Here is a 56,251-nt window from a genome sequence, read left to right as displayed (position 1 = left end):
TTTCACGTGGTATTGGAGAAGCTGGGGTCCGGTAGCGCACGCGGGCCGTAGCAGGTAGGCTTACCGACAGCTTGAGCCCCGCGTGATCACTCCGCGATCGAACTTCTCCCCCGAAAATCATCCCCAAGTTATCTGTAACCGTCGGTTACAGATAGATTCGCAACTCTCGGCGGTAGCTACACAGTTACCGGTTCAGCAGTTCGCGCGCTACGGCACCGGCCACGCCGGCCAGGCCATCGGATGAATATTCCGACAGCGAACCCGGCTGCCGCACAACACATCACGACAATCGATCCCGCGCATAACCTGCGCGCTTATCGCTATGCCGGAACGAATATTCCCCAGTACCCGAATTCGCCACCTTCCGCGCGCTGAGCGGGTTAGGTTTAGAACGCTCGGGGGCGGGCTACAAGATGGTGTCATGCGATACCGGATCAGATTCCGACGGGTGAGGAGGGGTGGTGACGACCGAGAATCCGACCGCACTCGGTTACGTGCGAAGCGATATCTCGGGTCCGCAGCAAGCCTGGGATGAAACCCAGATCCGGAGTCTCGCAAAACGACTCGGCTACGACCTGATCAAAACGATCCGCTTCGACGCGGACACCGACTACCGCATCGACCAACTGGAAACCGCGGTCAAGATCAACGACGCCGAAGCCGTGATCACCCCCACCCTCGACCATCTCGACGGTTCCGCCGATCCCCTGGTCAAATCCTGCGACGTGATCACCGTCCGGCCCGAAAACACCTACGCCCGTTGGGCATTTCCCATAGCCCAGGCCGACGGGTAGCGACGCCGGCGGAAATTTCCCGAGCAAACGTCCGGTTTCCGGAGGACGCCGGGGATACTATGCGCAGATGGCGCACCCCGCCCCGCCGGTTTCGGGGGCGACGGTCGCATCGGACCGTTCGCCCACGAGTCCGCGCGGCGCCGGGGTCGCCGAGGTGGTCGCCCGATTTGCCGAGGCATGGCAGGTCGCGGCGGAACCGCCGGATCTGCTGGCCTATCTGCCGGATTCGCCCGGCATCCGACGGGTGTCGCTGATCGAATTGATCAAGGTCGATCTGGCGAATCGGTGGGGCCGGGGCACGGCGCCGAAACGGCTCGCCGAATACGTTGCCGATCTTCCCGAACTGCGGACCTGGCCGTTGCCGCCGGATCTCATCTACGAGGAATTCCATGTCCGCAGGCGCGCGGGCAGTTCGGTCGAGGTGGCGGAATACACCGCGGCGTATCCCGAGCAGGCCGAACAGCTTTCGGAAATGCTGGGCACCGACGATTATCACAGCACGATGATGACGGCGGCGGAGCCGGTGAATCTGGACGATATCGAGGTCGGGCAGAAGATCGACGACTTCGATCTGATGACCGGGCTCGGCCGGGGCGCGTTCGCGCGGGTATTCCTCGCGCGGCAACGGTCGATGCAGCGGCTGGTCGCGGTGAAGATCTCCCGCAACAAGGGCACCGAACCGCAGACACTGGCGCAATTGGACCACGACTATATCGTCAGAGTCTTCGACCAGCGGGTATTGGAAAGCCGGAAACTGCGACTGCTCTACATGCAATATGTGCCGGGCGGCACGCTGTTCACCGTGCTCGAACGGGTGCGCGGGACACCGCCGGACCAACGCGACGGAACCCTGCTGGTCGACGTCATCGACACGGTACTGGCCGATAAGGGCGAGATCCGGCCGAGCGAATCACCGCTGCGCGCCGAACTGGCCCGGCTGTCCTGGCCGGAAACCATCGCCTGGCTCGGCCGGCGACTGGCCGAGGCCCTCGACTACGCGGGCAACGCGGGCGTCCTGCACCGCGACCTCAAACCGGCGAACGTCTTGCTCACCGCGGACGGCATTCCCAAGCTCGCCGACTTCAATATCAGCTTCAGCGGCAATGTTTCGGGCGACAGCCCGGTCGCCTACTTCGGCGGCTCGCTGGCCTACATGTCGCCCGAGCAGCTGGCGGCGGTGCATCCGGATCACCCCGGCACGGCCGCCGACCTCGACACCCGCAGCGACCTCTACTCGCTCGCGGTGGTGCTGTGGGAATTGCTCACCGGCCGAAAGCCTTTTGCCGACGACGCGGTGACCGGTGGCGACCGCACCGCACTGGACGGCATGCTGGAGCGCCGTTCCGGCAGCCCGAAAGCGCTTCCCTACCAGGATCTTCCGCCCGACTGCCCGGCGGCGCTGGAACGCGCGCTGGTCCGCGCGCTCGACCCGGAACCCGGCAACCGCTGGGCGCGTGGGGCGGACATGGCCCAGCAGCTGGAGGTCTGCCTCGACGCCAGGGCGCGTGACCTGGTCGACCCACCGCCGTCGAGCTGGCGGCTGCGCGCGCGGCAACTCGCGCACCCGATCATGGCGCTGGCCATCGCGGTGCCGAACGCGCTGGCCATCTGGTACAGCTACCTGCACAACCGGACGCTGATCATCAGCAAGCTGGATGCCCCGGCGCAGCACCGATTCGATCAGATCGCGGTGGCCACCTACGGGTTGTGCTTCCTGATCGGTTTCCTCGTCACCAACATCCTGCTGGCGAACCTCTGGTCGATTTCGCGCGGGCTACGCAAGGGAAAGTCCTACGACGCCGCCACGCTGGCCCGCGCACGCGGCGACACCTTGCTGCTCGGTAAACGAAATGTGCTGACCTGCTTCGCGCTCTGGGTCATCGCGGGGGTGATCGTCCCGGTTTCGGTGCGGGCCTCCGGCAATCACATCCCCCCGCAGTCGTATGTGCACTTCTTCATCACGCAGATCGTGTGCGGCGCGATCGCCATGGCCTATCCGTATTTCCTGGTGAACTTCTACGCCGTGCGCTCGCTCTATCCGATGTTCCTTCGCCACGGCGGACTCGGCGCTCGGGACGCGCGCCGACTGCAACAGCTCGACCGGCGCAGCACCTACTTCCTGGCCATTGCCGCCGCCGTGCCGCTGCTCGGTGTCGCAGGTGCGACGTTCATTCCGCCCGCGGATATTCCGGCGGTTATTGTGGCGCTGCGGGTGTTGTGCGTGGGCAGCGCGCTGGCGTTTGTCGGCGTGTACTGGCTGTTCCGCATGCTGGAGAAGGATCTTGCCGCGCTCGAACGCATAGTCGCCCGTTCCGGTCGATAGCCCGCGGGATCGCTGGGTCATTCCCGGCTCCGGCGGGTACGGTATACCCGCCGCAACGGCACGACGCATTCGGCGGAAAGGCGGGCATCGGATGAACGAGCCGTATTCGTCATGGGCCGCTCGAAATTCGCCCGACGACCGCCCGCTCGCCGCCCGATATCAGAGCGCGGAACCCATCGTCTTGCGCGGCAGCAAGGTCTACCCGATGTATACCGAGCAGGTCGGGCCGGAGCCGACGACGGTCACCATCACGCTGCTTTCCGCCGCACCCCCCGCCGGGCTGCGCGGGCTCGGGATGGGGTTGTCGGTGGTCGACGGCTATGTCGGACTGAACGGCCGCCGCCTGGCCGGGGTCGACGTGTGGTCCGACGCCCTGGTCGGCGGGATCAGCTTCGACATCATCGGCACCGCGCCCGTCACGCTGGTGACGCTGACCCCGGTCTGGGTCGACGGTTTCGGCGAGCAGAAGTCCTGGGTCGGCAATTACGGCATCGTCATCGAGAGCGCGCCGGACGGGCGAATGATCCTGTGGTGCAGTATCGGCGAGGGGCCCGCCAATTTCGCCAACCTCGTGGTCGAGGTGACCACCTCCCCGGCAGCCCGGCCGGCGCAGCCGCATCCCGAGCCGGACGCGCAGCACACCCATCCGTTGCGATCGATGCCGAACCTACCCACGAATCCGGCGGGTGGTTATCCGTCGGCGAACAACGCGCACCAACCGATCACACAGCCGGCGCAGAGCAATTCCGGCGCGTCCGGTCCGGATTCGGCGCCGTTCGGTGCGCCGCAGCCGCCGCCGGCCGGTATTCAGTCGCTGCCGGCTCCGCAGGCCGATGGTCAACCGGCCGGCGCCCATTCGAGCAGCCGATATTCACCGCCCGATCCGCAAGCCAATTCTCCGCAGTCACTGCCGGATTCGCAGGCCGCCACCCAGCCGAACGCGCACGAGCCTGCCCAACCGCCGCTGCCGAACGCGGGTGCCCCGGAGCGACCGCTGAGCCCGCAGGCTGCCCGGCCGGTGAACTCGGGCGCCGTCCCACCGCGGAACGCACACAACGGCGTCCAGCAGCCCTCGTCGAACTCGCCCGCCGGCGCCCAACCGCCGCATTCCCATTCAGGCGTCCAATCGCCTCCGCCGAACGCGCCCACAACTGCGCCGCAGCCTTCCGCGCACCCGCACGCAGCAGCGCCACAACCTCCCGCGCACCCGCACGCAGCCACGCCACAACCTCCCGCAACCCCACACGCAGCCACGCCACAACCTCCCGCAGCAGCGCCACAACCTCCCGCAAATTCACACCCAACCGCGCCACAATCCGCGAACCCGCACACAGGCGCACCCCAGCCACCGCCGAACGTGCATTCTGGCGTCCACCAACCTCCCCCGAACCCGCACGCCGACGTCCACCGGTCGCACGAGGGCCCGCATGCCGGCACCCATCCACCGACCCCGCACCTCGGTTCCGACGCCCACTACGGCCCCGGCGTCCAATCCGCGCCCACCCGTCCCATGCAGACCAAGCCGCCGGCCGAGGAAGAACCACCCCCGGACACCAGCTACCGCACCGCCCTCTACGACCTGGGTGTGGCCATGTACGGCCGCGGCGAGGAAGACCAGGCGTGCGGCCTATGGGCTCAGGCCGCCGACGCCGGCCACGCGGGCGCGGCCTACGACCTCGGCGTGGTCCGGTTCCGCCGCGGCGACCTGGACGACGCCGAACGCTGGTGGCGCACCGCGGCCGATCGCCGCGAACCGCGCGCCATGGCCGGCCTCGCCGAACTGCTCGATCGCCAAGGCAATTACGCCGAGGCGCGGGTCTGGCGCGCGTGCGCCGACGAGGAGCGGGTGCCGAAATCCGATCAGTCGGTCAGCTCCGGCTGACCGCCGCGCAGTTCGGCGCGCGCCGCCATCAACGCGAAACCGAGCAGGTTCAGCCCCGGCCACTGCGCCGGATCCTCCGCCAGTGGATCCTCGGCCGCCAGTCCGATCCCCCAGATCCGATCCACCGGACTGGCTTCCACCAGCACCCGGTCGCCGGTGCCGAGCAGATACTCGGTCAGCTCCGCGTGCTGGCCGAACTTCGCCACGTTCCCCCGCACCACAACGTCGTAGCGGTGCGCGCTCCACACTTTGCCGTCGAAGCCGCGGACCTCCCGCCCGAGCGCCTTCGCCGCCTTCGGGGTCGGCGCCGCCAGCACCCGTTCGGCATTGTCCGCATCGCCGAAAAGCCGCGCCTTGCCCCACATCATGTAATGCTCGGCCGAGGCGAACTCCACCCCGTCGATGACGAATGGGGCCGGCCACCACTGACTCAGGCAGCTGGCCCCGATCCGTCCGCTCCGTTCCGGTTGATGCCCCCAGAACAGCAGATAGTCCACTTTCTCGCCCGCGGTTGTCACCCTGACCAGGTCGTCTACCGAACGCAGGTTCATGATCAGAGTGTGCCCTATGGCCGGGCGTGCTCGCCTGCCGAATATCGGTGCGGGTCGTTGGGGGCGGCCGACATAGGGTCGAGTCGTGAACAGGCACATCGCTTTCGAACGGCTGCACAACTTCCGTGATCTGGGTGGGTACCCGACCGCGGACGGACGGGCAGTGCGCTGGGGACGTCTGTTCCGCTCCGACTCGCTGAGCAAACTGCGCGACGACGATCTGCGGCGCTTCTCGGACCTGGGCGTCGCGACCGTCATCGACCTGCGCTACCCCTGGGAGATCGACTCGAAAGGCCGAGTGCCCCATCACGATTCGCTCGACTACTACAACCTCAGCATCGAACATCGGCCCTACGATCAGGCGGCGCTCGGTCCGGACATCGAGACCGGCCCCTACCTCGCCGAGCGGTTCCTGGAAGTCGCCTACGACGGCGTCGAGGAAATCCGCGAGGTCCTCCGGGTGATCGCCGCGGCAGCCGGACCGGCCGTCTTCCACTGCGCGTCCGGCAAAGACCGCACCGGCCTGATCGCCGCCCTCGTCCTTACTCTGCTCGGCGTCCCCGACGAGCAGATCGTGGAGGACTTCACCCTCACCGAGCTGGCCACCGAGCGACTCGTCGCGGACTGGCGGGCCGCCTACCCGGACAAGGAACTGACCTGGCCCGGCTACGGGCGCGCACCCGCGGAAGTGATGCGACTATTTCTCGACGGCTTGGCCGTCGATCACGGCTCGATGCACGGATACGCGAGGACACTGCTCGGCGTCGACGACGATCTGATCGCGGCTCTGCGCGGGCGTCTGCTCGAACCGGTCTAGGACCGGCGCGATCCGCCGGTCATGGGCGCGAATAAAGCGGTCGCGTCCGACCGGACCGGTGCGCTACCTTGCGAGACATGGGCAACTTGGAGATGACCGGAGTGTGCGCGGCCTGCGCGTATTACCTGCGGCTGCGTACGGAGGCCTGGGCTCTGCCAGTGCACCGTTCCACTCCGGTGTCCCGCCTGTTCTGATCGGGACCTGCGCCGGCGGTCGATAACCGCCGGATTTTCTGTGCCCTGGCATGGGTCCGGGCGAATCACTTTCCCTGATTCGACCACTCCATCCGGAGGACCCCCATGTCCCGCGATCGTTCACTGCCGCGCGCCCGCGATACGCGCGCAAGTACCCGAAAGCGTCTGTCCCAGAACTTCCTCACCGACGCCGGCGCCGCCCGGCTGATCGTGCGCTCGTCAGGCATCACCGCCGACGATCTCGTACTGGAGATCGGCCCCGGCGACGGCATGCTGACCAGACAACTACTCGCCTCGGCAGGCCGGATCCGCGCCTACGAGATAGACGCCCGCTACGCGGATCGCCTGCGCGGGCGATACGCCGACAATGATCGAATAAACTTGTACAACAGGGACTTCCGCACTGTCACCGCGCCGGACGAGCCATTCGCAGTAGTAGCCAACGTCCCCTTCGCGATCACCACCGACCTGGTGCGCTGGTGCCTGGCCGCCCCGCACCTCACCTCGGCCACCCTCCTCACCCAATCGGAGTTCGCCCGCAAGCATTCCGGCGACTACGGCCGCTGGACCAAACTCACCATCACCCACTGGCCAACGGTCGCAATAGAATTGGGCCCCCGAATCCCCCGCGCCAACTTCCACCCCGTCCCCCGCGTCGACACCGCCATCCTCCACCTCCACCGCCGCCCAACCCCCCTCCTCCCCACCCCGGCCCTCACCGACTACCACCACCTCGTAGAACTCGGCTTCTCCGGCGTCGGCGGCTCCCTCGCCAACTCCCTACGCCACCGATTCCCCACCCCCATCGTCCGCGCAGCCTGCACCGCCGCAGGTATCGCACCGGACGAACCGGTCGGGCTGGTCGATCCGGGGCGGTGGGTTGTCCTCTATAGGTCACTGGGGAGGGGGGTCAAGTCGTACCGCTACAGAAATGTATCGGATACATTTATGTATCAGACGAGGAAGGGAACGCCGTGACCGGGAACTTCGGTGATTACCAGTACGAGATCTATTTTCAGGGCCTCGGTGGTGTCCAGCCGAACCTGCCGATGACGTTCGCGGAGCTGGAGGCGAGGGCGCAGGCGGCGCTGCCGCCGGGGATCTGGTCGTATGTGGCGGGCGGGGCCGGCGACGAGCTGACCCAGCGCACGAATGCGACGGCGTTCGAGAAGCTGGGCCTGACCCCGCGCATGCTGCGGGCGACGAAGGAACGCGATCTGTCGATCGATCTGTTCGGCATGAAGCTGCCGTCGCCGATCTTCATGGCCCCGGTCGGCGTGATCGGCCTGTGCGCGCAGAACGGGCACGGCGATCTCGCCACCGCCGAGGCCGCGGCGCGCACCGGCGTCCCGATGGTCGCCTCCACCTTGACGGTCGACCCGCTCGAGGATGTCGCGGCCCACTTCGGCGATACCCCCGGCATGTTCCAGCTCTACACCCCGACCGACCGCGACCTGGCCCAGAGCCTGGTCAGCCGGGCCGCGGCCGCCGGGTTCAAAGCCATTGTGGTGACCCTGGATACATGGGTGCCCGGCTGGCGCCCGCGCGACCTGAGCACCTCGAACTTCCCGCAGCTGCGCGGGCACTGCCTGGCGAACTACTTCAGCGACCCGGTATTCCGCGCGATGCTCGCGAAGACCCCGGAGGAGGATCCGAAAACCGCGATCCTGACCTGGATCTCGCAGTTCGGCAACCCGGTCACCTGGGACGACCTGGCCTGGCTGCGCTCGCTGACCGATCTTCCCGTGGTGCTCAAGGGAATCTGTCACCCGGACGACGCCCGCCGCGCCAAAGACGCCGGCGTCGACGGCATCTACTGCTCCAATCACGGTGGCAGGCAAGCCAATGGCGGCATCCCGGCGATCGAGCACCTGCCCGGCGTGGTCGCCGCCGCGGACGGCCTGCCGGTGCTGTTCGACTCCGGAATCCGTTCCGGCGCAGACATCGTCAAGGCCCTGGCGCTCGGCGCGACCGCCGTCGGCATCGGCCGCCCGTACTGCTACGGACTCGCCCTCGGCGGCGCCGACGGCATCGTGCATGTGCTGCGCGCACTGCTCGCCGAGGCAGACCTGCTGATGGCGGTGGACGGCTACCCGACGATCGCCGATCTCACCCCGGAGATCATCCGCCGATCGAACTGACCGGTCAGCCGGGCCGGGTTCACGCTCAGCTCGGCTGAATCAGCGTGCGCTTCAGGATCTTTCCGGTCGCGTTGCGCGGCAGCGCCTCCAGGAACGTCACGTCGCGCGGCACCGAGAACCGGCTGAGCCGATGCCGGATGTAGTTGCAGACCATGTCGCGATCCAGCCCGAACCCCTCCCTGGTCACCACGAACGCGGCGAGGCGCTGGCCGTACTCCTTGTCCGGCACGCCGATCACCGCGACCTCGCTGACCTGCGGCAGATGCGACAACGCCTCCTCCACCGGACGCGGGAAGACGTTCTCGCCGCCGGAGATGATCATCTCGTCGTCCCGGCCCGCCACGAACAGCAGCCCGTCCGCGTCGAGGTAGCCGAGATCCCCGGTGTCGAGCATGCCGCCCCATTCGGTGGGCGGCTTGGCGTCGGTGTAGCCGTCGAACAGCATGTGGTTCAGTACGAAGATGCGGCCCGTGACCCCACGCGGCACCGGACGCAAATCCTGGTCCAGCACAGCGAGTTTCGTGCCGAGCGGCGGCCGGCCGGCGGTGGTCGGCGCCGCGCGCAGATCGGCCGGATCGGCGATGGTCGCCCAGGACACCTCGGTCGACCCGTAGACGTTGTAGAGCACGTCGCCGAAGCTGTCCATGAACTTCAATACCGTCGGACCGGCAAGGGGCGCACCGCAACTGGCGACCACCCGCAGGCTCGAGGTGTCGTACCGATCCCGGATGTGCGCGGGCAGATCCAGGATTCGGTTCACCATCACCGGCACCACGATCAGCGAGGTGACCCGATGCTCCTCGATCAACCGCAGGCAGTCCTCGGCGTCGAACCGTTCCGGCAGTACCACGCTCGCCCGGATCGGCGTGCTGATCTGCAACGCCGCCAGGCCCCAGGTGTGGAACAGCGGCGCGGGGATGAGCATGGTCTCGTCCATCCGCAACGGAATCCGCGACAGCAGCGCCGCGACGGTGCCGAATCCCTTGGGCTGCGGGCGCTGTGCGCTCTTGGGCGTGCCGCTGGTGCCGGACGTGAGCACGATCAGCCGGCCCGGATGCGACGGCCGGGGGAAGGTCGGCGCGTCGAGCGCGATCAGATCATCGACGGTGTTGCGGTCGAACCGGGACTCCCGGCCGGTCGCGAACCGCGGCACCTCGGCCGGGATGTACTTGGTCGAGGCGTCGTACTCGTCGTCGAGGAACACCGCGGACAGGCCGTGCCGATCGGCGACGTCCTCGATTTGCCGGGCCGACAGCCCGGTATTGAGCAGCACCGTGTCCACGCCGAGTTTGCCGGTGGCGACCATGCATTCGACCATTGCTACGCGATTGCGCGAGAGTAGCCCGATTTTGTCCCGCGCGCCGATGCCGAGCAGTGTCAGCGCCGACGCGAGTTTGTGTGTGCGATCGTGCATTTGACCGAACGTGTAGGCGGACACGTCGTCCACCACGGCCAGCCGATTCGGCGAGTGGCCCGCGGCGGCCGCGTAACCGCCGGCCAGGGTGAATCCCCACTTGGCCAGTCCGCCCACCTGTTTGAGCGCGCGGTCCGGGCGGTAGGTGCGCACGACCCCCGTCGTCACCATTTGTTTGAGGGTACCGACCTGCTGCTTCGCCCCCGACTCCTCGCCGTTGACCAGCACCGAGGTCGGGGCGCCGAGGATGGCGTCGACGATGCGCTCCAGCCCGGCCATGGTCCAGTCGATCACGTCCTGGTTGTCCCGCTCGGCGATCCACGGATGGATCCGCGCGGCACCGAAGTAGGTGATGGTGACCCGGGCCTGTTCCTGCTCGCCGCGTAGTCGTACCGCGGCGAAACTGCCCAGTCCAGGGCACTGTAGCTCGAAGGTTTCCAGCTCCTTGCCGACGACCAGGCGCAGCGCGGGCACGGTGAGCTCGTTGCCGTCGTGGCGCGCCCGGATCAGCAGCACGGGATGGGTGTCCGAGGTTTCCGCGCGTTCACAACCTCCGATTCCGCGAAACATCCGGGTGTAGGTCTGCGGGTCCAGGAAAAAGTCCCACAGTGCTTTGCGTGCGGCCGCGAACTCCGCATCGATAGTGATGACGTCCGTTACCAACTGCGTGCATTTCTTCCTGGGCCGACCGTGCGGTATGCGTCGGCATGGTCACGTAGTTGTACCCAGCGGTAACAATTAGGTCAAGACCTCTCGGCGTTGCTCATGATTTGCCACCAATTTGGTCAATCGCCCATATTTGTGCACAGTGCGGGCACCTGACGGCACTCTGCACAAATAGTCCGAAAAGACCTCCGGGCCAGCCAGTATCGGGTAGCGGAACGAGAAGGCCAGGCGCACACTGTCCGTCGGTGACCAGATCTGTCTCCGGGCCCGAAGGGAGGACGCCGGGGCGGTCAGTGATCTTGTGGCGAACGCCAACAGCGGGAGGTTGTCCAGAACATTGCGCATGCTCGAAGAACATAGGGCGGTTCGACCGGAACTGGGGGCGAGTCCGGCTGCGTGAGACGACAACAGCGGATGGCCGAGAGGATCGTACCGCCGATGCGCGCGGTGCGCGCGCCGAGCGCGAAGGCGCCCTCCGGCCCGGCGAACGGACCGACAGGGCGCCTTCGATGCGCGAATCAGGCAGACAGCGGCGTGAAGTCGCGGCTGCCGATGTAACCCGGGCGCGGGGCGGGCGCCGCGAACGGCTCCACCAGGGTGTTCTCCACACTGTTGAACACCAGGAAGATGTTCGAGCGCGGGAACGGGGTGATGTTGTTCGACGAACCGTGCATCAGATTCGAGTCGAACAGCAGCGCCGATCCGGCCCGGCCGGTGAACTGGCTGATGCCGTAGGTGTTCGCCAGCGTGGTGATGTCGTCCTGGGTCGGCACGCCGATTTCCTGCTCCTGCAACGACTCCCGGTAATGCTCGGCGGGCGTGCTGCCCAGGCAGGGCACGAACGTCCGGTGCGAGCCGGGCATCACCATCAGGCTGCCGTTGATCGGGTAGTTGTCGGTGAGCGCGATGGACAGGCTGACCGCGCGCGGCGCGGGCATGCCGTCCTCGGCGTGCCAGGTCTCGAAGTCCGAGTGCCAGTAGAAACCGGTACCGCGGAAACCGGGCATGTAGTTCACCCGGCTCTGGTGGATGTAGACCTCGGAACCGAGGATCTGCCGGGCCAATCCGGCGACCCGGGACTCCCGGGCCAGCTCCGCCACGGCCGCGCTGAGCCGGTGCACCTCGAAGACCGAACGCACGCGCTTGGACGACTTCTCCACGATCACCCGCTCGTCGTCCCGCAACGACGGGTCGCCGGCCAGCCGGCCGATCTCGGCGGAGAAATCGGCCACCTCGGTGGGCGTCAGCAGATCGTCGACGCTGGCGAAACCGTCGGTGTCGAAGTTCGCCAGCGCCGGGGTCTCGACCCGGCCCCACACGGTAGGATCCTTGCGATCCAGATGTGGGCCCGGCGTGCTCAGCCGGGTCGGGTACCGGTCGGCCGGTGCGGTTTCGGGTCGAGTTTCCGTGTGCAGCAAAACCATCCTGTTCTATCCCCCGATCGTCGCGGCGACCAACGGGTACGCGCCGCTACTGTCATGGACCTCCTGCCCGGTGACCGGCGGATTGAACACGCACATCATCCGCATCTTGGTGCGGGCCTCCAGGCGGTGCCGTTCGTGTTCGTCCAGCAGATACATCGAACCCGGCTCGAGCACGTAGGTGACATTGTTGTCGAGATCGGTGAGACTGCCCGTTCCCTCGATCAGCCAGACCGCTTCCACATGGTACCGATAGTGGAACTCGTGCGTGGTGCCCGCGTCGATGGTCGTCTCGTGGAACGAGAAGCCCACGCCGTCGCCGCCGAGGATGATGCGCTTGCTGCGCCAACCCTCGCCTGCCACATCACGTTCGGTGCCGGTGATCTCTTCGGTGCTGCGTACGATCATGCGATCGCTCCCATTCCACTGCACACGGTGTCCACGGCACCGGTGAGGATGCCGAGCCCGTGGTCCAGTTCCTGATCGGTAATTGTCAACGGCGGCAACAACTTCACCACCTCGTCGGTGGAACCCGAGGTTTCCACCAGCAGGCCGCGCTCGAAGGCGACCTGGCAGACCTTGCTCGCCTGTGAGGCGTCGTCGAACACCACGCCCTGTACCAGGCCGCGACCACGCGTCGACAGGCCGGGGACCTGGTCGGCGAGCTCGCCGAGCGTCCGTGCCACCCGCTCGCCCTTGGCCAGCGTCGAGGCCTGCAACGTCCCGTCGGACCAGTAGTGCCGCAACGCGACCGACGCCGTGACGAAGGCCGGGTTGTTGCCGCGGAAGGTGCCGTTGTGCTCACCCGGCGACCACTGGTCGAGCTCGGACTTGAACAGCACCAGCGCCATCGGCAGGCCGTAGCCGCCGATCGACTTGGACAGCGTGACGATGTCCGGGGTGATGCCGGCCAGCTCGAAGGAGAAGAACGGACCCGTACGGCCGCAACCCATCTGGACGTCGTCGACGATCAGCAGGATCTCCCGCGCCGCGCACAGCCCGGCCAGATGCCGAAGCCATTCGGCCCGAGCGACATTCACGCCACCTTCGCCCTGCACCGTCTCTACGATCACCGCGGCCGGGCGGTCGAAGCCCGACGACGTGTCGTCCAAAACCTTTTCCATCCACTGGAAGTCGGCCGTGGTGCCGTCGAAGTAGCCGTCGTAGGGCATGTGCGCCGCGTGCACCAGCGGCACGCCCGCGCCGGCCCGCTTGGCCGCGTTGCCGGTGACCGACAGCGCGCCGAGGGTCATGCCGTGGAAGGCGTTGGTGAAGCTGACGACGGTCTCGCGGCCGGTGATCTTGCGGGCCAGCTTGAGCGCGGCCTCGACCGCGTTGGCGCCCGTCGGGCCGGGGAACTGCACCTTGTAGTCCAGGCCGCGGGGCACGAACAGGGTGTCGCGCAGGGTGGTCAGCAGCTCCCGCTTGGCCGTGGTCGACATGTCCAGGCCGTGCGTGATGCCGTCACCGGCGATATAGTCCAGCAGCGGCTGCTTGAGCACGTCGTTGTTGTGGCCGTAGTTGAGCGCACCCGCGCCGGCGAAGAAGTCGAGGAAGTCGTTGCCGTCCTCGTCGCGGATCCAGGCTCCCTTGGCCTTGGTGAACACGGTGGGCCAATTGCGGCAGTAGCCGCGGACATTCGATTCCAGGCTCTCGAAAATGCTCGTGTCGGCGTTGATCATCGGTGGTCCTCCTGCGTTGTGCGAGCGTTCGGTGCGATGAGATAGAGATCCTCGGGCGCGTGGCTGTCCGGGAAGACACCCGCGTCGAACAAGGGGCGCTTGGTGATTCGGGCGTCGCGATGCCGCGCCACCGAGCTGAACAAGGCGACGGATGCGGCGTTGTCCGGCGAGATCGTCGTTTCCAGCCGGGAAACACCTTGGGCGGCAACATTGTCGAGCAAGGCGTGCAGCAGCCGCGCACCGATTCCCTTGCCCTTCTGCGCTCGATCGACGGCTACCTGCCAGACGAACACGGTGTCCGGCGCCTGCGGCCGGACGAAGCCGATCACGTATCCGACCACCCGGCCCTGCACCTCGGCGACCACCGAGGTGGCCGCGAAGTCGCGGCACCACAGCACATAGGCGTAGCTCGAATTGGTGTCGAGCACGGCTGAGTCTTTCGCGATCCGCCACAACTGGGCGCCGTCTTCGACACGGGGCGCGCGCAAGGTCACGGCGGGCTCGGGTCGCGTAGGGGTCTGGGTGGAGCCAAGTGCGGCTGCGGCCTGTACGACGCGTGATCGTTCGATCTCCGCGGTGTTCAACGTTGGCAGTGGCATACAACTCCCGTCGGTAGTACTTATCCAGGCTTACGACTCAACGTTGAGGTGGCCTGGTCGAGTTCTTTACGGTTGTGTTACGACTCGATTGCGTCGATCCCCGGCAGGGTGACGACGAACCGCGCGCCGCCGCCCGGACGGTCGGTGCAGGCGACCCGTCCGCCGTGCTTGACCACGGTCTCGGTCACCAGCGCGAGCCCGATGCCCGTGCCGGTCGCCGAGCGCCGGCCGCTGCGCGCGGTGGCGAAACGTTCGAAGATGCGGACCCGATCCGGGGGCGGCACACCCGGCCCCGCGTCGTCCACCACGATCACGGCCGCGTGGCCCGCGCGTTCCGCACGGACCTCGACGACGCCGCCGCCGTGCAGATCGGCGTTGCGCAGCAGATTGCCTACCGCGCGTTCCAGCTCGAGTTTGCGGCCGCGCACCACGACGTCCTCGTCGACGGTCAGCAGCCCCGGGGCATACCGCCGCTCAGCGAGCGTGTGCCGCAACAGATCTCGCACCGACAGCGGTTCCATGTCGCCGCGGTGCATGCCCGCCTCGACCCGCGCCAAGGCCAGCAGGTCGTCGAGCAGCCGCCGCAGGTGGTCCACCTCCGCGGTGACCAGTCCGAGCGCGCGCTGCGAGCGTTCCGGCAGATCCGTGCGATGCCGGTTGAGCACGTCCACACTGGCCATCAAAGTGGTGAGCGGCGTACGCAATTCGTGACTGACATCGCCGAAGAGCCGATGCTCGCGTTCGATCCGGCGTTGCAGCGAATCGACCATGCTGTTGAACGCCTCCACCGTGGTGGCGAGGTCCTGATCGCGGGTGGCGGGCAGGCGCAGATCCAAGTCGCCGGAAGCGATCTGGGCCGCCGCGCCGGCCAGCTGATGGAGCGGCGTCAGTACCCGCCTGCTCGCCCACCAGCCCACCGCGGCGCCGATCAGGGTCACCGCCAGGGCGCAGCCGATCAGCACGTTGCGCAACAGATTCAGGTTCGATTGCAGGTCGGTGCCACCGGTCTGCGCGTGTTCGAGATAGCTGCGGCTGATGGTGAACACCGACACGACGAGCACCAGCGACATGAGCGCGGCGATCGCCGCGGACATAGCGGTCACCCGTCCGCGCAGGCTCCAGCGTTTCGGATCGAACCAGCGCTCAGCGCTGGACATCGAGCCGGTAGCCGAGCCCTCGCACGGTCACCACGATATGCGGATCGGACGGATCCCGTTCGATCTTGGTGCGCAGCCTGCGCAGGTGCACGTCGACGATGCGCTCGTCGCCGAAAAACCCTTGGTCCCAAACACGTTCGAGCAGCACGGTGCGGCTGAGCACCCGCCCGGGCGCCTCGGCCAGCTCGCACAGCAGCCGGAATTCGGTGAGCGTGAGCCGGATCTCGTCGTCGCCGCGGCGGACCACGCCGGCGTCCTGCGCGAGCACCAGCGGGGCGACCGGGTCGGCATCGAGCACCATCTCCTGCGGCGCGTCCCGTTCGACCGTGGGCCTGGCCCGGCGGCGCACGGCGCGCATGCGCGCGGTGATCTCCTTGATCTCGAACGGTTTCGTCACGAAATCGTCCGCGCCCGCCTCCAGCGCGGCCACCACATCGTGGGTGTCGTCGCGGGCACTGACCACGATGATCGGCACGTCGTGCTCGCGGCGGATCTCCCGGATGCAGTCGAAACCATCCATGCCGCCGAGCATCAGATCGACGATCATCACATCGGGGACGCCATTGCTGCGCAGATGGGTGAGCGCGTCCTCGGCCTCCTCGGCCTCCTCAACGGCGTAGCCCTCGTCCTCCATGGCGAGCCGCAGCGCACCACGGACCCGGTCGTCGTCTTCGACGATCATCAGGTTCGCAGTCATGACCGCACCTCACTGGCGCTCGGTTCCGGCATGACCGCGAGGGCGGCTACGCCCTGTGTTCGCTCGCTGCGCTCGCTCAAATACCTATCCTTTGCAGACACGCAGAACGCGCCGCCAATACGGAAATTCGCATCCCCATACCGACGCGACATTCCGCTGTTCGAGCACCTTGCCGACATCTCACATACCCGTACAGACCGTTCGGTAAACGTCAACTGGACGGTCGTTCAAGAGTCCGGCCCGGCACAACCACCCTGTACCCAGCTATCCCGTTATGCAACCGTTACGTGACGCCTGACACATCGGCGCCATCCTCTGTTCACTTCACTCGCCGCCACGGTGCGGGGCGGCCTCAGCGATCCTCACGAGTCGGGCGTTCCAGGCGGTTGAAATTGCTCGGCGTCCCGTCCGCGCGCCGGTCCTGGTAGCGAAAATGCAGGTGCCGCTCGTCGAAGGTGGCGAACCACTCGTCCCAATCCACCGGCCGCAGCACCGCGCCCCCGTAGCCGGGAAAATCGAAGCGCAGCACCCGAAGATGCCCGTCGTCCTCGCTGCCCGGCATGGTCGCGGGCCGCGCGCCGCGGCGCTCCGCCCACTGCCGGATGATGTCGTGATTCTGGGTGACGCGGGTGCGCTCCACATTCGACGCACGGGTGCGCGCCATCCGCTCCGGGGCCTGCGTTTCCTGCGCGTACTTCGGCGACCTCGAGCTCCCCGATCCGGCGTACGGATTCCGGGTGCCTAGTCGGTAGTCGTTCATATAACGAGCTCCTGAGCCATCGGCATCGTCTGTCCGGTTCCCCTTTTGGTACCCGGCGCCAACTTCGCGCAAACCGCCGATGCCGCACGCGACCGGCAGAATTGGGCATACGCGACCCCAAAAGCGCTGACCGGCAGCGCGTCTGTGTGGAGGGTCACGTGTTGCGGCGCGATGATCATGGGCGATTCAGGCGGCCGCGGACGGGTACCTCGGAGCCGAGGAGGAATGCAGATGACCAGTCCAGTAGCTCCCGAACCCAGCCCGATCCCGCCGGTACCCGGACCCGACCCGGCCCCCGCGCCGCCGGACCCGGTACCACCGGTTCCCGGACCCGACCCGGCACCGGCTCCACCCAACCCCGGCGGGCCGCGGCCGATGCCCCCGGTGCCCGAACCCGGCGGGCCGTTCCCGCCGAACGAACCGGTCCCGCCGAATCCGCTCTGATGGCCGGTATTTCAACTTCTCAATCGCGTAATGCCTGCTCGCGCAAATCATTCAGGGTCCGCGAGAGGATTCGCGAGACGTGCATCTGGGAGACGCCCAGCACGTCCGCGATCTGGGTCTGCGTCTTGTTCTCGAAGAACCGCATGATCAGTACCTGACGCTCCCGCTCGGGCAGCTCTTCGATCAATGGACGAACGGCGAGGAAGTCCTCCACCAGATGGTAGGAGGGCTCCTCTGCCCCAAGGCTTTCCAGCAGCGGCAGCGGTGCGTTCTCGACATCGTCCCCGGCCACCGCGTCGATGGACGAGGACTGATAGGCGTTGCCGGCGATCAACGCCTGGGTCACTTCGACCAGGTCGACGTCGAGCTCCTCGGCGATCTCCCGTGCCCTGGGTATCCGGCCGAGCCGCTGTGCGAGCGCCTCCACCGTCGCTCCGATGCTGAGCTGAATCTCCTTGGTGCGCCGCGGTACTCGCACCGACCACGTGTTGTCCCGGAAGTGCCTGCGCACCTCGCCCATGATGGTCGGCACCGCGAACGCCAGGAACGACGAGCCGCGGGTGACGTCGAATCGGTCGGCGGCCTGGACCAGGCCGAGCCGCGCCACCTGGAGCAGATCGTCGAAATTCTCTCCGCGCCCGGCGAATCTACGTGCGATGTGCTCGGCGAGCGGCAGGCACCGCTCGATCAGCTCCTCCCGCATCGTCTCCCGGCGCGGGTCGTCCGGGGCGAGCGCGGCGATCTTCTCGAACAGCGGCTCGATATTGTCGTAGCTGTCGCCGCGTGGCCTCGATTCATCCGCCATCCGATGCCCCTCGTATCCAACTGAAGTCGACGACAGTCGGATACCCGGACAGGACGCCGTCGAACGGGGCTTGCGATGCGGCGATGGAATGGGTGAGCGTGCGCACGATATGCCAGCCGAAACCGGCTTGGCCCACCACCGATTCCGAGGTGGTCACCGAGGCGACATGCACGAACATCTGGTTCGTGTCATAGGTGAATTCGCACTCCAGGCCGGACCCGGGCACCGCGTCCAGAATCAGTGAGGTGGCGACCTCGTCGAGCGCGAGCCGGATATCGGTGACCTCGTCCAACGCGAAATCGGCGATGAGCGCGACGGTTTCGGCGAGCGCGCGCAGCATGGTCAGCTGTTCCAACTGCGCGGGGATTCGGACCCCGATTGTTGTTGTTTCCGTTGAGGATCGGGAAGTCCATTCCCCCATGCCCATCACCACCTTGCTCTCGCAGCCGAACCCGGGGACGCCGGGCAACCGTCGATCCGGGTTCGTCCGAGTTGCCCACCGTCCAGCACCGCGACCGGCCGGAACTCGAGGTCGCAGTGCTCCTCATCGGTACCGGCGTACCCGCCGCGGTGCCCGCGAAACGTCCGCGCGAGTTCAGCTCACGTCGATCCGCTCGTGTGCGGTCAGCAGCAGGTGATCGAATCGAGTACGCAGGCCCACGGTCGAATCGGTCAGTGAACCGAGGTCGGCGACCAGGCGCGAGGCCAGGGTGCGCAGCTTGATGTTGGTCTCCTGCGAACGCCAGCTGAGCACCCGGAAGGCCTGCTCCGAGCTGACCCCGTAGACCAGCATCACCGCGCCCTTGGCCTGCTCGATCACGGCGCGGGAGGCCCACAGTTCGGGCAGCGCGTCGTCCAGGGCTTCCTGCCGATGGTGCTCGAGCGTGTCGGTCACGTCGATGTAGTAGCCGGCGGTGCCCGCGACACGTCCCTTGTCGTCGAAGAGATGATCGGCGACCACGATGACGTGGTGGATCTCGCCCGCCGTATCGATCACCCGGTGCCGGCTGGAAAACGGCTCGCCATCGTTGATGGATTTGGCCAATGCGTTGGCGACCTGGGCACGATCGTCGGGGTGTTTGTGCGTCAGCAGCAGATCGGTGGTCGGTACCACGCTTCCCGGGGAATAGCCGTGCATCGTGGCGACCTCGTCCGACCATTCCCAACGCTGATCGGCGAACCAAAAACGAAAACTGCCGACACTCTGTGGTGTCCCCAATCCGATCACCCGGTCCAGTGCGCGCGAATCCTCGGGCTGGACCGGCCCCATTTCAGTCACAGCGCCAAGTATCCGTCGTCGGCGCACGCCACGCGACCAGATCGGCGCGCGCCGCGCCGGGATCGGCGTCACCTACGAATCGATCGGATCACAGGCGTCGAGCGCGGCCCGCATCGACGGATAGTGACTGAACAGTGGCCGCACTCCGGCGATCTCGAGCGACCGCTCGATCGGCTGCCGACCGGCGACGATGCGCACGTCGGTGCCGTGGCAGGCGGCCCGCTGCCGCACCGCGCCCAGCGCACCGGCGGCCCGGAGGCTCAGGAACCGCGCCGCTCGCAGATCGATGACCACGGCATGGCAGTTCGACCGAACCGCTCGTTCGACAGTGGCGAAGAATTGCGGAGACGCGACGGCGTCCAATTCGCCTTCGACGCGAACCACCACGCATTCTCTGCGATGATCCACACGTTGCGCCCAGGCGCGGCTATCTCGGTGCTTCGGCCCCGAGCCGTTCAGGTGCACACCCTCGGCGGGCTCATGAAGAGCGGAACTAGCGGACATAACTGAACCTCCCGGAAAAGGGGGGAATGCCAGTCCGTCGCGGCAAGTCCGGCCGATGTGCGGAATTGGTGAGCGGACAGCTGCCGCAACAGTTCGAATAGGGTTGCCGCTACGAATCCCATCGACCGGTTTACGGCGGGTGTGATGCGCCCGAACGTCGGACCGGGGTCGGCTGTAGTCTCAACCTCTCTCCAGTGTTGCACGGCCGGTAGCCGATGTCACAAAGTCACCGACTACCAGGCCGGGGGTTGCCGATCTTGCGGTTTGGGTACGCCATATCTATGGACCCCGACCCGAGCACGACCACCCAGCGGCCGACCAATCACCTGTTCTCCGGTACCGGCCCCGCCGCGATGATCGCGACGATGCTACTGGTGGTCGTGTGCACCGCGGTCGCGATCGCGATCGTCGTGTCGACGATCTGACCGCGTCCCGTATTGCCAAGCAGGGTTGAGGGTTTCACTCCCGCCCGCACGGGCATACCTGGGGCATACCCGAATTCAACACATGTCACGCGATGCCTGGTCGCGGGCACCGTGCAGCGCCACTATGTGCCCGCCACCCGCGGTGAGAACGGAGCACATCGTGAAGATTGCCATGGTTTCCGAGCACGCCAGCCCGCTCGACGCGCTCGGCGCGACCACCGCGACCGGCCAGCATGTCCACGTCGCGGAGCTGGCCGCGGCCTACGCGCGGCGCGGACACCAGGTCACCGTGTACACCCGGCGGCAGAATCCGAAGGTCGCGCCGGAGGTGCTCACCGACGCGGGTTACCGGGTGGTGCACGTGACCGCGGGCCCGGTCGAACCGCTGCCGCGTGACCAAAGTCTGCCCTTCCTAGGCGATTTCGGCACTTTTCTGCAACGCCAGTGGGGTCTGGACACCCCGGACATCGTGCACGCCCACTTCTGGATGTCCGGTCTCGCAGCGGAATTGGCCGCTCGCGCGCACGGGATTCCGGTGGTGGTCACCTTCCACGCGCTCGGCACCGTACGCCGCCGTCATCAGGGCCTAGCCGACACCAGCCCGCGCTCGCGCATCCGGTTCGAGCGGCTGATCGCCGGGCGCGCGGCACACATCGTCGCCACCAGTTCGGACGAGGTGATGGAGCTGACCCGGATGGGTGTTCCCCGCTTCCGCATCTCTACCGTGCCGAGCGGGGTGGACCTGTCCAGCTTCACGCCCGAGGGCCCGGCCGCCGAGCGCGGTCAGCGGCAACGGATGCACCGCGTGCTGTCGGTCGGAAGATTGGTGCCGCGCAAGGGATTCGAGGTCGCGATCAAGGCCTTGGCGGAGCTGCCGGACACCGAACTGGTGATCGCCGGCGGCCCGGTCGGCGACGACATCGAGGACGACAGCGAAGGCAGGCGGCTGCGCCGGCTCGCGCTGGATTACGGTGTGCAGGACCGGCTTCGGATGCTCGGCCACGTCCGCCGCGCCGACCTGCCGCGCTGGTACCGCTCGGCCGACGTGGTACTGTGCACGCCGCAGTACGAGCCGTTCGGCATGGTTCCCCTGGAGGCGATGGCCAGCCGGAAGCCGGTGGTGGCCACCGCCGTCGGCGGCCTGCTGGACACCGTCGTCGACGGCGTCACCGGCCGCCTCGTCGCCCCGCCGGATCCGCTCACCGTGGCCAGGGCGGTCCGCCAGCTCCTCGACGACCGGACCCTGCGCGAAACCTGGGGCGCGGCAGGCTATCAGCGCGCCGCCAGCCGGTACGCGTGGGATCACGTCGCCCTCGAAACCCTGACCGCCTATCACCGCGCCGCGCCCGCCCACGCGGCGGACGTGGTCGCGGCCCGCTGACCCTCAGCGGTCCTCGGCGGGCGCGCTGGAGCCACGCCAGAGCAACGGCGCGAGCAGCCACGCCACCAGGAACAACACCGCGACCGTCGCTCCGGCCAGCAGCCCGCCCAGGGTCCCGGCGACCATGCTCACCACCAGCACCACCGCCCCGGTCAACGAGATGCCGAGCAGGGCGATGCCGGCCATCGCGCACCGGTGCGCCGCGGCGACCACATTGCCGAGCCGGTGCCGCCGGAACAGGATCCGATGCCAGGACACCGGCGCGACCAGGAACACGGTCGCGCCGATCGCGGCGCAGAGGGTGATCAGATACAGCACCCGCAGCGGAGTCGACAACGTTGCGAACGACGCCTGGAACGGCACGATCAACAGTGCCGAGATCAGGAACTGCACCCCGGTCTGCACCACCCGCAACTCCTGGATGAGCGTGCTCCAATTGCGGTCCAGCCGTTCGGTTTCGGTCTCGCCGCGCGCGTCCTGATTCCAGGCGGCGTCGTCGCTGAGCACAACGTCGCCCGGTCTCCGCCCTGACGATTCCATCATCGATCACCTACCTGCCTTCCCGCGACCGGCGGTTGCGCACCTGAGCGGATACCCGTTCCGGCAACGATTAACCAGCTACCGGCCGGGTATCACCACACAGCGCTCCCCGGACGCAGGCGTCCAGCCCATCGAAGACGGAGAGAGTTGAACCCTCATGCGGATCGCGGCGATCGGTGATCTCCATTTCGGCCCCGAGTCGACCGGACGATTGCGGCCTGAGCTGCGCCGACTGCCCGAGCAGGCGGACGTGCTCCTCTTAGCGGGCGACCTGACCGACCACGGCAGGCTGGACGAGGCACGGGTGGTGGCGGCCGAATTCAGCGACCTCGGCGTGCCGGTGGTCGCGGTGCTCGGCAACCATGATCATCACAGCGATGCCGACATCGATATCGCGAAACTCCTGACCGACCACGGCATCACCGTCCTGGAGGGCACGGCGATCACGCTCGAGCTCGGCGGCCGGACCCTCGGCGTGGCCGGTACCAAGGGCTTCGGCGGCGGCTACGCGGGCCGCTGCGCGGGCGTATTCGGTGAGCGTCTGATGCGCGAATTCGCCGGACACACAATGGATCTGGCGGCGTCACTGGGCTCCGCGCTGGCCGAGCTGAACACCGACGTGACCATCGCGCTCACCCACTACGCCCCCGTCACCGGCACGCTGCTCGGCGAGCCGGCCGAGCTCTACCCGTTCCTCGGCTCCTACCTGCTCGGCGAGGCGGTCGACGAGTTCGGCGCCGATCTCGCGGTGCACGGACACGCGCATTCGGGCAGCGAGCACGGGATCACCCCGGGCGGCGTCCCGGTCCGCAATGTCGCCCGGCCGGTCATCCGAGCCGCCTATCGCGTCTACGAATTGCAGCCGGCCGCAGCATGATCCGCCAATGATGGAGAACGCACGTTTCGGATTTCCCGACACGGGCATCCGCCCCCTATGGATGCTCCGACGACCGAAACGACCGGGGCGGCCTGGCCGCACACCCGCGCCGCGCACCGGGCGGGGCCGCGCCGATGACCGGTCACGTGCTGGTGGCGCGCCTGGACAGCGCGGGTGACGTCCTGCTCGCCGGACCCGCCGTGCGCTCGATCGCCCGCCGCGCCGAGACGGTCACCTTCCTCGCCGGCCCGCGCGGCAGCTCCGCCGCGGCGCTGCTCCCCGGTGTGGACCGGGTGCTGCAATTCGAGGCGGCCTGGGTCGAAGCCGATCCGCCCCCGCTGACCAGCGCGGCCGTACGCGCCCTGATCGAATGCGTGCGCATGCTGGCGCCGGACGAGGCGATCATCAGCACCTCGGCGCACCAATCCCCGCTGCCGCTGGCCCTGCTGCTCCGGATGGCGGGTGTGCCGCGGATCAGCGCGATCACCACCGACGAGGCCGGTGCGCTGCTCGATGTCCGCCATCGGGTGAACAACGATATGCCGGAACAGATTCGGGCGCTGTCGCTGGCCGTGGCGGCCGGCTATCCACCGGTGACCCCGCGCCTGCGGGTCCGCCAGGATCTGCCCGAGGTCGCCGAATTGACCGGCGGCCCAGGCTATGTCGTGTTGCATCCGGGCGCCGCCGAGCCGAGCCGGCGGATGTCCGCGCCACGCAGCAGGCAGGTCGCCGCCGCACTGGCCGAAGCCGGGCACCGCGTGGTGGTCACCGGCAGCGCGGCCGAACGGGCGCTCACCGACGCGGTCGCCGACGGGCACGCCCGCGACCTCGGCGGCGCCACCGATCTGGCCTGCTTCGCCGCCGTGCTGCGCGACGCCGACGCGGTGGTCGCGCCGAATACCGGCGCCGCCCCACTGGCCGCGGCGGTCGCGACACCCGTCGTCTCCCTGTTCGCGCCGGTCGTGCCGGCCCGGCGCTGGGCGCCCTACGGCGTGCCCACCGTCGTGCTCGGCGACCAGACCGCACCCTCCGGACGCCACGGCCTCGACGCTATTCCGGACGTCGCCATCGTCTCGGCCACCGAACAGGTACTTCGCGCCACCGATTGAGCCGCCGCGGTGCGGGTATGCGGTCGAATGCCCCCGTTTCGGTGGTTGGACCAGAAAGGATCCCTATGCTTCCCGGACCGAATGAATCGACAACGGGACACAGCGGTGCCGAGCACCACGGCGCCCCCGATGACAATTTCCCGGACTACACCCGGACCTCGCGGGCCCACGTCGGGGAATCCATCGAGGACGCCCGCAACTGGCCGGGCATCATCCTGGTCGCGCTCGGCCTGGTCGGCCTCGGCCTGACGCTCACCGCGGCCGGATACGGCTTCGGCGGCTGGGCCGTCATCGGCGCGATCGCCACCGTGGCGTTGATTGTCGCCGGCGCTCTCCTGGTCGTGCTCGAGCATCGCCGCCTGAAGAACCGTGAGGGCCTGAACCTCACCGATCAGGCAGGTCATTGAGATGAACCGAGATCGCCATCGGCCGGTGCTGCGCGCGCTGCTCCTCGCCGGCGCGCTCGCCGCCGCCCCGCTGGTCGCCTGTTCCGTCGAGAACAAGGACCCCGCGACACCGGCCACCGCGACCAGCACCACCGTCTTGTTCTCCATGCCGTCCACCACGGCGCAGGTGCCCAACCCCGACGGGCAGATCTCCGGCGCCGCGGCGAAACAGCTGTGCGACATGATGCGCCCCAATCTGGACAAGTGGCGCACCGAAGGCGCCGCCCTGGGCCGGGTGGCGTTCAACGGCACCGTGCACAACTGGGCGGCCCGCAACGGCGGACTCAACGACACCGTGCTCAAAGACCGCGGCGTCGTCGATCAGATCACCACGCAGAACTGCCCCGACGTGCGCCAGCAGGCGCTCGAGGCGCTCGACACGTCAGATCTAGCCAGTGCACTCGTCGGATTCGGAGGCTGATTCCATGTTCAAGACCGCCAAGTTCTTCGTGTTCGTGATCGCCGCGGCATTCTTCGTCGGCGGCTGCGGCGACGAGCCGGAAAAGATCGTCAACAAGGGCGGCAACACGCCGTGCAACGAGTTCTCCGCTCAGGATCCGGACAAGCAGCGGATCACCGTGACCAAGTTTCTCGAGCAGGAGCGCAACGGCGACGCCCCGCCCACCCAGGACCGGACCGTGGACGCGGCCATCGCGTCGATCAAGCTGATGTGCGCGGCGCAGGCCAACCCGGACACCCCGATCAACAAGGCCGACCTGACCGGGATCCTGGTCCCGAAGTAGGCGCGGACATGACCACTCGTCACCACCGGAACATCGTGGAACTCCTTGTTCTGCAACATAATCGGATGCGCGAACTACTCGACGACCTGCAATCCACCGCGGGCCCGGAGCGCAGGGAGTCGTTCGAGGAGTTCGCGCGCTGGCTCGCCGTGCACGAGGCCACCGAGGCGGAGCTGATCCAGGCTGATTTTGCGCAGGAGCCCGCGGCTACGTGGTGAGCAGCTCCGCCACCCGGTCCACCGGCAGCGCCGGTGAGCGATGGCCGTTGCGGCCGATCATCGTCTCACCGGCGAACAGCGCGTTGACCACCGCTTCCTCCACCACCTGAACGACCGCGTCGTAGAACGGGTTGAGCTGACCCCACGGTATGAAAGTCAGTTGCTCGTAAGGGGTTTCACCGTTGGGGAAGTAGCTGGTGAGCGCGCCCTCGTTGGCCGTGGAGAAGGCGAGGAAGATATCGCCGGAGAAGTGCGAGCCGCTGGTGCCGGTGCGGGCCAGGCCCAGCGGCACCCGGCGGGTCATGGCGGTCAATTGCCCGGGCAGCAGCGGCGCGTCGGTCGCGAGGACGACGATGACCGAGCCGGAGCCCGCGGGCGCCGCCCACGCGCCGAGCGGATCGTCCTCGGCGAACTCGGCGCCGAGCGGCACGCCGCGGATCGTGAGCTCTCGGCGGGAGCCGAAATTCGCCTGCACGAAGGCGCCGATCGTATAGCTGTCGCTGCCGTAATCGACTCGGCGCGAGGCGGTTCCGTTGCCACCCTTGAAGCCGTAGCAGTTCATTCCGGTGCCGCCGCCGACGCTGCCCTCGGCGATCCGGCCGCCCGTCGCCGCGTCGATGGCGGCGACCGCGTCGGCGGAGGTGACGTGAGATCCGTTGATGTCGTTGAGATATCCGTCCCAGGTCTCCGCGACGACCGGCAGCGCCCAGTCATCCGGCAGCTCCGGGAACGCGCCGACCAGCCAGTCGATGATCCCGCGATGGCAGGTCCCCACCGCGTGCGTATTGGTGATGAGCACGGGCAGGGCCAGCGAACCGGTCTCGGTGAGCCAGGTGGTCCCGGTCATCTCACCGTTGCCGTTGAGCGAATACCAGCCCGCCGCACAGGGAGTGAACACCCCCTCGCGGCCGCGCGGCAGGATCGCCGTGACACCGGTGCGCACGTCGTTCCCGCGGATAAGCGTCGTATAACCCACTTCGACTCCGGGCACGTCGGTAATCGCGTTCAATTCCGCAGTGACTCCAGGGAATTGCACCCCATACTCCCGTGCACGCACATTCATGGGATGATCTTAGGCAGCAAAACGACCGCGCGCTCGGTAACTTTCCGGTTCGGCGGACCGATTTCCGGACAACAACCGGCGGGTTTGCCGAACGGCGCACCGGCTATGCCGGGGTTATGACGTCACTATGGTTGAACGACGCAGAGGTCCCGGCACGTCTGCGCTTAACGCCAGGATCGCGCTTCGACACCGTCGTGATCGGCGGCGGTCTCACCGGTCTGGTGACCGCGTTGCTGCTGGCCGAGAGTGGCGTCGAGGTGGCGGTGGTCGAGGGCAGGCGGGTCGGCGCGGGCACCACCGGCGCCACCACCGGAAAGATCAGTCTGCTGCAAGGAACTCGGGCCCAGCAGATCCGGCGGCGGCACAGCGTCGGCGCGTTGCGCGATTATGTGGCGGCGAATCGCGAAGGGCAGCAATGGTTGCTGCGGTTCTGCGCGCAGCGCGGGGTCGAGGTGCAGCACGCCGCCGCACTCACCTACGCCCAGACGCGAGCCGAAATCGGAAAGGTGCGTGCGGAATTCGACGCGACGCAGGAGGCGGGATTACCCACCGAACTCGTCGACGAGCTGGACGTGCCGTTTCCCGCGTTCGGCGCGGTGCGACTGGCCGACCAGGCGCAGGTCGACCCGATGGCCGTGCTGGCCGCGCTGGCCGTCGAGGTCGAATCGCACGCGGCGCCGATCTACGAGTCGACCATGGTGCGCGGGGTGCGCGGCGGGCTGAACGGCGACCTCACCGTCGAGACCGAGCACGGCGATCTCGGCGCGGGCACCGTCATCTTGGCCACGGGCACACCGATTCTCGATCGCGGCGGGTTCTTCGCCCGGCTCACCGCGCAACGCTCCTACCTGGCCGCCTTCCGGTTGAACGAGCCGATGCCGCGCGAGATGTACCTCAGCGCAGGGCAACCCACCCGCTCGCTGCGCTACGCGCCGACCCCGGAGGGCGATGTGCTGCTCGTCGGCGGCAACGGGCACGTCGTCGGGCGTACCCGCTCGGAACGCAAGCAGGCCGACGAAGTGCTGAACTGGGCGCAAACCTGGTTTCCCACAGCCGAACCCATCCAGGAGTGGTCGGCGCAGGACTACTCGCCGGTCGGTGAACTCCCCTACGCGGGCCCGCTGCTGCCCGGGCAGAACAACATCCTGCTCGGCACCGGATACGCCAAATGGGGCCTGACCAACGGTGTCGCCGCCGCGCTGGCACTGGCCGGACGCGTCACCGGCAAGCCGCCGAGCTGGGCCGGCGCACTGGCCAGTTGGCGGCCGGACGAGCTCAAGGCAGTACCGTCGGCCGCCCGCGCGAACAGCGCGGTCGCGCAACGGCTCACGACCGGATGGCTGCGCATGGCCACCCACACCGCCGCCGAGGTCCCGGCCGAAGGATGCGGCACCGTGCGGCGACATGGCCTGCGCCCCACCGCCACCAGCACGGTGGACGGCACCACCACCGAACTGTCCGCCGTCTGCCCGCACCTCTACGGCATCGTCCGCTGGAACGACGCCGAACGCTCCTGGGACTGCCCGCTGCACGGTTCCCGCTTCGCCGCCGACGGCACCCTGCTCGAGGGCCCGGCCACCGAATCGCTCACCCCGCTCGCGCCGCCGCAGCCGCCCCTGGCATAGCAAGTTCCTGCCTATCCGGGGCCATCCCGGGGCGGGTCCGCGCTGTGCTGGTTAGCGTGAGACGTGTGGTATCGGCGGCGCGCCACCACTGAACGGCGGGGAGATCCGCGCGGGTCACTGCGAGAGTGGCTCCGCGCGGGTCAGTATCTCGTCGACGGTCTGCCGGACGGTGAGATACGAAGTGTCCAGCCACAATCCGATGCGCGGTGTGCTCTGCCACAGATCCGCGTCCAGCTCGGCGACGGTGAACGTGCCGTAAGCGGACTTGCTCCGGCCGGCCTCGCGGGCCGCGACGACCTCGGGCCGCGGCGCGAGCACCACCACATACAGCGGCCGGGCCACGATCTGATCGATGGTGTACTGCAACAACTCACCGAGCACGGTGTCCTGCAGGACGGTCGTAAACCCCTCCGCCGCATAGGCATCGGCGGTGTTGGCGGCCAGCCGATGCCGTAAAGCCAGCTGCCGCAGCGCCTCTTGCGACGGTTCCCGGCTCATCTCCTCCCGCCCGCCGACGACGAACCGCCGGAAGGCGTCCCCGCGCACATGCGCCGACCGCGGCAGCCGCTCGGCCAGCGCCTGCGCCACCGTCGACTTCCCGGCCGCCTGAATGCCGGAGATGAGGTAGACCGAAGCTGTCATGGCGATCATGATTGCACCATGCTGACCAACGCGCGGTTCGAAGCCCGCATCCCCACCCAGGACTTAGCCAGGGCGCGCCGCTGGTATTCCGAGAAACTCGGTCTCGAACCGGTCGAGGAGCGCGCGGGCGGCCTGCGGTACGAGAGCGCGACGGGTGTCTTCTGCCTGTTCGCCTCGGCGGGCGCGGCCGACGGTTCGTTCACCCAGATGGGCTTCTACGTCGACGATATCGAGGCCGCGGTCACCGGTCTGCGCGCCCGCGGCGTGGTCTTCGAAGAATACGACGGCACCGTCAACGGCATCATGGACATCGAAGGCAACTACCCCAGCAAGGGCCGCGGCGAGCGAGCCGCCTGGTTCCGAGACAGCGAGGGCAACATGCTCGGCCTCGCCGAAGTCGTCCGCTGGAACGAGCCGTGAAGGAGACATACGTGCCGGTCGATCCGATTCCCGCCGGGCAGCACAGCCTCACCGCGTACCTGGCCGTCGCGGACGCGCGCGCCGCGATCCAGTTCTACAAAGACGCGTTCGAGGCCGTCGAGATCTATGTCGGGCAGTCGCCGGGCGGCCGGATCGACCACGCGGAGCTGAGGATCGGCGACTCGTCGCTGGTTCTCACCGAACCTTCCGCAGGCAATCCGCTCGCGCTCCAGACCGGTACGTCCGTCGGTCTCAAGCTCTACCTCGCCGACGTCGACAAGAGCTTCGCCAGCGCGCTGGAACTCGGTGCCCGTCAGTTCAGCCCGGTCAAGGACCTGTTCTACGGCGACCGCAGCGGAACCCTCGTCGACCCTTTCGGCCACGTCTGGATCATCTGCACCCGCGTCGAAAACCTCACGCTCGAGGAAATCCAGGAGCGCGCCATGCAGTTGTACGCCGGATAGGGATCAGATCATCGCGCGGTGGATGCCCTGGGGTTCGCCGCCGAGCTGGGTCAGGGCCGACGCGTGGAAGATCGAGCCCGGGACGTGGATCGCGTGCGACAGGCCCGCGTGCGCGTCTCGCCAGAAGCGTTGCAGGGGCGTCTTCATCTGCAACGCACCGCCGCCCGAGCGGGCGAAGATCTCGTCGACCGCGCGCACGACCCGCCAGGCGGCGGCGGTCTGCGTGCGCCGGCCGATCGCGCGCAGCTCGAAGCTGATCTCCTCGCCCCGGTCGGCCATGTCCCAGAACCGGTCCACGGTCTCCAGGAGGGCCGCCCGGGACGCCGCGATCTCCGCGGCGGCGTCACCGATCGCATACAGCACGTACGGGTCGTCCTTGATCGGGATGCCGGTAATGGCGACCCGCGATTTCTGCGCCGCGATGTGACAGGCCAACGCGCCCTCGGCGATTCCGATCAGCGACGAGGTGATGCCGAGCGGGAAAATGCACGAGAACGGAAAGTTGTAGAGCGTCTCCGTGCGCCCCGCCTCTTTCGGCGCGGTGCCGTCGAACACCTTCGCCGCATCCAGGGTCCGATACGCGGGCACGAACGCGTCCTCGACGATCAGATCCTTGCTGCCGGTCCCCCGCAACCCGACGACATCCCAACTCTGCGCATCGATCTCGTAATCACTGCGCGGCAACAGAACGTGCATCGTCTGCGGTGGCATCACCCGTTTGCCCTGCTCGTCCCCGAGCGCCGCGCCGATCATCACCCACCGGCAATGATCGGTCCCCGACGAAAACGCCCACCGCCCGCTGAGCAGATATCCGCCGTCGACCGGCCGCGCCACCCCCATCGGCGCGTACGGCGAAGCCATCCAGGTATCCGGATCCTCCCCCCACACCTCGTCCTGCGCCTTCGGATCGAAAAACGCCAACTCCCACGGATGCACCCCCACGATCCCGGTCACCCACCCCGCGGCCCCGTCCATCGCGCCGATCGCCATCGTCGTCTCCGCGAATTCTCGCGGATGCACCTCGAGCCCTCCGTGCGTCTTCGGTTGCAACATCCGAATCGCACCGGATTCCCGCAGGCGCCCGGCCGCGGTGTCGGACAGACGCATCAGTTTGTCCCCCACCACCCCCTCCGCCCGAATCTCCTCCGCGTACTGCTCGATCCGCCCCAAAACCCGCGCCATGCCAATCCCCGTCCGTACGGCCATACTGTCAAACTAGAACACGTTACAGTCGGGCGTGATCGAAACGAACCGAATAGGGCCGTAGCGTGCCGGACAGGCAGGGACGACGTACCGGCCCGAGGTGGTTACGATCGAGCCGGCGTCGGGAGGCCGGCCTTCGGCAACGCCGTTGTCCGAATCTGATCAGGAGACCAGTTGACGATCTTCCGCAGTGTGGTCGGTGTGCAGTTGTTGATGAGCCGGGGCGAGCAGGTGTTGCTGGCGCGGCGGCGGAACACCGAGTTCGGGGACGGGGAGTGGAATGCGCCCGGTGGGCGGCTCGACGCCGGGGAGGACGTGCTCACCGCGGTGATCCGGGAGGCGGACGAGGAGATCGGGGTGCAGGTGGATCGGGACCACGTGCGGATGGTGGCCTCGATGCACATCCAGTCGCCGCCGGGGCAGGCGCTGATCGTGTTCGTCTTCCACACCGACACCTGGTCGGGCGAGCCGCGGAATCTCGAGCCCGACCGGTGTTCGGAGCTGCGCTGGTTCGGCTATGACGACATCCCGGACGAAACGATCCTGAGCACCCGCGCCGGCCTCGATATGTTCCGGCGCAAGCAGCACTTCGGACTGTTCGGCTGGCCCGAGCACGCGACGCTCGGCGCACACAACTGGTAGCTCAGAGCAGGGTGCCGCCACTGGCGTCGATATAGGAGCCGGTGATCCAGCGGGAGTCCGCCGAGGCGATGAAGGCCACGACGTCGGCGATGTCGGCGACCTCGCCCACCCGATTGAAGGCCGACCACGCGGCCATCTCGGCGACGGTATCGGGATCGTCGAAGACCGGGTCGCCGTTGTTGGTCACGCCGGGGGCGACGGTGTTGATAGTGATGCCGCGGGGCGCGATATGCAGGGCCAGCTGGAGGGTGATCTGCTCCATGGCGCCCTTGCTCATCGCGTAGCAGATCTGCGCGGGCAGCGAGGTTCTGGTCATGCCCGAGGAGATGTTGATGACCCGGCCACCGGCGGGCATGCAGTTCAGGGCGCGCAAGGTCAGATAGAACGGGGCCTTCGCGTTCACCGCCATGTGCCGGTCGAACATCTCCGGCGTGACGTCCTCGGGCTGCGTGCCGGTGAAGCCCGCGTGCGCGGCGTTGTTGACCAGGATGTCCAGCGTCGCGGCGCCGGTGCGGGTGAGCAACTCCGGCTCCAGCTGAGCGAACAGGGACGAGACCGCTTCCGGCGCACCGAGTTCGGCGTGCACCAGGAAGGCATCCCCGCCGGCCGCCTCGATCTGCCGAACGGTTTCCTTACCCGCCTGCTCGTTGCTCGAGTAGTGCACCGCGACCAGCGCCCCCTCCCCCGCCAGGCGGCAGGCGATACCCCGGCCGATGCCCCGGCTGGATCCGGTGACCAGGGCGACTTTGCCCCGCAGCTTGCCCATGACTTCCCCTCACATCTACGACATTCTGTAGTAGATCGTAGTGAGAGCCGCGCGAAAAGGACAATCCCGGCGGCCGGTGCCGAACGCCACAGTCGAATCCCGTTGCGGGAACGACAATCATCTGATCATCAGGCGCGCGCCGTCCGCAGGGTCAGATAGCTCGGCCGATGCGGGTCCAGCACGATGGCCTGCCCGGTGATCGCGCGCTGCTTCCACGGCGGGATCAGATGCCGCGGAAAGCTGGTGCGGCTCACCGCGATCCGCAATCGGTGACCAGCGGGCAGCACGGCCTCGGTGGGGTTGATCTCGATGTCGATCGCAAAGGGCTCGCCGGGGACCACCGGCAGCACGGATTCGGCGGTCAGGCTGTGCAGCGGAAACACCAGCTCGCCGTCGACGTACTCGCTGCCCGCGGTGTCGATCGCCCGCAGGCTGGACAGCAACGCCCCGCGCGTGATCGGCACCGAGGCGCCGCCGGGCTCCACGTCGCACACCGTCACCGACCAGAACGCGTCCGTCCCTTCGGCTTCCACGTTCAGATGCAGGTTCATCGCCCCGGACAGCACGGTGTCCGCGGCCAGCGGCTCGCTGGTGAACGTGACCGCCCCCGCCTCGGCATGCCGGTCATCGGTCCCGAACCGACGCCCGAAGAGCAGCGCCACCCCCATGCTCATGATCCCGGTGTTGTTCGACGCCATCCGCATTCGCCCGGTAGGCAACGGCAGCCGCGACTCGATCTCGGTCGCCTCGGCCGAGAGTCCCGCGTCGGTCCCGGCATGCGTTGCCGTGCCGGTGATCTCGGAATTCAGGTAGAGCCGTTGCAGACTCGCCGACGGATCCGGGAACTCGCTGTGCCGCAACCACTGCCCGTCGCCCTGCCGGCGCACGGTGATCGGACCGTAGCGATCGATGCCGTTGTCGATCCCCTTGGCCCACCGATCGAACCACGCGCATTGCAACTCGTCGAGCGCCTGCGGACTGTCCGGCGCACCGAGACCGGAGCCGACGGTCAGGTGGTAGGAATCGTCGACGAAGACCTGTTTCTCGCCAGCGGACAACGGGATTCGATCGAACATCCGGAAGTTGGACCGGTTGTAGACATCGTGCCATCCGCCATGAATCCAGGTCGGCGCCGAGATATCCTCGAAGCGAGCCAGTTTGCTCGCCCACATCGGATTGAGAAAGCTGTCGGGATGATTCTCGGTGAGCCCGATATCGATCGCGTGCCGCACCCACCCGGCCGGGTCGGCGATCCGATCCCGCAGGAACTGCTTGGTGATACCGGCGCGCACCAAGCCAGGCACCGACGGTAGCCATTTCGACCCGGTGACGGCGAGAATCCACAGCATCATCCCCGGCGTCGGCACGCCGCCGGTCAGTCCGAGTTCGCGCATCGGATCCTCGCCCGCCTCGATGGCGAACACGGCCCGCAGGCCCTCCGGTCGCAGCCCCGCGGTGATCAGCGCGGAAATCGCGCCGTAGGACACCCCGGTCACCACGAATTCCCCGTTGCACCACGGCTGTTCACGCACCCACGCGATGGCCTCCAGATAGTCCTGCTGCTCCCGCGGCTGGAAGAAGTCCCAGCTGCCGGTGGACGTTCCGGTGCCCCGCACATCGATCATCAACCCCACGTAGCCACGGTGCACCGCAGTCCGGTTGATCACGAACGGCTCCAGAATCCCACCGGCCGGCGTGTGCAGCACGTCCCGCGCGGTGAACCGCCGCCGGTCCGAGGACCCGACCCGCTCGCCGAGCGCCCGCAGCGCGGTGTTCCAGCGCATGCTGTGCCGGTTGATCATCTTGTTGTACGGGGTGAAATTGATGATGGCGGGCAACGGTTCCCGCGCCGGACCGCCCCCGTCGCCGGGGCGCAGGATATCGGCGGTGAGCACCGCTCCGTCCGACATCTCGATGGGAACGCTGGTGGCGCCGAACAACTTCGGATACCGGGCGGGCCCGATGTCGAATCGGTGATTCGGCGGCAGCGTCGTGGCGGTGGTCAGCGGCTGAGCCATGATGGAGTCCTCCGGGTCGGCGGTGCGCCGCCACCGCTCCGGCCCACCCTCGCCGGCGGTCGAGCGGCGCTGTAGCGATCATACTGTCCCAGACGGGAAACTACTGCCGCTCAAGCGGGTTAATCGAGGGTGAAAACGATGGTGGTCCAGCCGCCGAGGTGGATGCGATCGCCGCTGCGCAGCGGGACCGGCACCTTCGCCGGGATCAGCTCGTCGCTGCCGTTGACGCTGGTGCCGTTGGTGGAGCCGAGATCGGTGACGGTGAGCGAGTCGCCGTCGAGGTGGATGGTCGCGTGCATCCGGGACACCCCCACGTCCGCCGGTGCGATACCGAGATCGATATCGGGCGTCAGCCCCTGCGACACACTGCGCTTCCCGATCAGAATATCGCTGCCTTGCAGCGCGATTCGCCGCTCAGGATAGAACGCGGGAAATCCGACCTGGTCGGCATCGGGCCCCTTGCGGGCGATCACCCGGTCATAGAATTCGCGATCCGCGGTAATCGTGGCCACCCAGGTGACCGCCGTGCCGGTCTGCGCGGGCAGCGGATCAGGCACCGCCACCGGACTCGGCAACGCCGAATCATGCCCGCACACTTCACAAAACCGCCCGCCGCTGGGTGCACCGCAGGACGGGCACAGCGCCACCGGTTCCGCGACGGCCGCCGGCGCCTGCTCCCCGATCGGCGCGCCGCACACATCGCAATAGTCGGTCGCGTTCGACTCGTGCCCGTCCGGGCAGGTAACACCCATTACCCCTCCTTCCGCACCCTGGCCGTTTTGGTCGAGCGCGCGTCCAGGGCCATCTCGTCGGCCGCCGCCACGCTGGCCCGCAACCGCACCGTTCCGCTGCGCTCGTCGACCTCGACCACGCCGCGCAGCAGCTTGGCCGTGCTCTCGTTCCCCGATTCCGCCGCCAGTTCCACCGCCCGCCGCAGCTTGGCCGTCGCGGTGTCGGTATCGCCGCTCTTGCGCGCGGCCAATCCCTCCTGCACCACCTGCGCCAACTCCGCCTGGCCGGTGTAATGCGCTACCCGCCTGCTGATTCGGGCCGACAGCTCGGTATCGGTGGTCCACACGGCCTTGACCAGGCCCTGTCCGAGCACCTGGTCCCCGCTCACCACGCTGACCCGCGCGGCGAGCTTCTCCCGCCCCGGCGCGGCCGGTTCCACCTCGACCTGCACGTGGTAGTCGCGGTCCTCCGCGCCCCACGCACCGAGCGGGTACTCCCCCACCTGCGCCGCGGTGTCCACCCGCCGCGCGGTGAGATCCTCGATGGCCGGGGCGACCTGCTTGACGAACCGGACCTTGGCCCCGGCCGGAGTCCAGACCCGCAGCGTCAGTTCCGGAATCGCCTTAGCCATCGAGCCCTGCATCATCGCCGCGAAGTCCTCGGCCAGCTTCGCCGGGTCGGCGACGATGTCGACGGTGCCGTGCAGCGCGGACGCGATGGTGCGCAATTCGTCCACCCGCCAATCGGTTCCGACGCCGCGGCAGTCACAGGTGAACACGCCCTCGGACTGCTTGATCTCCGCGGCGAGCGCGGCGGGCTCCTCGTGTTCGTTCTTGCCGTCGGTGAGCAGAATGGCGTGCACCATGGCGCCGGGATGCTTCTTGGCCAGCTGCCTGGTCAACCCGAGCCAGGTGCCCATCGCGGTGCCGCCGCCGGGCGTCAGTTTGTCGAGCGCGCGCCGGGCGGCCGCGCGCGCCTCCCGATTCACCGCCATGGACGGCACATTCGACGGAAACGCCAGCCGCGCCATCGCGGTGCCCTCGATGATCGCGAACTTGGTGCCGTCGGGCATCACGTCCAGCGCGGCCAGTGCGGCCTGGCGGGCGCCGGGAAACTTGCGGCCGGTGGCCATGGAACCGGAGCAGTCCAGGATGAGGATTTCCAGCCGTTCCTGCGGGGCGGTGGCCACCACCAGATCGGCCGCGGTCTCGACGGTCACCACCGCGTCGACCGTGCCGACGCCGTCGGCCAGATACTCGTTCTGATCGATGGCTACCGAAATGCCATTGTCTGCAATCGAACTCACTGAACTTCTCCCGGCTGTGCGATCCATGGAACGGGGACGAGCGCGACGGTGATGTTGTCGCTGCCGCCACAGCGCAGCGCGAATTCGACCAGTTCACGCGCGGCTACGGCGGGGGCGGTCGCGGTGGCCACCTCGGCGAGCGCGGTCGCGTCGGACAGGTAGTTCCACAGCCCGTCGCTACACAGCAGCAGCACGCCGGGTCCGGTGGTGCGCAGCGTGCGAACGCAGCTGTCGGACCACGGTTTCACCGGTCCGTCCGCGCCGAGCCAGCGGATCAGGGTGTGCGCCCGCGGGTCGTTCATCGCGGCGTGCTCGTCCATCGCGCCGGCGTCGACCAAGGCCTGTGCCCAGGAGTCGTCCACGGTCAGCCGCTGCGACGGCGGGTTGGCCGGCTCGTCGGGTGCGTCGGCGTGCAGCCAATAGGCCCTGCTGTCACCGACATTCGCGACGGTGATCTCGGTGCCGTGCTCGTCGGCCCGCACGACCGCCGACACATAGGTGCACGACGGCGCGTGCCCGTCTGCCACCGCGATATCCCGCACCGCCTGCGCCGCCGCCGCGAGGCCGGCCATCGCCGCCTCCGCCGCGGGCAGTCCGTCCAGCAGCGCGGTGCGGCAGGCGTCGACACCGGTCTTGGCCGCGGTACCGGAGGCCACCTGAGGATCCTCGGAGGACGAAACACCGTCCGCGACAACGATCACCACCGCGTCCGGCCTGCCGCCCGCACCGTCCAGCACCGCGGCGGCGACCGCGTCCTCGTTGCGCGCGTGCGAGATCCCGCGATCGGTGACCACCGCGACCGCGCCGAGGTCGGCGTCGAATCGGTCCGGCGCCCCGCGCAATTGCCCGCAGCCCGAGCAGTATCCGTCGGCGTCGTAGTCCAGTCCCCCGCAGGCCTCACAGGCGGTGGGCGGGCCGGGTTCGTGGTTCGGCAACGCGATTCGCCGGCCGCCCAGCTCCTGTCCGCAGTTCTCGCAGAAGCGATCCTGCGGATGCACCTCGGCGCGGCACCCCGGACAGCTCAGCTCGACCCCGGTGCTCATAACCGGGTCCTGGGCCGGACGGTGTTGGCCTGCTCTACCAATGCGAATCGCTCCCACATGTCGTCGGTTTCCCGGGCCAGATCTCGATAACAACGCTCCAATCCGGTGCGCACCCCGTCCTGATCCAGCTTCGCGCCGAGCAACGGATCGAGCGAGTTGGCCGCGTGCCCTGCCTGTAGCCAGTCCAGCGCGGCGGTCAGTACGCGCAAACGCACCTGCGCGCCACGGCGTTTGGAGTCCAAGCGCAGCCGGGCCGCCCGCTCGCCCGCGTCGCGCACGATCAGTTCGTTGAGTTCGGCGGGCGCGCGCCCGTTCAATTTGGTCTCGATCGCCGCGATTCTCGCCTCGGTGAACAGCGCGGAGCCGGCGTCGACCTGATCGAGCACCCCGATCGCGCCGTCGCGATCACCGGCCGCCGAGCGCAGCCTGGCCAACCCGAACACCGCACTGAGGTACGTGCGATCGGTACGCCAGACCGTCGCGTAATAGCCTGCTGCCCTGCGCTTTTGCTGCGCGGCATCGAATCCGCCCGCATCCGGGTCCGCGGCGCCGGACAGCTCCGCGACCGCGGCCAGCGCGAGTTTCGGCGCACCCTCGCCGGGCAACGCGGCATACACCGCGTCGAATTCGGCGGTCGCCGCCGCGAAATCACCGGCGAGCAAACGGCTTTCGCCGCGATACCAGGCGAGCCGCCAATCTCCGGGCAGCGTCTCGGCGACCCCGGCCAACCGGCGATCGGCCTCCGCCGGATCGCCGGCTTCCAGCGCGGCCCGGATGAGCCGCAGCGGAATCTCGGTCGACGCGCCGCGCCCGGTGACCACCGAACGCAGCCCGGCCTCGAACGCCTGCTCCAACTCCGCCGGGGTGGTGCCGCTCGTGGTGGCGAGCAGCGCCGCCGCGCTGTCGGTCGGATCGACCAGCGGAACCGGCAGAGCGGCAACGATATTCGCCGCGTCCACCGGGCCGTCCACGCCGAATACCGCACGCGGCGGCCCGAAGTAGGTCGACATCCCCGGCCGCGGCACCCCGTCCTCGGTGGACAGGACCTCGCGCAGCACCCCGGTCAGCTGATCGGTCATCTCCTCCATCGAGGCGAACCGCACGTCCGGGTCGTCGTCGGTGGCGCGCAACAGGAATCGGTAGAGCGAGTCGTAGGTGACCAGCAGCGGTTCGGTGTCCGGTCCCGGCAGTTCGGCGAAATGCCCGCCCCGCTGCGGCACGTCCATCAGTAACACGGCCAGGGTGCGCCCGACCGTGTAGACCTCGGTGGCGATGGTCGGCCCGGTCTCGGCGATCTCCGGCGCCTGATAGCCGATCGTGCCGTAGATCGGGCTGTCCTGATCGTCCATCGCGATCACCGCACCGAGATCGATGAGCTTGAGCTGCTCGTCGGTCTGCATCACGTTGTCGGGCTTGAAATCGCAGTAGGCCAGGCCGAGCGAATGCAGGTAGCCGAGCGCGGGCAGCATCTCCAGCACATAGGCGATGGCCTGGGCCGGCGGCAGGAACCCGCCGCCGGAATCACGGTGGGCGCGCAAGATCTGCTTGAGCGAGGTGCCGCCGACGTACTCCATCACGATGTAGCCGACCGCGACCCCGTCCGACCCGGCGTGCTCGACGAAGTTGTGGATCTTGACGATGCTCGGGTGCTCCACCTCGGCAAGGAAGCGCTTCTCCGCCACCGCGGCCAGCATCGCGTCCGCGTCACCCGAGTTGAGCAGGCCCTTCAGCACCACCCAGCGGTCGCTGACGTTGCGGTCGATGGCCAGGTAGATCCAGCCGAGCCCGCCGTGCGCGAGGCAGCCCGCGACCTCGTACTGCCCGGCGACCAGATCGCCCTTGACCAGCTTGGGGGCGAAGGAGAACTTGGTGCCGCAGTTGGCGCAGAACCCCTCGCTGCGGCCGGGCTTTCCGTCCCGGCCCCGCCCGACCGGCTTCTCGCACTTGCCGCAGAACCGCTTGTTCTCCGGCACCTGCGGGTCGGTCATGATCGCGCTGGCCGGATCGACGCGCGGGACCCGGGGCACCTCGACCATGCCCGCGCCTAGGCGTCCGCGCCTGCTCGACCTGGACGAGGATCGGCCGGTGCGCACCGACCGTGAGCTACTCCGGGTGCTGCGGGTGCTGCCCGAGGTCGTCGCGACCGGTTCCGGCGCGGGCGCGGTGCCGCACACCTCGCAGTAGCCGTCGATAATCGTTCCGCCGCAACCGGGTTCGGCGCACTGCCGGTGCGCGGACGCCGCGGTCGTCGCCTCGGTGGTCGCCGCGGCGGTTTCGGCCGTCGCCGCGGCGCCGGGTGCCTTCGCCGCGGGAGCGTGGGGCGTGGTCGACTGAACCGTCGTCGCCTCGGCCGGCGCGGTGCCGCACACCGCGCAGTAACCGTCCTCGATCGTGCCCGCGCAGCCGGGTTCGGTGCATGTCCTCACGGTCGCCTCCCCGATTTCTCCGCGATGAGTTGCTGGTAGTCGGCGACGGCACGGGTGACCGCCGCCAGATCGCACGGCGTGCGCCCGAGCAGCCCCGCGGCGATCTGGTGGGCGGCGAGCAGATCCCGGTCCTCCCCGACGCCGAGCCGCGCGGCCTTGGCCTGGTAGGCGGCCAGCCTGCCGCGCAGTTCACCGCGCCGGTCCAGCAGGCCCTGAGCCAGGTTCTCGGCGGCGGCCGCGGCCGACATCGCGGTGTCGATGCGGCGGCCGAGTTCCAGGAAGGCCGCTGCCGCACCGGGATCGGCCGGGATGGCGTCCAGCTGCGCGCGATAGAGACCGACGTCATCCGGCAGGACCGGTAGTGGACCCGACACGATGGTCTGTTCGACCCGCACCCGAGCCCGCCTGGCCCGCTCCCTTGTCTCTTGCAGCGCGTCCAGGCGTTTGTGTGCATTCCCTACCGCGGCGGGCCAATTCGCGGCTACCGCGGCGAGTTCGGCGATTACGGCCGCCTCGCGGCGCACGGCACCGGACAGTTCGGCGAGGCGGGCGTCGATCTCGGCGGTGGTCAGGGCGAGCGGATCGGTGGCCGAGCGGCGCAGCAGTTCGGCGATGCCGTCGCTGATCGCGCGCAGCTCCGGCGTCGCGGCCCCGGCCTTGTCCAGGGTGTCCTGCAGCGGCGCGAGTCCCGACATCACGCGGGTGTTCACCTTGTCCACCGCGTCCAGGAATTCGGCGATCACCGGGAAGGTCGCCCGCATGCGGTCCAGCGTATCGGCGAGGCCGACGAACAGCACGTGTTCGCTGGGACCGGTCAGCGAACGCTCGGCCAGCGGGATCGGGGTGCGCGACACCTCGTGCGGCCGGCCGCGCAGCAGCTCGGTCAGTTCCGCGCGCTGGCCGTCGTCGAGCCGGCCGCGGGTGCCGCGCACGGCGCTCGCCGAATCCAGGATGGCGCGCATCCGGCCGAAGTCCTCCCACATCAGCGCGAGCGCGTCCCGGACCGGCAGCCAGCGCGCCTCGGTCACCCCGGACGGCGGGAAGCGGCGCACCAGTTCGAGCCCGGGATGTTTGTCGAGTTCCAGCAGGGTAGCCACGATCGAATCGGCTTCGCGTGCGCGACTGGCCAATTCGCGGTCGATCTCGGGGAGCGTGAGTGGTTGCATGCTGATCGAACTCATCCCACGTACCGGGGTTCGGGCGGATCCTGCGCCTGCCCGAGGACACCGAGCTGGGCCGCGGAGATCCGCTTCCAGGTGCCGTCGGCGCGCATCCGCTCGAGTACGCCGTTGACGAAACGGACCAGATCGTCGCTGCCCTTGGGCATGCCGACCGCGTACGCGCCGGTGCCGACGGGCTGGCCGACCACCTCGAAGTTGTGGTCCTGGGCGACCAGGCCGAACAGGATCGGGTCGTCCCCGCTGATCGCGTCCACCTGCCCCTGTTGCAGCGCGACCAGGCAGTCGGTCCAGGTGGTCACGCCGATGACGGTGGGCCGGTTGGGCAGCGCGAACAGCGGCGCCGGGGCGGTGGTGCCGCGGGCCACGCAGACCCGTTTGCCGCCCAGGTCCGCGCCGGATCGGATGCCGGATTCGCGCGGCGCCAGGATGCGTTGCGCCGCACGGTAATACACGGCGGAGAAGTCGACCTCCCGGCGCCGCTCGCAGGTCGCGGAGAAGGTGCGCACGATCATGTCGACCTTCTTGTCCCGCAACGCGGGGATGCGTTCGGCGGCGGTCACCGAGCGCAACTCGATCTTGTCCGGGTCGCCGAACAGCGCGCGGGCGATCTCGTGTGCGATATCGATATCGAAGCCCTGGAGCCGGCCGCTGCCCGGGTCGCGGAAGCCGAACAGGTAGGTGTTCTGGTCGACGCCGACCCGCAGCCGCCCGCGCGCCACGATCGCCGCCATCGATGAACCGGCGGGCATCGCACCGGCACTCGGCAGCGGGCCGGGTCGCAGCGTGGCCTCGGTGTCGCAGGTTCCGCTCGTTTCCGCCTGCGGGGGCGTGGTGATTTCCGCCGCGCCCGCGGGTTGCGGATTCACCGCGTCGAGGGTGTGGGTCGCGGGCAGCTCGCCGGACCCGCACCCCGTCAGCAGAACCGCCGCGCCGACCAGCAGCGTGGCGAACAGCACGCGTGTACTCACAGGAACTCCTTCAGCCGCGGCCACACGCCGGTCACCACGGCGGCCGCGGCCAGCACCAGCAGCGCCAGCGTGCCGAACGGACTCAGGATCAGCGCGTTGCCCGCGGTCTCCAGCCCGCCGCGCAGATCGCGGCGGGCTTGGGCGAGGTTGTCGTTCAGCGAACGGTCCAGCGCCGCGAACTGGGTGGCCGACGAATCCGGCGCCGTGCCGATCGCCTGCGCGAGCGCGGCCGGATAGTTCGCCGACTGGTAGGCCTCGATCTGGGCCTGGTGTCCGGCCGACCACTTCGTGAGCTGCTGTACCGCAACCGAATCCGGGCCGACCACCGCGCCGAGCTGGCCGCGCAGGTCGGTGACGTGCCGGTTGTAGGAGTCCTCACCGGCCGCGATATCGCCGCGGGTGATCAGCTGCAATGTCTCGTCGGTGCGCGCCTGCTGCGCCGAGATCCGCGCCTTCGCCAGGGTTTCGAAGCGAGTGATCGCCCCGGACGGACCGGTGTCCAGGGAATTCGCGGCCAGGCCCGTCGCCGCGATCACCCACAGCAGCGCCAGCGCCGCCGCGCCCGCCGCGGCCAGCACGCCGAGGTTGGCCAGACGGTTGGTGCGCCGCAACAGAATCCATGACCCTACCGCGCAGGTGAGCAGCACCAGGATGATCAGTGTGAGGGTCGGCAGCGGCATTGCCGCGATGGCCCGCTGGTCGTCGCGGACCGCGGCGAACCGGTCGGTGGTGAGTCGTTCGGCGTTGGGCAGCAACGACTTCTGCATCACCTCCGAGGCCGCGCTCAGGTAGGACGAGCCCACCGGGTAGCCCTGCCGGTTGTTCGCCCGCGCGGTTTCCACCAGCCCGGTGTAGGCGGGCAGGTCGGCGGCGATCCTGGCCACGATCTGCCGGGTCTGCTCGTCGGCGGCGCCCGCGGTGGCGTCCGCGAGCGCGACGGCGGCATCGGCCAGCGACTGCTGATACTGCTGGCGCACCGCGGGCGCCTCGCCGCCGACGGCCAGGAAGGCGGTCGCCGCCGCGGCGTCCGCGGCCGAGAGCGCGACGTACAACCGTTGTGCCGCGAACGCGAGCGGCTCGGTGTGGCGCAGCGCGGCATCGCGGCGCGCGCTCTTGCCGCTCATCTGGTTCGCGCCGGTGAAACCGGCGAGCAGGCCCAGCACGACGGAAACGACGACAACGACGGCGATCACCCCCGGCGTCGTTCCGGCGAAGCGTCGCAACCACAGGGTCCCGTTGCGGATGCGAGGTCCCACACCGTCCTCCTAACATCTCCCCGGCCGGTGTATTCGATCGCGATAGTACGGGAGGAGGAAACGGTGTGCCGACCGATTGCCCGGGTAGTGGACAATCACGATTTCAGACGTCGGCGCGAACCAGCTTGGGCGCGGTGCTGATTCGGGCGACGAGCAGGGCGGCGAAGCACAGCCCGGTGATGGTCAGCCAGCCGAGCTGAGCAGGCGGCCGGAAGGCGGCGGCCGAGGTGAGGGCGCCGGGATGGCTGGCGATCAGCGATCCGATGACCGCGACGCCGAGCGACTGACCGATCTGCCGGGACGTGGTTGCCAGGCTGGCCGCGACCCCGGCCTGAGCGGCGGGCAGCCCGGCCACCGCGGTCGCGGTGATCGGTGTGTAGATCAAGCCGATGCCCGCGCCGAACAGCGCGTAACCGATGAGCAGCAGCAGGTTTCCGCCGCCGTCGAAGGTCGCGGTCAAGACCGCCGCCGCGACGGTCGCCAGCACCGCTCCGGCGCTCAGCGCGCTGCGGGCGCCGCGGCGCGCGACGATCCGGCCGGACATCGGCCCGAACACGAACATGGCCACCGCCATCGGCACCAGCGCCAGCCCCGCCGCGAGGGGCGAGTCGTGCCGGATCTCCTGGAGATAGAAGGTGTTCAGGAACAGGAACCCGCCCAGCGCCGCGAACGCCAGGATGGCGATCACGAACGCGCCGGTGAACGGGGCCGACCGGAACACCCGCAGATCGATCAGCGGATGCGGATGCCGCGGCGCGTACCGCAGCAGCACGCCGAGGCAGGCCGCCGACCCGGCGAAGCAGCCCACCGTCACCGGCGCGAGCCAACCGCGGTGCGGCCCTTCGATGATCGCGAACACCAGCAGCCCGAGCACACCGATCACCAGCAGTTGCCCCAGCGGATCGAGCGCGCGCGGCCGCTCGGATCTCGACTGCGGGACGACCAGGAAGGTGAGTGCCAGCGCGACCGCCGCGATCGGCACGTTGATCAAGAACACCGCTTCCCAGCCGATCGCGTGGACCAGGAATCCGCCGATCACCGGGCCGGCCGCCATGCCGATCCCGATCGACCCGCTCCAGATTCCGATCGCCCGGACCCGCTGCCCCGGCTCGGTGAACACCGCCGAAATGATCGCCATCGCAACCGGAGTCAGCATCGAACCGCCGACCGCCTGCACCACCCGGAACCCGATGAGCCAGCCGATCGAGGGCGCGAGACTACAGGCCAGCGAACTCATGGCGAATATGGCAAGACCGAGCTGGAAGACGGTCCGCCTGCCGATCCGATCGGCCAGCGAGCCGGACAGCGTCAGCAGGCAGGCCAGGGTCAGCGTGTAGGCCGCGACCACCCATTGCGCACCGGCCACCGAGCCGTCGAGATCACGACCGATCGCGGGTAGCGCGACGTTGACCGCGGTGGTGTCCACGTTCGCCATCACCACGGCGGCGCAGCAGACCGCCAGCACCGTGGCCTGCCGCATCGTCTTGGGAACACTCGGCGCAACCGGGGCGCTGATCGACATGGCAGCATACTTGCAGCATCCGGCCCGTCTGCCACTGCCAACACACCGTGCGGTCCGCTTCGTTCCACTTGGAACTCCACGTGCACGGGGCTAGTGGACGCCTGCGGCGACGGGCGCGAGCGCGCGACCCCCGTGCAGCCGGAACTCCTGCGGCGGACAGCCTTTCCAGCGGCGGAAGGCCCGGATGAAGGACGCGGCCTCGGCGTAGCCGAGACGGGCGGCGACCTGCTCGGTGGTCAGATCCGTGTGGGCGAGCAGTTGCTCCGACAGCAACTGCCGGACCTCGTCGAGCAGTCCGCGGAACGACGCGTCCTCTTCGTTGAGTCGCCGCGACAGGGTGCGCGGGCTCATGAACAGCTCATTGGCCACCGCGATCTGGTCGGGAATGACGCCGGGGTCACGGACGAGCAGATCGCGGACCGCGCCCGCGACGCCGGCGCGGGTGCGGTGCCGATCCAGCAGATCGCGGCACAGCTGCGCGCACGCACCGCGCGCCCGTTCATTCGTTGCCGGTATCGGCCGGTCGAGCCGGCGACCGTCGAACGACACCGCGTCGGTATCCGCGCCGAAAATCGTTTCGACGCCGTAGATTTCGCGATAGCCGCCGGGGTCGGCGGGCGGCGGACGGCGGAATTCGATTCGGGCGGGCGGAATTCCGGTGTCGAACAGCTCGCCGCCGATTGCGCCGAGCGCGGCGATGATTCGCTCGGCCAGAAATACGCGCAGGTCCGACGGGCATTCGGAATCGTCGAGCCGCAATCGCAGCACACCGCCGGATTCGGTGGCCAGGAACCGGCCGGAAACGAACGCGCGGTCCAGATAGCGCGCCATTACATCGAGCGCGTCCCGTGCCGTGCGGCTGCTCAGCAGCGCGAGCGCCCAGGGGCCGGACAATGGAATTTCGGCTCTGCGCCCCGCTTCCGCCCCGAGCGCCGCCTCGGCGCCGAAGCGGCCGAGCAGATTACGCACGACAAGTAGTTCCTGCCGGGCCGTGCACTCGATATCGGTGGCCGACAGCCCGGTACCGGACAGGCATTCCGTAATGGACATTCCACGCTCTTCCGCGAGCGCGATCAGCACGCGAACACCCGACGTGCTGCGCAGAAATTCCCGGTCGAACATGTACCCGCATTCCTCATCGAATTCGCCGTACCGGACGGCTTGGCGAAATCTATCAATGCGCGGGCGATCTGTGGTGCGAAACGGCGAACTGCTCACGGAATGCGCGGCAGCATTTCGTCCAGCATGGTCACCGCGCGGAACAATGGCGTGTACACGGTGAACGCGTTTGTGCGCCTGGCCATCTCGGATATGCGGAACCCGCAGGCCGGCCCGGTGACCGCCACCTGCACAGTCACGGTCGACCGAGATTCCGGCCGGCAGATCACCGAGATCGGCGGGATGAATCAGGCGCTGCCGGTCACGAAGTCCGGCGTCTCGGCGTGCGCAGCAGGGTGATGCTCACCGCGAGCAGCCAGAGGATGGTCAGGCCGCCGGTCGACGCCGTGGTGCCCCAGCCGTTGGCCGCGTAGAAGTTCGCCGGATCGTTTCCGCAGAACATGGACGGCACGAAGATCAGATGGATGGCGGCCAGGCCGAAGGCCGTCCACATGGTCCAGCGCGGCAACAGCGCGGTGCCCGCGATCGCACAGCCGAAGGCGATCAGGAACAACGCGATCAGCAGCTTCGACAGTGAGCCGTAGAGGATGTATGTGCCGGTCACGGCGATGGTCGGGTCGATCGGATCGGGCGCGGCGATGGTCGCGCCGACCTCGAGGCAGGTGGCGACGCTGGTGACCGTGAGCCACATCAGGCCCGCGGCCGCGCTGATCGAGCCGATCCACGCGTACGCCGGGCCGCGTTCGTTCAGCAGATGCGGGAGCCCGATCATGAACGCCACCAGCAGGACGTTGCCGATGAGCCCGAACATGCTGCGGGTGAGGATGTTCCAATCCGGCGGCGGGCCCGCGTAGACGAAGTACAGCGGTAGCTCGACGAGCATCAGGAGCGTAGCGACCAGTCCTGCCGTGCCGGTGGTTCGTCGGATGATTGTGCCGTCCATGGCCCCTCGCTTTCGCCGATCGATCTCCGCTCGATACGCGGCGACCGAGCCCTTTTCTCTTTAGTGTATCTCTTATACTATAAGGCGGATGCTAATCTTCCCGCCGTTCGAGCACAAGCGCTGAGGAGGCGAACCGGACGATGGTCGACGACACCCCGCCGAGCGAGCTGGTCCGCCTGTGGCGCCTGCCCACCGGTCCGCGGCTCGGCCGTCCCGCTGGGCTCGATGTCGAGCGGGTCGTGCATACCGCCGTGCAATTGGCAGACCGCGACGGGCTGTCCGGGGCTACCTTGCCGAAGATCGCCGAAACCCTGGGCGTCACACCGATGTCGCTCTATCGCCACATCGGCTCGAAGGAAGAACTGCTCGTCCTCATGGGCGACGCCGGCACCGGCCCTCCCCCGAATTTCCCTGCCCCAGCCGAGGATTGGCGTTCAGCGCTGCGCGAGTGGGCCTTCGCCCTCTGGTCCGTGCACCGGCAGCGCCCCTGGTTGACCCAGCTGCCGATCTCCGGCCCGCCGAGCGGACCCAGCACCATCGGCTGGATGGACGCCGGCCTGCGCGCCCTGCGCCCCACCGGCCTCGACGCGGGCGCGAAGGTCGGCATCGTCATGGTGGTGAGCGGTTACGTCCGCCAAGCCGACCTGCTCGCCCAGCAACTCGAACAAGGCAGGCGCACAACCGGTCTCGACGAAACCGAAACCAACCGCAACTACGCCCGGCACATGGCCCGCCTGGTCGACCCGGAGCTCTTTCCGGACGCGTCCGAAATCTTCCACTCCGGCCTCTTCGAATCCGCACCCCCGCCATCGACCCCGGACCCCAGCCACGACGATTTCGAGTTCGGCCTGGAAATCGTCCTCGACGGAGTGGCGGCGACGATCGCCCGGGTCGACTCGGACGACTAGCCCCCGGGCGAGTCCCGCCGAATGCCGACGAGGACGCACGCAGTAGGTCAGCCAGCGGGGATCAGTTGTCCTTCTATTCGTCCCCGCCGCTTGTGGATACGTCTTCGTCACCGCTACTGGAACGGATGGGTCGAGATCTCGACCGTATCAGGAGTTCTTGACCAAAAGGCCGAGGTGGCGGGCGAAAGCGGGAGCGAGTTCCATCAGCTGGCCGTTGTCGATGGTGGCGCCGCGCAGGGAGTCCAGGCCCTCGGTGATGTCGAGGGCTCGGGCGCCGCGGAGGTCGACCTTGGTGAGTTTCACCCGGTTCAGGATCATGCTCTCCAGGGTCGAGCCGGGGAAGGTGACGTCGGTGAGGGTGGCGTCGCCGAAATCGCAGTCGCGCAGGACACATTCGACGAATGTGACGTCACGCAGGTGGGCGGTGCGGAAGTTGACCGAATCGAACTTGCAGCCCTCGAAGCGCACGCGGCGCAGGCGGGAGCCCGCCAGGTCGACGCCGGACATGGCGCCGGCGATGACCTCGCCGTCCTGCCAGCCGGTGTCGGCGAGCTCGGTGCCGATCCAGCGGACGTTGCGCAGCCAGACGTCGACGAACCTGGTGTGCCGCAGGCTGCCGCGATGGAACGCCAGCGAGGTCAGCGCGGACTCGTTGAAGCGGGCGTTCTGCAGCTCGATGTCGTCGAGTTCGGCGCCGTCGAGGTGCACGCAGTCGTAGTCGCCTTCCGGCTCGAGCTCGCCCTCCCAGGCCGCGAGGTGGCGCGCGTAGGGCAGGTCTTCGAGCTCGCGGGGCATTCCGGTCCTCCTGGTAACGGTTCGTGCGGCGACAGCGGTCGAGTATTCCGGGCGGTACCGACAGGTTCAGCCCGAGGTCTCCCCCGGCAGGCGGGCGGCGCGGGCATGCAGGTAGCGCCGCTGGGGGATGCTCAGGGTGTGTTGCGCGGCAAGCAGATACGCGGCGCGCGCGGCCGCGGTGTCGCCGGTGGTTTCCAGCAGGTGGGCGCGCACGGCGTGCAGACGGTGGTCGTCGGCGAGGCGGCCGTCGGCTTCCAGATCGTCCACGAGTTTCATCGCCGCGTGTGGTCCGCGGGCCATCGATACCGCGACGGCGTGGTTGAGCGCGATCATGGGATTGTCGACCAGGGCGAGTAGGCGCTCGTAGAGCAGCATGATCTGCGGCCAGTCGGTGTCCGGGTAGCTCGGCGCCTCATCGTGCAACGCGGCGATCGCGGCCTGGAGCTGGTACGGGCCGGGGACACCGCGCGGCAGCGACGCGGTGATCAGCGCGATGCCCTCGGCGATGAAGGCGGCGTTCCACCGCCGGCGATCCTGGTCTTCCATCGGGATGAGTTCGCCGCCCGGTCCGGTGCGCGCCTCCCGGCGGGCGTCGGTGAGCAGCAGCAGCGCGAGCAGCCCCGCCACCTCAGTGTCGCCGGGCAGCAACCGGTGCAGCAGGCGGGTGAGCCGGATTGCCTCCGTGGACAATTCGACGCGGTGCAGGCTCGCACCGGAGGTGGCGGCGTACCCCTCGGTGAAGATGAGGTAGAGCACGTGCAGCACCGCGGCGAGGCGGGCGTCGCGCTCGCCAAGGGCCGGCGGAGCGAACGGGACGCCACTGTGTTTGATCGTCTGCTTGGCCCGGCTGATGCGCTTGGTCATGGTCGGTTCGGGGACCAGGAAGGCGCGGGCGATCTCGGCCGTGGTCAGGCCGCCGACCGCGCGCAGGGTGAGCGCGACCTCCGACGGCGGCGACAGCGCCGGGTGGCAGCACAGGAACAGCAGGATCACCGTGTCGTCGGAGTCTGTCGGTTGCCGGTCGGCGGGCGGGGTCAGCCAGTCCTGCGGCAGCACCCATCGGGCGGCGGTCTCCTCGCGCTGTTTGCGGGCCTGCTCGCTGCGCAGCAGATCGGTCAGCCGACGGGACGCGACGGTGATCAGCCAGGCCCGTGGGTTGTCGGGGATGCCCTGGCCGGGCCACTGTGTCGCCGCGGCGAGCAGCGCCTCCTGCACCGCGTCCTCGGCCGTGTCGAAGTGGCCGTAGCGGCGGACCAGCGCGGCGAGGACCTGCGGCGCCGAGACGCGCAGCAGGTCCGCCACTTGATGATTCGGCATCTCAGCCGAACTCGGGCGCCGCCTCGGCGACCGGCCGTACATCGGCATAGGCCGTGTCCGCGACATGTGCGGGCGCCGGGCATTTGCCGAGCTGGGCCGCGATCTCGGTGGCGCGGTCGAAGCTCTCGCATTCGACGATCCAGTAGCCGGCCAGCACCTCCTGGGTCTCCGCGTACGGTCCGTCGGTGACGAACGCGCCGCCCTTGCCGCCGATCCGCCGGGTGTGCACGGGTTCGGCCAGGCCGCGGGTTTCGACCAGTTCGCCGGATTCCTCCAGGCTGTTGTTGAAATCGGTCATGAATTGGACCATGGCCGCGACCTCCTCGGCGGTCCACGCGGGTTTGCCGGTGTCCTTGCCGGACAGGCCGTCGTAGTCCTGCTGCGAGCCGTAGCTCAGGATCATGTATTTCATCGCAACTCCTCCGGGTCGGCGGCACCCTCGGTGGTGCCGCTCATCAGGAACGTCGGCGCTGCCGACCATTCTCGGACATCCGGGAAAAGTTCGATGCGGCGGCGGCTGGGCGCATGACATGCTGGGGCTCATGACGATCGACGGAACGGTTGCCCCCGGTTACGAGGCGGTGCGGGACGCATTTGCCGCGAACTTCGCTGATCAGGGCGATATCGGGGCGGCCGTGTGTGTATATCGGGACGGGCGGCCGGTGGTCGATCTGTGGGGTGGACTCGCCGATCCCGATGCCGGGCGGCCGTGGGAGCGCGACACGCTTGCGCTGGTCTACTCGGCGACCAAAGGGGTGGTCACGGCGGCGGCGCATCTGCTGGTTCAGCGCGGTCTGCTCGACTTGGACGCGCCGGTCGCCCGGTATTGGCCGGAATTCGCGGCCGCGAGCAAGGGTGAGATTCCGGTGCGCTGGTTGCTGACGCATCAGGCGGGACTCGCGGCGATCGACAAGCCGGTGCCGTTGGACGACGCGCTGGCGTGGACGCCGATGGTCGACGCGCTCGCCGCGCAGACGCCGAACTGGACGCCCGGCACCGATCACGGTTATCACGGGCGCACCTTCGGCTGGTTGATCGGCGAGGTGATCCGCCGCAGCACCGGGCGGACGGCCGGGCAGTTCCTGGCCGAGGAGATCGCGGGGCCGTACGGCATCGACTTCTTCATCGGTTTGCCTGCGGCGCAACGGGATCGGGTCAGCCGGTTAGTGTTCGCGCCGAAGCCGGATCTGGATTCGGTGCCGGATGAGCTGATCCCGGAACAGCTGCGGCCGATGGTCGCGGCGATGCGCGATCCGGAGTCGCTGGCGAACCGGGCCTTTCAGATCACCGATCCACCGGACATCGACTTCAACTCGCCCGCGGTGCAGGCCGCGGAGATACCGGCGAGCAACGGTATCGGCACCGCGCGCGGGCTGGCCCGGTTGTATGCGTCGCTGGTCGGCGAGGTCGACGGCAAGCGGCTGCTCACCCCCGCGACCCTCGCCGCCGCCATCCGTGAACAGACCAGCGGCCTCGACCGGGTCATCATGCTGCCGGATCGCTATGCCACCGGATTCATGCTGCCCATCGCCGATCTCACCCTCGGCGGCCCGAATACCTTCGGGCATCCCGGTCGTGGCGGTTCACTCGGCTACGCCGATCCCGAACGCAACCTCGCCTTCGCGTACATCACCAATTACATCGTCGAGGGCGCGGTGGACCTGCGCGCCCGAAACCTGGTGGACGCCTTGGAAACCGCGCTTCGGTAGTCAGCGGAGGGTGCGGATCCAGCGGCGGGTGTCGGCCGGGTCGATGACGTCGTCCAGTTCCAGCAGGGTGGCGGCGGTCAGGGCTTTGCCGGTGGTGTAGGCGAGGGCGACCATGTTGTCGAAGGCCTCCTGTCGTTCGACGGGGTCTTCGATGGCGGCGAGTTCCTTCGCGAAGCCAAGGCGGACAGCGCCTTCCAGGCCCATGCCGCCGATTTCGCCGGTGGGCCAGGCGATGACGAAACGGGGCGCGCGGAAGGAGCCTGCGGCCATGGCCTGGGCGCCGAGGCCGTAGCCCTTGCGCAGGATGACGGTGCCCCAGGGGACCGACAGCGCGGCCGCGTCGATGAAGAGGCGGCTGAACTTCGTTACCGTGGCGTCCTTTTCGGCGTCCGGGCCGACCATGAAACCCGGTGTGTCGCAGAGCGATACGATCGGCAGCCGGTGGACTCCGCACAGGCGCAGGAAGCTGCTGAGCTTGTCCGCGGCGGGCGCATCGATGGCGCCGCCGAGGTGGTGGCAGTTGTTGGCGATGAGGCCGTAGGTGTGTCCCTCGACGCGGATCAGGGCGGTGACGATGCCGACGGCCCAGTCGGGGCGCAGTTCGAGAACGGAATCGACGTCGGCTACGGCTTCGATCGCGGCGTGGATGTCGAAGGCGTGCAGCCGGTTCTCCGGGATCACGTGGCGGGCCAGGCGCGGGTCGGGCGCGGTCCAGTCATCCACTGGGCCTTGGAAATAGGCGAGGTAGCGCTTGGCGATGCGGACAGCCTCGGCCTCGTCGGCGGCGACGATGTGCACGACGCCGTTACGACGCTGGACCTCGATCGGGCCGATGTCCTCGGGAGCGTAGACGCCGAGCCCGCCGCCCTCGATCATGGCGGGGCCACCCATGCCGATGTTCGCGTCGGGCGTCGCGATCACCACGTCGCACATGCCGAGCAGGGCCGCGTTGCCCGCGAAGCAGCGGCCGGACACGATGCCGATCAACGGGACTCGGCCGGACAGCGCGCCCATCGTGTGGAAGGTGGTGAAGTCGAGGCCGGAAATGCCGCCGGTGTCGGTATCGCCGGGACGGCCGCCGCCGCCTTCGGTGAAAAAGATCACCGGAAGCTGCTGGGCGGCAGCCATTTCCAGCATGCGGTCGGTCTTGGCGTGACCGCGGTAACCCTGGGTGCCCGCCATCACGGTGTAGTCGTAGGAGAGCACCACCACCCGGGTGTGATCGGGGCCGAAGCGGTCGGCGTTGACGGTGGCGACGCCGCCGATCAGGCCGTCGGCGGGGGTGTTCGCGATCAGGTCTTCGGGACTGCGGCGGAGCCGCTGAGCGGCGACGGCGAGGGCTCCGTATTCGACGAAGCTGTCGTCGTCGACGAGGTCGGTGATGTTCTCGCGGGCGGTGCGCCGGCCCAGTCGGTGACGTTTGGCGACGGCGGCCGGGCGGGCCTCGTCCAGGCCCACGCGATGGCGGTCCCGCACCTCGGCCAGGTCCGGGCGGACGGCGTCGAGGTCGACGGCCGCGATGTCGGCGACCGTTCCGTCGTGGTCCGCCTCGGTCCAAACCAGCAGGGGCGCATGCGGATCCACCGTTGCGCCGGGTGCCGCGACGTGCCGCCGGACGAGCAGCGATCGTTCGGCGCGCAGTACGTGCTGCATCTTCATGGCCTCCAGGACCGCGACCTCGGCACCGGCCGCGACGACGGTGCCGGGTTCGACGAGACTGACCACGGTGCCGCCCATCGGTGAGCGAAGGGTCTGTTCATCGTCTTGCAGGTCCACGGATTCCGGGACCGCCGCGGCGGCCGGTTCGAGATGCGGTGCGGGCGCGTAATCGATTGCCCGGGTGAGGAGTTCGGGCAGATTCTGTTCGAACCACTCGGTCGAGACCGCGGTCCGGGCGGACAGCTCGTCCACTGCCGCGCGCAGTAGCGCCGCGTTCGTATCGATGCCGACGACCACGGTTTCGGCCAATGCGTCCGAACAGCGGCGCAGTGCGGCGGAATACGATGGAGCGCGGGCGATCACCTTGGCCAGCAGTGAATCGAACTGTGCCCCCTGCCGCATACCGGTGTAGGCGGCGGTATCGACGCGCACGCCGACGCCGGTCGGCGCGGAGAACTGTGCCACGGCACCGGTGCTGGGCAGCACATCGCCACCCGCGGTGACGATTTCGGCATTCACCCGGGCCTGCACGGCATAGCCGCGCGGTGGTCCGGCCGGCAGCTCGAGCTCGGCGAGAGTGCGGCCTCGGGCCAGATCCAGTTGGATCGCTACGAGATCCACGCCCGTCACCTCCTCGGTCACGGTGTGCTCGACCTGGAGACGCGGGTTCACCTCGAGGAACCAGGCCTCGTCACCGCGCACCAGGAATTCGACGGTGATCACGCCGCGGCAACCCACCGATTCCGCCAGGCGCACCGCGTCGTCGTGCAGCCGTTCCCGAAGCGCCGCAACCAGATCGGGCGCCGGCGCCACCTCGATCAGCTTCTGATGCCGCCGCTGCACGCTGCAATCCCGGTCGCCGAGCGCGAGGGCGCGTTCCCCGTCCGCCACCACCTGCACCTCGATATGCCGGGCATCCGCGACCAGCGCTTCCGCGTACACCGTGTCATCCCCGAACCCTGCCAATGCCTCCGCCCGGCACCGCTCATACGCCTCCCCCAGCGATACCGCGTCCCGCACCTCCCGCATCCCACGCCCGCCACCCCCGGCCGCCGCCTTCACCATCACCCCATCCGGGTGCGCGGCAAGCAAATCCGCGATCTCGGCAACCCCCGCACCACTCGACGTAGCCGCCAGCACCCGCACCCCCGCCCGCTCCGCCGCTCCCCGCGCGGCGATCTTGTCCCCGAAGGTCCGCAACACGTCCGGCGCCGGTCCCACGAAGACGAGTTCGGCCGCCGCACAAGCAGCGGCAAGCTCCGCACTCTCACTGAGAAACCCATACCCCGGATGCACCAACGCCCCGGCCCCCGCCTTCCGCGCGGCCCCCACCACGGCCGTGACATCCAGATACGCCGCCGCCCCCACCCCCGAAAGCTGCACCGCGTCATCCGCCAACCGAACATGCAACGCATCCCGCTCCTCAGCGGAAAACACAGCCACCGACCCCCACCCCCGCTCCCGAGCCGCCCGCAAAACCCGAACCGCCACCTCACCCCGATTAACCACCACCACGCGCATCCCGCCAGTCTCCCCCATCCCACCCCCACCGGACCGAGACAAACCACCCAAAACCCTCCACCCCGCCCCGAATCCGCCCGAACCAACCGAGACACAGGCCAACCCGCTTCGCAAAACCCCTCCACCCCGCACCCGCCTGAACCCCCACCCAGGCAAATCCCGAGAGCCCTCCACCACGTCCCGCTCGACCATGCATGCGACACAAAACGGGACCTACCCGAGGCAAATCGCGAGAACCACCTCCACCACGTCCCGTTCGGCACACGAGCTAACACCAGGTGGGACCTCACCGAGGCGAAGCGCAAGAGGACGCCCGACCAAGTCACGAACGGAACGCAGCCAGACACCGAACGGGACCTCACTGAGGCGAAGTGCGAGTAGGGCCTCCGCCAAGTCCCGCTCGCGAAGGTATGCGGCATCGAATGGGACATGACTGGGGCGAATCCCGCGATAGCGCTCGGCCAGACCACGCTCGCGGAGACGTGCAGGATCGAATGGGACCTCACCGAGGCGAAACGCGAGAGGACCCCCGACCATGTCCCGAACGGAACCCAGCCGGACACCGAACGGGACCTGCCTGAAGCGAAATGCGAGAAAGACCACCGCCAAGTCCCACTCACGAAGGTATGCCGAATCGAATGGGACCTCACCGAAGCAAATCGCAGAAGGACCCCCGACCATGTCCCGAACGGAACGCAGCCAGACACCGAACGGGACGCGCCTGAGGCGAAGAGCGACAAGGCCCCCGCCAAGTCCCGCTCACGAAGGCATGCCGAATCGAATGAGACCTCACCGAGGCGGAGCGCAAGAGGACGCCCGACTATGTCCCGAACGGAACGCGGCCGGACGCCGAACGGGACCTGCCTGAGGCGAAGCGCGAGAAAGGCCTCCGCCAAGTCCCGCTCACGAAGGTATATGGAATCGAATGGGACATGACTGAGGCGAATCGCGCGACAGCGCACTGCCAGACCACGCTCGCGGAGACATGCAGGATCGAATGGGACCCCACCGAAGCGAATCGCAGAAGGACCCCCGACCATGTCCCGAACGGAACGCGGCCGGACGCCGAACGGGACCTGCCTGAGGCGAAGCGCGAGAAAGGCCTCCGCCAAGTCCCGCTCACGAAGGTATATG

54 protein-coding genes are annotated in these 56,251 nt (G+C 68.4%); 21 read left to right on the top strand and 33 right to left on the bottom strand.

Annotated elements, in window-relative coordinates; all coding sequences use genetic code 11:
* Positions 1–461 precede the first annotated feature (461 nt).
* The 3 genes from ACFYO1_RS11235 (at position 462) to ACFYO1_RS11225 (ending at position 4,999) form a co-directional block, all read left to right on the top strand.
* Entirely contained in the window at positions 462–794 is a 333-nt protein-coding gene (locus ACFYO1_RS11235) for a hypothetical protein (RefSeq protein ID WP_387229423.1), read from the top strand.
* Positions 795–861: 67 nt separating this feature from the next.
* Positions 862–3,117: a protein kinase gene (locus tag ACFYO1_RS11230; RefSeq protein ID WP_387229420.1), complete on the top strand. Its 2,256-nt coding sequence runs from the start codon at positions 862–864 to the stop codon at positions 3,115–3,117.
* 91 nt (positions 3,118–3,208) lie between these two features.
* On the top strand, positions 3,209–4,999 hold the full coding sequence (locus tag ACFYO1_RS11225) for a hypothetical protein (protein WP_387229418.1): 1,791 nt from the start codon (positions 3,209–3,211) through the stop codon (positions 4,997–4,999).
* Here ACFYO1_RS11225 and ACFYO1_RS11220 read toward each other — a convergent pair.
* The gene (locus ACFYO1_RS11220) at positions 4,978–5,550 is read right to left on the bottom strand and encodes an NADAR family protein (RefSeq protein ID WP_387229416.1); all 573 of its coding nucleotides are present in this window, start codon (positions 5,548–5,550) and stop codon (positions 4,978–4,980) included. The two genes, ACFYO1_RS11225 and ACFYO1_RS11220, sit on opposite strands and share 22 nt — an antisense overlap.
* A gap of 85 nt (positions 5,551–5,635) precedes the next feature.
* On the opposite strand from ACFYO1_RS11220, the gene ACFYO1_RS11215 reads away from it, so the two are divergent.
* The 3 genes from ACFYO1_RS11215 to ACFYO1_RS11205 all read left to right on the top strand — a co-directional run bounded on the left by ACFYO1_RS11215 (position 5,636) and on the right by ACFYO1_RS11205 (position 8,702).
* On the top strand, positions 5,636–6,367 hold the full coding sequence (locus ACFYO1_RS11215; protein ID WP_387229413.1) for a tyrosine-protein phosphatase: 732 nt from the start codon (positions 5,636–5,638) through the stop codon (positions 6,365–6,367).
* A gap of 299 nt (positions 6,368–6,666) precedes the next feature.
* Entirely contained in the window at positions 6,667–7,539 is an 873-nt protein-coding gene (gene erm, locus ACFYO1_RS11210; RefSeq protein ID WP_387229410.1) for a 23S ribosomal RNA methyltransferase Erm, read from the top strand.
* On the top strand, positions 7,536–8,702 hold the full coding sequence (locus tag ACFYO1_RS11205) for a lactate 2-monooxygenase (RefSeq protein ID WP_387229407.1): 1,167 nt from the start codon (positions 7,536–7,538) through the stop codon (positions 8,700–8,702). The genes erm and ACFYO1_RS11205 overlap by 4 nt, the downstream gene beginning before the upstream one ends.
* Positions 8,703–8,727: 25 nt before the next feature.
* On the opposite strand, the gene ACFYO1_RS11200 is transcribed toward ACFYO1_RS11205, so the two are convergent.
* From ACFYO1_RS11200 to ACFYO1_RS11165, 8 genes are all read right to left on the bottom strand, one after another.
* Positions 8,728–10,779 carry an AMP-binding protein gene (locus ACFYO1_RS11200; protein ID WP_387229404.1) on the bottom strand — a complete coding sequence of 684 codons (2,052 nt, stop codon included), beginning with the start codon at positions 10,777–10,779 and terminating at the stop codon, positions 8,728–8,730.
* Positions 10,780–11,300: 521 nt separating this feature from the next.
* Positions 11,301–12,206, bottom strand: coding sequence for an ectoine hydroxylase (gene thpD / locus ACFYO1_RS11195; protein WP_387229401.1), 906 nt, complete (start codon positions 12,204–12,206; stop codon positions 11,301–11,303).
* A 6-nt stretch (positions 12,207–12,212) separates the two neighbouring features.
* Positions 12,213–12,611, bottom strand: a complete 399-nt coding sequence (locus tag ACFYO1_RS11190; RefSeq protein ID WP_150404705.1) for an ectoine synthase — start codon at positions 12,609–12,611, stop codon at positions 12,213–12,215.
* Complete coding sequence (gene ectB, locus ACFYO1_RS11185; RefSeq protein WP_387229398.1) at positions 12,608–13,885, bottom strand: diaminobutyrate--2-oxoglutarate transaminase; 1,278 nt, start codon at positions 13,883–13,885, stop codon at positions 12,608–12,610. Before ectB ends, ACFYO1_RS11190 begins: the two co-directional genes overlap by 4 nt.
* A complete protein-coding gene (gene ectA / locus ACFYO1_RS11180) occupies positions 13,882–14,484 on the bottom strand; it encodes a diaminobutyrate acetyltransferase (RefSeq protein WP_387229395.1) in 603 nt (200 codons plus the stop codon). The genes ectB and ectA overlap by 4 nt, the downstream gene beginning before the upstream one ends.
* Before the next feature lie 77 nt (positions 14,485–14,561).
* Positions 14,562–15,641, bottom strand: coding sequence for an ATP-binding protein (locus ACFYO1_RS11175; protein ID WP_387229392.1), 1,080 nt, complete (start codon positions 15,639–15,641; stop codon positions 14,562–14,564).
* Positions 15,628–16,338, bottom strand: a complete 711-nt coding sequence (locus ACFYO1_RS11170; RefSeq protein ID WP_387229390.1) for a response regulator — start codon at positions 16,336–16,338, stop codon at positions 15,628–15,630. The genes ACFYO1_RS11175 and ACFYO1_RS11170 overlap by 14 nt, the downstream gene beginning before the upstream one ends.
* 352 nt (positions 16,339–16,690) lie before the next feature.
* Entirely contained in the window at positions 16,691–17,098 is a 408-nt protein-coding gene (locus ACFYO1_RS11165) for a hypothetical protein (protein WP_387229388.1), read from the bottom strand.
* Between the two features lie 231 nt (positions 17,099–17,329).
* Here ACFYO1_RS11165 and ACFYO1_RS11160 point away from each other — a divergent pair, with 231 nt between their 5' ends.
* On the top strand, positions 17,330–17,542 hold the full coding sequence (locus ACFYO1_RS11160) for a hypothetical protein (RefSeq protein ID WP_387229386.1): 213 nt from the start codon (positions 17,330–17,332) through the stop codon (positions 17,540–17,542).
* 19 nt (positions 17,543–17,561) lie between these two features.
* Here ACFYO1_RS11160 and ACFYO1_RS11155 read toward each other — a convergent pair whose 3' ends face one another.
* The 4 genes from ACFYO1_RS11155 to ACFYO1_RS11140 all read right to left on the bottom strand — a co-directional run bounded on the left by ACFYO1_RS11155 (position 17,562) and on the right by ACFYO1_RS11140 (position 20,130).
* The gene (locus ACFYO1_RS11155; RefSeq protein ID WP_387229383.1) at positions 17,562–18,347 is read right to left on the bottom strand and encodes an RNA polymerase sigma factor SigF; all 786 of its coding nucleotides are present in this window, start codon (positions 18,345–18,347) and stop codon (positions 17,562–17,564) included.
* Complete coding sequence (locus tag ACFYO1_RS11150) at positions 18,337–18,702, bottom strand: anti-sigma factor (RefSeq protein ID WP_387229381.1); 366 nt, start codon at positions 18,700–18,702, stop codon at positions 18,337–18,339. The genes ACFYO1_RS11155 and ACFYO1_RS11150 overlap by 11 nt, the downstream gene beginning before the upstream one ends.
* Positions 18,703–18,942: 240 nt before the next feature.
* The gene (locus tag ACFYO1_RS11145; RefSeq protein ID WP_387231844.1) at positions 18,943–19,617 is read right to left on the bottom strand and encodes a PAS and ANTAR domain-containing protein; all 675 of its coding nucleotides are present in this window, start codon (positions 19,615–19,617) and stop codon (positions 18,943–18,945) included.
* Positions 19,618–19,698: 81 nt separating this feature from the next.
* A complete protein-coding gene (locus ACFYO1_RS11140) occupies positions 19,699–20,130 on the bottom strand; it encodes an STAS domain-containing protein (RefSeq protein ID WP_387229378.1) in 432 nt (143 codons plus the stop codon).
* 281 nt (positions 20,131–20,411) lie between these two features.
* On the opposite strand from ACFYO1_RS11140, the gene ACFYO1_RS11135 reads away from it, so the two are divergent.
* Together ACFYO1_RS11135 and ACFYO1_RS11130 are read left to right on the top strand one after the other, a co-directional pair.
* Positions 20,412–20,555 carry a hypothetical protein gene (locus tag ACFYO1_RS11135; protein ID WP_387229376.1) on the top strand — a complete coding sequence of 48 codons (144 nt, stop codon included), beginning with the start codon at positions 20,412–20,414 and terminating at the stop codon, positions 20,553–20,555.
* Positions 20,556–20,715: 160 nt separating this feature from the next.
* Positions 20,716–21,936, top strand: a complete 1,221-nt coding sequence (locus ACFYO1_RS11130) for a glycosyltransferase (RefSeq protein ID WP_387229373.1) — start codon at positions 20,716–20,718, stop codon at positions 21,934–21,936.
* A gap of 3 nt (positions 21,937–21,939) precedes the next feature.
* Here ACFYO1_RS11130 and ACFYO1_RS11125 read toward each other — a convergent pair whose 3' ends face one another.
* Positions 21,940–22,479 carry a DUF6328 family protein gene (locus ACFYO1_RS11125; RefSeq protein ID WP_387229371.1) on the bottom strand — a complete coding sequence of 180 codons (540 nt, stop codon included), beginning with the start codon at positions 22,477–22,479 and terminating at the stop codon, positions 21,940–21,942.
* A gap of 154 nt (positions 22,480–22,633) precedes the next feature.
* Between ACFYO1_RS11125 and ACFYO1_RS11120 the strand changes: the two genes are divergently transcribed.
* From ACFYO1_RS11120 to ACFYO1_RS11095, 6 genes are all read left to right on the top strand, one after another.
* Positions 22,634–23,353 (top strand): metallophosphoesterase, encoded by a 720-nt coding sequence (locus ACFYO1_RS11120; RefSeq protein WP_387229369.1) that lies wholly within the window; start codon positions 22,634–22,636, stop codon positions 23,351–23,353.
* A gap of 134 nt (positions 23,354–23,487) precedes the next feature.
* A complete protein-coding gene (locus tag ACFYO1_RS11115) occupies positions 23,488–24,462 on the top strand; it encodes a glycosyltransferase family 9 protein (RefSeq protein WP_387229367.1) in 975 nt (324 codons plus the stop codon).
* A gap of 65 nt (positions 24,463–24,527) precedes the next feature.
* A complete protein-coding gene (locus ACFYO1_RS11110; protein WP_387229365.1) occupies positions 24,528–24,869 on the top strand; it encodes a hypothetical protein in 342 nt (113 codons plus the stop codon).
* Between the two features lies 1 nt (position 24,870).
* The gene (locus tag ACFYO1_RS11105; RefSeq protein ID WP_387229364.1) at positions 24,871–25,329 is read left to right on the top strand and encodes a hypothetical protein; all 459 of its coding nucleotides are present in this window, start codon (positions 24,871–24,873) and stop codon (positions 25,327–25,329) included.
* Between the two features lie 4 nt (positions 25,330–25,333).
* Positions 25,334–25,651 carry a hypothetical protein gene (locus ACFYO1_RS11100; RefSeq protein ID WP_387229361.1) on the top strand — a complete coding sequence of 106 codons (318 nt, stop codon included), beginning with the start codon at positions 25,334–25,336 and terminating at the stop codon, positions 25,649–25,651.
* Positions 25,652–25,659: 8 nt separating this feature from the next.
* Positions 25,660–25,869 carry a hypothetical protein gene (locus ACFYO1_RS11095; protein ID WP_387229360.1) on the top strand — a complete coding sequence of 70 codons (210 nt, stop codon included), beginning with the start codon at positions 25,660–25,662 and terminating at the stop codon, positions 25,867–25,869.
* Here ACFYO1_RS11095 and ACFYO1_RS11090 read toward each other — a convergent pair.
* Complete coding sequence (locus ACFYO1_RS11090) at positions 25,859–26,932, bottom strand: P1 family peptidase (protein ID WP_387229358.1); 1,074 nt, start codon at positions 26,930–26,932, stop codon at positions 25,859–25,861. The two genes, ACFYO1_RS11095 and ACFYO1_RS11090, sit on opposite strands and share 11 nt — an antisense overlap.
* Before the next feature lie 116 nt (positions 26,933–27,048).
* Between ACFYO1_RS11090 and ACFYO1_RS11085 the strand changes: the two genes are divergently transcribed.
* On the top strand, positions 27,049–28,557 hold the full coding sequence (locus ACFYO1_RS11085) for an FAD-dependent oxidoreductase (RefSeq protein WP_387229357.1): 1,509 nt from the start codon (positions 27,049–27,051) through the stop codon (positions 28,555–28,557).
* 114 nt (positions 28,558–28,671) lie between these two features.
* Here ACFYO1_RS11085 and ACFYO1_RS11080 read toward each other — a convergent pair whose 3' ends face one another.
* Positions 28,672–29,208 (bottom strand): AAA family ATPase, encoded by a 537-nt coding sequence (locus ACFYO1_RS11080; RefSeq protein ID WP_387229354.1) that lies wholly within the window; start codon positions 29,206–29,208, stop codon positions 28,672–28,674.
* A 9-nt stretch (positions 29,209–29,217) separates the two neighbouring features.
* Here ACFYO1_RS11080 and ACFYO1_RS11075 point away from each other — a divergent pair, with 9 nt between their 5' ends.
* Positions 29,218–29,619 carry a VOC family protein gene (locus ACFYO1_RS11075; protein WP_387229352.1) on the top strand — a complete coding sequence of 134 codons (402 nt, stop codon included), beginning with the start codon at positions 29,218–29,220 and terminating at the stop codon, positions 29,617–29,619.
* Between the two features lie 11 nt (positions 29,620–29,630).
* Positions 29,631–30,083 (top strand): VOC family protein, encoded by a 453-nt coding sequence (locus ACFYO1_RS11070; RefSeq protein WP_387229349.1) that lies wholly within the window; start codon positions 29,631–29,633, stop codon positions 30,081–30,083.
* 3 nt (positions 30,084–30,086) lie between these two features.
* Here ACFYO1_RS11070 and ACFYO1_RS11065 read toward each other — a convergent pair whose 3' ends face one another.
* On the bottom strand, positions 30,087–31,265 hold the full coding sequence (locus tag ACFYO1_RS11065; RefSeq protein ID WP_387229347.1) for a hydroxylase: 1,179 nt from the start codon (positions 31,263–31,265) through the stop codon (positions 30,087–30,089).
* A 195-nt stretch (positions 31,266–31,460) separates the two neighbouring features.
* Between ACFYO1_RS11065 and ACFYO1_RS11060 the strand changes: the two genes are divergently transcribed.
* Positions 31,461–31,928 carry an NUDIX domain-containing protein gene (locus ACFYO1_RS11060; RefSeq protein ID WP_387229345.1) on the top strand — a complete coding sequence of 156 codons (468 nt, stop codon included), beginning with the start codon at positions 31,461–31,463 and terminating at the stop codon, positions 31,926–31,928.
* Between the two features lies 1 nt (position 31,929).
* Here the strand turns inward: ACFYO1_RS11060 and ACFYO1_RS11055 are convergent, their stop codons facing one another.
* From ACFYO1_RS11055 to ACFYO1_RS11000, 12 genes are all read right to left on the bottom strand, one after another.
* Positions 31,930–32,694: an SDR family oxidoreductase gene (locus tag ACFYO1_RS11055; RefSeq protein WP_387229344.1), complete on the bottom strand. Its 765-nt coding sequence runs from the start codon at positions 32,692–32,694 to the stop codon at positions 31,930–31,932.
* A gap of 128 nt (positions 32,695–32,822) precedes the next feature.
* Entirely contained in the window at positions 32,823–34,712 is a 1,890-nt protein-coding gene (locus ACFYO1_RS11050; RefSeq protein ID WP_387229342.1) for a CocE/NonD family hydrolase, read from the bottom strand.
* A gap of 119 nt (positions 34,713–34,831) precedes the next feature.
* On the bottom strand, positions 34,832–35,464 hold the full coding sequence (locus ACFYO1_RS11045; protein ID WP_387229340.1) for an FHA domain-containing protein: 633 nt from the start codon (positions 35,462–35,464) through the stop codon (positions 34,832–34,834).
* Positions 35,464–36,750, bottom strand: coding sequence for a VWA domain-containing protein (locus tag ACFYO1_RS11040; protein ID WP_387229338.1), 1,287 nt, complete (start codon positions 36,748–36,750; stop codon positions 35,464–35,466). The genes ACFYO1_RS11045 and ACFYO1_RS11040 overlap by 1 nt, the downstream gene beginning before the upstream one ends.
* Positions 36,747–37,793, bottom strand: coding sequence for a PP2C family serine/threonine-protein phosphatase (locus ACFYO1_RS11035; protein ID WP_387229336.1), 1,047 nt, complete (start codon positions 37,791–37,793; stop codon positions 36,747–36,749). The genes ACFYO1_RS11040 and ACFYO1_RS11035 overlap by 4 nt, the downstream gene beginning before the upstream one ends.
* Positions 37,790–40,219: a tetratricopeptide repeat protein gene (locus ACFYO1_RS11030; protein WP_387229334.1), complete on the bottom strand. Its 2,430-nt coding sequence runs from the start codon at positions 40,217–40,219 to the stop codon at positions 37,790–37,792. Before ACFYO1_RS11030 ends, ACFYO1_RS11035 begins: the two co-directional genes overlap by 4 nt.
* Entirely contained in the window at positions 40,216–41,400 is a 1,185-nt protein-coding gene (locus ACFYO1_RS11025; RefSeq protein WP_387229332.1) for a hypothetical protein, read from the bottom strand. Before ACFYO1_RS11025 ends, ACFYO1_RS11030 begins: the two co-directional genes overlap by 4 nt.
* Positions 41,397–42,368 carry a glutamate ABC transporter substrate-binding protein gene (locus ACFYO1_RS11020; RefSeq protein ID WP_387229330.1) on the bottom strand — a complete coding sequence of 324 codons (972 nt, stop codon included), beginning with the start codon at positions 42,366–42,368 and terminating at the stop codon, positions 41,397–41,399. The genes ACFYO1_RS11025 and ACFYO1_RS11020 overlap by 4 nt, the downstream gene beginning before the upstream one ends.
* Positions 42,365–43,624 carry a hypothetical protein gene (locus ACFYO1_RS11015; protein WP_387229328.1) on the bottom strand — a complete coding sequence of 420 codons (1,260 nt, stop codon included), beginning with the start codon at positions 43,622–43,624 and terminating at the stop codon, positions 42,365–42,367. The genes ACFYO1_RS11020 and ACFYO1_RS11015 overlap by 4 nt, the downstream gene beginning before the upstream one ends.
* Before the next feature lie 103 nt (positions 43,625–43,727).
* Positions 43,728–45,146 (bottom strand): DHA2 family efflux MFS transporter permease subunit, encoded by a 1,419-nt coding sequence (locus ACFYO1_RS11010; protein WP_387229325.1) that lies wholly within the window; start codon positions 45,144–45,146, stop codon positions 43,728–43,730.
* A gap of 90 nt (positions 45,147–45,236) precedes the next feature.
* The gene (locus ACFYO1_RS11005; protein ID WP_387229322.1) at positions 45,237–46,268 is read right to left on the bottom strand and encodes an AraC family transcriptional regulator ligand-binding domain-containing protein; all 1,032 of its coding nucleotides are present in this window, start codon (positions 46,266–46,268) and stop codon (positions 45,237–45,239) included.
* A gap of 298 nt (positions 46,269–46,566) precedes the next feature.
* Positions 46,567–47,208, bottom strand: a complete 642-nt coding sequence (locus ACFYO1_RS11000; RefSeq protein ID WP_387229320.1) for a hypothetical protein — start codon at positions 47,206–47,208, stop codon at positions 46,567–46,569.
* 140 nt (positions 47,209–47,348) lie between these two features.
* On the opposite strand from ACFYO1_RS11000, the gene ACFYO1_RS10995 reads away from it, so the two are divergent.
* Positions 47,349–48,116, top strand: coding sequence for a TetR/AcrR family transcriptional regulator (locus ACFYO1_RS10995; protein ID WP_387229318.1), 768 nt, complete (start codon positions 47,349–47,351; stop codon positions 48,114–48,116).
* Positions 48,117–48,263: 147 nt separating this feature from the next.
* Here ACFYO1_RS10995 and ACFYO1_RS10990 read toward each other — a convergent pair whose 3' ends face one another.
* From ACFYO1_RS10990 to ACFYO1_RS10980, 3 genes are all read right to left on the bottom strand, one after another.
* Positions 48,264–48,911: a pentapeptide repeat-containing protein gene (locus ACFYO1_RS10990; protein WP_387229316.1), complete on the bottom strand. Its 648-nt coding sequence runs from the start codon at positions 48,909–48,911 to the stop codon at positions 48,264–48,266.
* Positions 48,912–48,977: 66 nt separating this feature from the next.
* On the bottom strand, positions 48,978–50,228 hold the full coding sequence (locus ACFYO1_RS10985) for an RNA polymerase sigma factor (protein WP_387229314.1): 1,251 nt from the start codon (positions 50,226–50,228) through the stop codon (positions 48,978–48,980).
* A gap of 1 nt (position 50,229) precedes the next feature.
* Positions 50,230–50,640 (bottom strand): YciI family protein, encoded by a 411-nt coding sequence (locus ACFYO1_RS10980; RefSeq protein ID WP_387229312.1) that lies wholly within the window; start codon positions 50,638–50,640, stop codon positions 50,230–50,232.
* 130 nt (positions 50,641–50,770) lie between these two features.
* Between ACFYO1_RS10980 and ACFYO1_RS10975 the strand changes: the two genes are divergently transcribed.
* Positions 50,771–51,937 carry a serine hydrolase domain-containing protein gene (locus ACFYO1_RS10975; protein ID WP_387229310.1) on the top strand — a complete coding sequence of 389 codons (1,167 nt, stop codon included), beginning with the start codon at positions 50,771–50,773 and terminating at the stop codon, positions 51,935–51,937.
* On the opposite strand, the gene ACFYO1_RS10970 is transcribed toward ACFYO1_RS10975, so the two are convergent.
* Positions 51,938–55,117 (bottom strand): carboxyl transferase domain-containing protein, encoded by a 3,180-nt coding sequence (locus ACFYO1_RS10970; RefSeq protein WP_387229308.1) that lies wholly within the window; start codon positions 55,115–55,117, stop codon positions 51,938–51,940. It abuts the gene before it with no gap.
* Between the last annotated feature and the right edge of the window lie 1,134 nt (positions 55,118–56,251).

Source organism: Nocardia sp. NPDC006044, from assembly GCF_042871115.1.
Classification (GTDB): domain Bacteria; phylum Actinomycetota; class Actinomycetes; order Mycobacteriales; family Mycobacteriaceae; genus Nocardia.
Note: the sequence above shows the minus strand (reverse complement) of the source record. Positions and strands in the feature narration are given on the sequence as shown.

Excerpts from the sequence above, each read along its gene's own strand:
- ACFYO1_RS11095 (WP_387229360.1), top strand. The coding sequence starts at position 25,660 with ATGACCACTCGTCACCACCGGAACATCGTGGAACTCCTTGTTCTGCAA.
- ACFYO1_RS11055 (WP_387229344.1), bottom strand. The coding sequence starts at position 32,694 with ATGGGCAAGCTGCGGGGCAAAGTCGCCCTGGTCACCGGATCCAGCCGG.
- ACFYO1_RS11010 (WP_387229325.1), bottom strand. The coding sequence starts at position 45,146 with ATGTCGATCAGCGCCCCGGTTGCGCCGAGTGTTCCCAAGACGATGCGG.
- ACFYO1_RS11050 (WP_387229342.1), bottom strand. The coding sequence starts at position 34,712 with ATGGCTCAGCCGCTGACCACCGCCACGACGCTGCCGCCGAATCACCGA.
- ACFYO1_RS11225 (WP_387229418.1), top strand. The coding sequence starts at position 3,209 with ATGAACGAGCCGTATTCGTCATGGGCCGCTCGAAATTCGCCCGACGAC.
- ACFYO1_RS11145 (WP_387231844.1), bottom strand. The coding sequence starts at position 19,617 with ATGGGGCCGGTCCAGCCCGAGGATTCGCGCGCACTGGACCGGGTGATC.
- ACFYO1_RS11075 (WP_387229352.1), top strand. The coding sequence starts at position 29,218 with ATGCTGACCAACGCGCGGTTCGAAGCCCGCATCCCCACCCAGGACTTA.
- erm (WP_387229410.1), top strand. The coding sequence starts at position 6,667 with ATGTCCCGCGATCGTTCACTGCCGCGCGCCCGCGATACGCGCGCAAGT.
- ACFYO1_RS11115 (WP_387229367.1), top strand. The coding sequence starts at position 23,488 with ATGACCGGTCACGTGCTGGTGGCGCGCCTGGACAGCGCGGGTGACGTC.
- ACFYO1_RS10990 (WP_387229316.1), bottom strand. The coding sequence starts at position 48,911 with ATGCCCCGCGAGCTCGAAGACCTGCCCTACGCGCGCCACCTCGCGGCC.
- ACFYO1_RS11230 (WP_387229420.1), top strand. The coding sequence starts at position 862 with ATGGCGCACCCCGCCCCGCCGGTTTCGGGGGCGACGGTCGCATCGGAC.
- ACFYO1_RS11000 (WP_387229320.1), bottom strand. The coding sequence starts at position 47,208 with ATGGACGGCACAATCATCCGACGAACCACCGGCACGGCAGGACTGGTC.
- ACFYO1_RS11135 (WP_387229376.1), top strand. The coding sequence starts at position 20,412 with ATGGACCCCGACCCGAGCACGACCACCCAGCGGCCGACCAATCACCTG.
- ACFYO1_RS11065 (WP_387229347.1), bottom strand. The coding sequence starts at position 31,265 with ATGGCGCGGGTTTTGGGGCGGATCGAGCAGTACGCGGAGGAGATTCGG.
- ACFYO1_RS11105 (WP_387229364.1), top strand. The coding sequence starts at position 24,871 with ATGAACCGAGATCGCCATCGGCCGGTGCTGCGCGCGCTGCTCCTCGCC.
- ACFYO1_RS10995 (WP_387229318.1), top strand. The coding sequence starts at position 47,349 with ATGGTCGACGACACCCCGCCGAGCGAGCTGGTCCGCCTGTGGCGCCTG.
- ectA (WP_387229395.1), bottom strand. The coding sequence starts at position 14,484 with ATGCCACTGCCAACGTTGAACACCGCGGAGATCGAACGATCACGCGTC.
- ectB (WP_387229398.1), bottom strand. The coding sequence starts at position 13,885 with ATGATCAACGCCGACACGAGCATTTTCGAGAGCCTGGAATCGAATGTC.
- ACFYO1_RS11090 (WP_387229358.1), bottom strand. The coding sequence starts at position 26,932 with ATGAATGTGCGTGCACGGGAGTATGGGGTGCAATTCCCTGGAGTCACT.
- ACFYO1_RS11025 (WP_387229332.1), bottom strand. The coding sequence starts at position 41,400 with ATGAGTTCGATCAGCATGCAACCACTCACGCTCCCCGAGATCGACCGC.
- ACFYO1_RS11005 (WP_387229322.1), bottom strand. The coding sequence starts at position 46,268 with ATGTTCGACCGGGAATTTCTGCGCAGCACGTCGGGTGTTCGCGTGCTG.
- ACFYO1_RS11160 (WP_387229386.1), top strand. The coding sequence starts at position 17,330 with ATGACCAGTCCAGTAGCTCCCGAACCCAGCCCGATCCCGCCGGTACCC.
- ACFYO1_RS11110 (WP_387229365.1), top strand. The coding sequence starts at position 24,528 with ATGCTTCCCGGACCGAATGAATCGACAACGGGACACAGCGGTGCCGAG.
- ACFYO1_RS11100 (WP_387229361.1), top strand. The coding sequence starts at position 25,334 with ATGTTCAAGACCGCCAAGTTCTTCGTGTTCGTGATCGCCGCGGCATTC.
- ACFYO1_RS10985 (WP_387229314.1), bottom strand. The coding sequence starts at position 50,228 with ATGCCGAATCATCAAGTGGCGGACCTGCTGCGCGTCTCGGCGCCGCAG.
- ACFYO1_RS11175 (WP_387229392.1), bottom strand. The coding sequence starts at position 15,641 with ATGTCCAGCGCTGAGCGCTGGTTCGATCCGAAACGCTGGAGCCTGCGC.
- ACFYO1_RS10970 (WP_387229308.1), bottom strand. The coding sequence starts at position 55,117 with ATGCGCGTGGTGGTGGTTAATCGGGGTGAGGTGGCGGTTCGGGTTTTG.
- ACFYO1_RS11220 (WP_387229416.1), bottom strand. The coding sequence starts at position 5,550 with ATGAACCTGCGTTCGGTAGACGACCTGGTCAGGGTGACAACCGCGGGC.
- ACFYO1_RS11140 (WP_387229378.1), bottom strand. The coding sequence starts at position 20,130 with ATGTCCGCTAGTTCCGCTCTTCATGAGCCCGCCGAGGGTGTGCACCTG.
- ACFYO1_RS11080 (WP_387229354.1), bottom strand. The coding sequence starts at position 29,208 with ATGATCGCCATGACAGCTTCGGTCTACCTCATCTCCGGCATTCAGGCG.
- thpD (WP_387229401.1), bottom strand. The coding sequence starts at position 12,206 with ATGGTTTTGCTGCACACGGAAACTCGACCCGAAACCGCACCGGCCGAC.
- ACFYO1_RS11165 (WP_387229388.1), bottom strand. The coding sequence starts at position 17,098 with ATGAACGACTACCGACTAGGCACCCGGAATCCGTACGCCGGATCGGGG.
- ACFYO1_RS11190 (WP_150404705.1), bottom strand. The coding sequence starts at position 12,611 with ATGATCGTACGCAGCACCGAAGAGATCACCGGCACCGAACGTGATGTG.
- ACFYO1_RS11155 (WP_387229383.1), bottom strand. The coding sequence starts at position 18,347 with ATGGCGGATGAATCGAGGCCACGCGGCGACAGCTACGACAATATCGAG.
- ACFYO1_RS11125 (WP_387229371.1), bottom strand. The coding sequence starts at position 22,479 with ATGATGGAATCGTCAGGGCGGAGACCGGGCGACGTTGTGCTCAGCGAC.
- ACFYO1_RS11170 (WP_387229390.1), bottom strand. The coding sequence starts at position 16,338 with ATGACTGCGAACCTGATGATCGTCGAAGACGACGACCGGGTCCGTGGT.
- ACFYO1_RS11085 (WP_387229357.1), top strand. The coding sequence starts at position 27,049 with ATGACGTCACTATGGTTGAACGACGCAGAGGTCCCGGCACGTCTGCGC.
- ACFYO1_RS10980 (WP_387229312.1), bottom strand. The coding sequence starts at position 50,640 with ATGAAATACATGATCCTGAGCTACGGCTCGCAGCAGGACTACGACGGC.
- ACFYO1_RS11035 (WP_387229336.1), bottom strand. The coding sequence starts at position 37,793 with ATGAGCACCGGGGTCGAGCTGAGCTGTCCGGGGTGCCGCGCCGAGGTG.
- ACFYO1_RS11120 (WP_387229369.1), top strand. The coding sequence starts at position 22,634 with ATGCGGATCGCGGCGATCGGTGATCTCCATTTCGGCCCCGAGTCGACC.
- ACFYO1_RS10975 (WP_387229310.1), top strand. The coding sequence starts at position 50,771 with ATGACGATCGACGGAACGGTTGCCCCCGGTTACGAGGCGGTGCGGGAC.
- ACFYO1_RS11045 (WP_387229340.1), bottom strand. The coding sequence starts at position 35,464 with ATGGGTGTTACCTGCCCGGACGGGCACGAGTCGAACGCGACCGACTAT.